Here is a 56,316-nt window from a genome sequence, read left to right as displayed (position 1 = left end):
GGTGGATTTGTTGCAGCAAGTCTCGGCGGTCGTCTTGAAGCCCAAGGCGTGGCGCTCAAGCATCTGTTCATGGTCGCGCCTGCGGTCATGCGCCTGGGCGATCAGGATCAGTTGCCGCAGCAGGGCGAACTCACGGTGATCCAGCCGGAAACCGACGAAGTGATCGATCCGCAACTGGTCTATGAATGGTCCGACAAACTCCAGCGCCCCCATGAGCTGCTGAAAGTGGCAGAATGCGGACACTTTTTTCATGGCAAGCTGACCGATCTCAAGGATCTGATCCTGCCGCGTCTCTCGAATTGATTGCAGTCTGACAAGCGATTACCCATGACGAACCGTACCCGCATCCTCACCGGCATCACCACCACCGGCACCCCGCACCTGGGCAACTACGCCGGCGCCATTCGCCCGGCGATCGTCGCCAGCCGTGACACGAACGCCGATTCGTTCTACTTCCTGGCCGACTACCACGCCCTGATCAAGTGCGATGACCCGTTGCGCATCCAGCGCTCGCGTCTGGAAATCGCCGCGACCTGGCTGGCCGGTGGTCTGGATGTGGACCGCGTGACCTTCTACCGCCAGTCCGACATTCCGGAAATCCCCGAGCTGACCTGGCTGCTGACCTGTGTCGCCGCCAAGGGCCTGCTCAACCGCGCCCACGCCTACAAGGCTTCGGTGGACAAGAACGTCGAGACCGGCGAAGACCCGGATGCCGGCATCACCATGGGCCTGTACAGCTATCCGGTGCTGATGGCGGCGGACATCCTGATGTTCAACGCGCACAAGGTGCCGGTCGGTCGCGACCAGATCCAGCACGTGGAAATGGCCCGTGACATCGGTCAGCGCTTCAACCACCTGTTCGGCCAGGGCAAAGAGTTCTTCACCATGCCCGAAGCGCTGATCGAGGAAAGCGTCGCTACGCTGCCGGGCCTGGACGGTCGCAAGATGTCCAAGAGCTACGACAACACCATCCCGCTGTTCTCCAGCGCCAAGGAAATGAAGGATGCGATCTCGCGGATCGTTACCGACTCCCGCGCGCCGGGCGAAGCGAAAGATCCGGACAACTCGCACCTGTTCACCCTGTTCCAGGCTTTCGCCACGCCGGCGCAGGCTGACGAGTTCCGCAGCGAGCTGCTGGGTGGTCTGGGTTGGGGTGAAGCGAAGAACCGTCTGTTCCAGTTGCTCGACAACGAGCTGGGCGAGTCCCGCGAGCGTTACCACCAGTTGATCGATCGTCCTGCAGATCTGGAAGACATCCTGCAACACGGCGCCAAGAAGGCCCGTGCGGTGGCGACGCCGTTCCTCAACGAACTGCGTGAAGCGGTCGGCCTGCGCTCCTTCGTCAATCAAGTCCAGGTTGCCGCGACCACCAAGAAGAAGGCCGCGAAAGCTGCGCGCTTCGTCAGCTTCCGCGAAGACGACGGCAGCTTCCGTTTCCGTCTGCTGGCGGCTGACGGCGAGCAATTGCTGCTGTCGCGCAACTTCGCCGACGGCAAGACCGCCGGCCAGGTGACCAAGCAACTGCAATCGGGTCAGGCGCTGGATGTACGCAGCGAAGACCTGAGCTTCAGCGTCTGGCTGGAAGGCGAGTGTGTCGGTGACAGCCCGGCGTTCGCCGACGCTGCTGCGCGGGACGCGGCCATTGAGGCCTTGCGGATCGCTCTGACACCGGTTCAGGAATAATCAACGGGCCGGCCCGACCAAGGGCCGATTGCCATTCCCACGGGCCATCGCTACAGTGACGGCCCGTTTTTGTTGCCTTGCTAACGAATTATGACGCCCCTAGAACGATATCAAGCTGATCTGAAACGCCCGGACTTCTTCCATGATGCGGCGCAGGAAACTGCCGTGCGTCACTTGCAACGCCTGTACGACGATCTGATCGCGGCCGAGCAGAACAAGCCGGGTTTGCTGGGCAAGCTGTTTGGCAAAAAGGATCAGACGCCGGTCAAGGGCCTGTACTTCTGGGGCGGCGTGGGTCGCGGCAAGACTTACCTGGTGGACACCTTCTTCGAAGCGCTGCCATTCAAGGAAAAGACCCGCACCCACTTCCACCGCTTCATGAAGCGCGTGCACGAAGAGATGAAAACCCTCGGCGGCGAGAAAAACCCGCTGACCATCATCGCCAAGCGTTTCGCGACTGAATCGCGGGTCATCTGCTTCGATGAATTCTTCGTATCCGACATCACCGACGCCATGATCCTTGGCACGCTGATGGAAGAACTGTTCAAGAACGGCGTGACTCTGGTCGCCACCTCGAACATCGTGCCGGACGGTCTGTACAAGGACGGCCTGCAACGCGCGCGCTTCCTGCCGGCCATCGCGCTGATCAAGCAGAACACCGAAATCGTCAACGTCGACAGCGGTGTCGACTACCGTCTGCGTCACCTCGAGCAGGCGGAACTGTTCCACTTCCCGCTCGACGAAGCCGCTCACGAAAGCCTGCGCAAGAGCTTCAGCGCGCTGACGCCTGAATGCACGGCGGCCGTGGAAAACGATGTGCTGATCATCGAGAACCGCGAAATCCGCGCCCTGCGTACTTGCGATGATGTGGCGTGGTTCGACTTCCGCGAACTGTGCGACGGCCCGCGTAGCCAGAACGACTACATCGAACTGGGCAAGATTTTCCACGCCGTGCTGCTCAGTGGCGTGGAGCAGATGAGCGTCACCACCGACGACATCGCCCGCCGCTTCATCAACATGGTCGACGAATTCTACGACCGTAACGTCAAGCTGATCATTTCTGCCGAAGTCGAGTTGAAAGACCTGTACACCGGCGGGCGCCTGACGTTCGAATTCCAGCGGACCCTCAGCCGTCTGCTGGAGATGCAATCCCACGAATTCCTGTCCCGGGCACACAAGCCTTAAACGGATTCGGCAAACAAAAAGGGCCTGCAGGTGCAGGCCCTTTTTTGTGTCTGGTCGAATCGTCAGGCAGCTTGCTGGAACTGCTGTCGGTACTGGTTCGGCGACAGTTCGGTGTGCTGGCGGAACAGGCGTGCGAAGAAGCTCGCGTCGTCGTAGCCGACTTCGTAGCTGATGGTCTTGATGCTCTTGCGACTGCCGGAGAGCAGGCCCTTGGCGGTCTCGATGCGTAGTCGTTGCAGGTAGTGCAGCGGCTTGTCACCGGTGGCGGTCTGGAAGCGGCGCATGAAGTTGCGGATGCTCATGCCGTGCTCGCGGGCCACGTCTTCGAAGCGGAACTTGTCGGCGAAATGCTCTTCGAGCCAGTGCTGGATCTGCAGGATGATCACGTCCTGGTGCAGCTTCTGGCCGCCGAAACCGATGCGGCCCGGTGAGTAGCTGCGCTGCACTTCATAAAGAATGTCGCGGGCCACGGCTTGCGCCACATTGGCACCGCAGAAACGCTCGATCAGATAGATGTAGAGGTCGCAGGCCGAGGTGGTACCGCCGGCGCAGTACAGGTTGTCGGCGTCGGTCAGGTGTTTGTCCTGATTGAGATAGACCTTGGGGAAGCGTTCGGCGAAGGCGTTGAAGAAGCGCCAGTAAGTGGTCGCTTCCTTGCCGTTGAGCAGGCCGGCCTCGGCCAGCCAGAACACCCCGGTGGCCTCGCCGCAGAGCACGGCGCCACGGGCGTGCTGTTCACGCAGCCACGGCAGCACCTGTGGATAACGTTGGCACAGCGTGTCGAAGTCATCCCAGAAGGCCGGGAGGATGATGACGTCGGCGTTTTCCAGACCGCCGTCCACCGGCATGACCACGTCACTGAAGCTGTTAACCGGTTTGCCGTCGGGGCTGACCAGGCGGGTTTCGAATGCCGGAGTCAGGCCGTGGCCCAGTTGTTTGCCGTAACGCAGGCTGGCCAGATGGAAGAAATCCTTGGCTTGCATGAGGGTGGAAGCGAAAACCCGGTCGATCGCCAGGATACTGACGCGCCGCAAGGGCGTGGAGACTTGCTTGGACATAATTCAACTTTTGTTTTTATAAGGGAAAGTGGTCACCAGACGGCTGGATCGTCTTATTTTTTGTCGGATGTGTCCAGTGTCCTGTAACGGGTGTGCGGCTTAGTCTCTGAAGGTCTGATCCCTCCAACAAGAACGAAAGGTGACGCATGATTCCCAGAACCCTGTTCAGCTCCGAGCACGAATTGTTCCGCGACAGCGTGCGGACTTTCCTTGAGAAAGAGGCGGTGCCGTTCCACGGGCAATGGGAAAAACAAGGCTACATTGACCGCAAACTCTGGAACAAGGCAGGGGAGGCGGGGATGCTCTGCTCGCATCTGCCTGAGGAATACGGTGGTTTGGGAGCGGACTTTCTGTACAGCGCGGTGGTCATCGAAGAAGTGGGGCGATTGGGCCTGACCGGCATCGGTTTCTCGCTGCATTCGGACATTGTTGCGCCGTACATCCTCCATTACGGCAGCGAGGCGCTGAAGCAGAAATACCTGCCGAAACTGGTGTCCGGGGAGATGGTCAGCGCCATCGCCATGACTGAACCTGGCGCCGGTTCCGACCTTCAAGGGGTCAAAACCACAGCGGTGCTGGACGGTGACGAGTATGTGATCAACGGCTCGAAGACCTTCATCACCAACGGTTTTCTGGCTGATCTGGTGATCGTCGTGGCCAAGACCGATCCCAAGGCGGGTGCGAAGGGCACCAGCCTGTTTCTGGTGGAAGCGAACACGCCGGGTTTCGACAAGGGCAAGCGCCTGGAGAAGGTCGGAATGAAGGCCCAGGACACGTCGGAGCTGTTCTTCCAGGACGTGCGAGTGCCGAAGGAAAATCTGTTGGGCCAGGCCGGAGCAGGTTTCAAGTACCTGATGCAGGAACTGCCGCAGGAGCGCCTGACCGTGGCGATAGGCGGGCTGGCTTCGGCCGAGGCAGCGTTGCAATGGACGCTGGACTACACCCGTGACCGCAAGGCGTTCGGCAAGGCAATCGCCGACTTTCAGAACACGCGCTTCAAGCTGGCAGAGATGGCCACCGAGATTCAGATCGGCCGGGTATTCGTCGACCGCTGTCTGGAACTGCATCTTCAGGGCAAACTGGATGTGCCGACGGCGGCAATGGCCAAATACTGGGGCACCGACCTGCAATGCAAGGTGCTCGACGAGTGCGTGCAGTTGCATGGCGGCTACGGCTTCATGTGGGAGTACCCGGTAGCCCGGGCGTGGGCGGATGCGCGGGTGCAGAGGATCTATGCCGGCACCAATGAAATCATGAAAGAGATTATTGCGCGGTCGCTTTGAGTTTTGCAGTGAATTGACAGGCCCCTTCGCGAGCAAGCTCGCTCCCACAGGTGATCACCGTGCCTGTGGGAGCGAGCTTGCTCGCGAAAGCGTTTTTTCTGCCAATCAAGGAGCCGGGTTCGGATGATCCTTGTGAATCGCTTCAATCCCTTCAAGCACTTCGTCTGAAAGATTCAGATAGAAACTGGCAATGTTGCTGTCCAGTTGCTCCAGCGTTGTCGCCCCGATGATGTTGCTGGTGACGAACGGTTGCCGATTGACGAAGGCCAACGCCATTTGCGCCGGATCCAGGCCATGCTCCCGGGCGAGTGCCACGTAACGGCTGCACGCCGCTTCCGATTGCGCGTTGAAGTAGCGGCTGAAGCGGCTGTAGAGGCTCAGGCGACCTTTTGGTGGACGGGCGCCACCTTCGTACTTGCCCGACAGGAAACCGAATGCCAGCGGCGAATAGGCGAGCAGGCCGCACTGTTCGCGAATGGCGATCTCGGCCAGACCGACTTCGAAGCTGCGATTGAGCAGGTTATACGGGTTCTGGATCGATACCGCGCGCGGCCAGCCACGGGCTTCGGCCAGGGCCAGAAAGCGCATGGTGCCCCACGGGGTTTCGTTGGACAGACCGATGTGGCGGATCTTGCCGGCCTTCACTTGCTCGTCGAGCGCTTCGAGGGTGTCTTCGAGCGGGGTGAGGTTGGCTTCGATTTTGTGCTTGTAGCCCAGTTGTCCGAAAAAGTTGGTGCTGCGCTCCGGCCAGTGCAGTTGATACAGGTCGATGTAGTCGGTCTGCAGGCGCTTGAGGCTGGCGTCCACGGCTTCGGTGATGTGCTGGCGGTTATGACGCAGGTTTTTGTCGCGGATGTAATCGATGGTGTTGCCGGGGCCGGCGATCTTGCTGGCGAGGATCCAGTCGGCGCGGTCGCCGCGACTCTTGAAATAATTGCCGATGTAGCGCTCGGTGGTGGCATAGGTTTCGGCTTTCGGCGGCACCGGATACATCTCGGCGGTGTCGATGAAATTGATCCCGGCGCCCTTGGCCCGCTCGATCTGGGCGAAGGCTTCAGCTTCAGTGTTTTGCTCGCCCCAGGTCATGGTGCCGAGGCAGATTGCACTCACGTTCAGGTCGGTACGGCCTAGCTGGCGATAGTCCATCGGGTGCTCCTTGGGCAAAACAAGCATAAAAGCAGGTTGAAATTTTTTTCGCAATCTGCATAATTGCCGACCTCTTTCTGCAGTGGAAGTGATGCGCCGCCGCCGAAGAATCTTGCCGTTGAACGGACGCGCCGACCCGAGCCCCCGAAAGCGTCTGTATCCGGCTGCCTTTGACTTGTCAAAGTACGCACTATTCAGTAAGATCCGCCGTCTTATTTACAGGCGGCCCCTGAGGCTATAAAGAATGAAAACTTTTACTGCTAAACCGGAAACAGTAAAGCGCGACTGGTTTGTCGTCGACGCTGCTGGTCAGACCCTGGGTCGTCTGGCCACCGAAATCGCGAGCCGTCTGCGTGGCAAGCACAAGCCTGAGTACACTCCTCACGTTGACACCGGCGACTACATCGTCGTAATCAACGCTGAGCAGATCCGTGTTACCGGTGCTAAAACCACTGACAAAATGTACTACTCCCACTCCGGTTTCCCGGGCGGTATCAAGTCGATCAACTTTGAAAAACTGATCGCCAAGGCCCCTGAGCGCGTGATCGAGACCGCGGTTAAAGGCATGCTGCCTAAGAACCCGCTGGGTCGCGACATGTACCGTAAGCTGAAAGTCTATGCGGGCGCTGCACACCCTCATACTGCTCAGCAGCCCCAAGAACTGAAGATTTAACGGAATAGTTCATTATGTCGGCGACTCAAAATTACGGCACTGGCCGTCGCAAGACCGCAACCGCACGCGTTTTCCTGCGTCCGGGTACTGGTAACATCTCCATCAACAACCGTTCGCTGGATTCGTTCTTCGGCCGCGAAACTGCCCGCATGGTAGTTCGTCAGCCGCTGGAACTGACCGAGACTGTCGAGAAATTCGACATCTACGTCACCGTGATCGGCGGTGGTGTAAGTGGTCAGGCTGGCGCAATCCGCCACGGTATCACTCGCGCTCTGATGGACTACGACGAAACCCTGCGTAGCGCTCTGCGCAAAGCTGGCTTCGTTACCCGCGACGCCCGTGAAGTTGAACGTAAGAAAGTTGGTCTGCGTAAAGCGCGTAAGCGTCCGCAGTACTCGAAGCGTTAATTTCGCTTCCACGTTCAAAAAAAACGCCCGATTCCTCACGGAACCGGGCGTTTTTTTATGCGTGCGATTTCTCGAATAATTGCGCTGTGACAACTTGCCACATTCGTAGACCCCCTATACTACAAGGCTTGAGGGCCAGCCCTCCGGGTAATTACCTTGTCAGAATTGGGGGTTTTCATTACCATTCGGCAAAATTTTTATAAGTACATTGTTTCATATTTAGTAGATGCCTGATTTAACAGGCCACAAAGCTGATGGGAGAGGACTGAATGAGCAATGACGGCGTGAATGCAGGCCGGCGTCGCTTCTTGGTAGCGGCCACATCCGTGGTGGGTGCTGCAGGAGCGGTGGGGGCTGCGGTCCCGTTCGTGGGGTCATGGTTTCCCAGTGCCAAGGCGAAGGCTGCCGGCGCACCGGTGAAAGTGAATGTCAGCAAGATCGAGCCCGGACAGCAGATGATTGCTGAATGGCGCGGCCAGCCGGTATTCATTGTTCGCCGTACTGCGGAAATCCTGGGGAATCTCAAGAAGATCGAGGGCCAGCTCTCCGATCCGACCTCCAAAAACTCCACGCAACCCACCTATGTCGACCCTGAAGTGCGTTCGATCAAGCCGGAAATCCTGCTGCTGATCGGGATCTGCACTCACCTGGGTTGCTCACCGACCTTCCGTCCCGAAGTGGCGCCCGCGGATCTGGGCAAAGACTGGGTAGGCGGCTATTTCTGCCCTTGCCACGGTTCCCACTACGATCTGGCTGGCCGCGTCTACAAGTCGCAACCTGCGCCTTTGAACCTGCCAGTACCCCCGCATTCCTATGAGACCGATGACCTGATTGTCATTGGCGTCGATACGGAGAAAGCGTGATGAGCAAGTTCATGGATTGGGTTGATGCGCGCTTCCCCGCCACCAAAATGTGGGAAGACCATCTCAGCAAGTATTACGCACCAAAAAACTTCAACTTTTTCTACTTCTTCGGCTCGCTGGCACTGCTCGTTCTGGTCAACCAGATCGTCACCGGTGTCTGGCTGACCATGAGCTACACCCCGTCGGCTGAAGAGGCGTTTGCCTCCGTCGAATACATCATGCGCGACGTCGAGTACGGCTCGATCCTGCGGTTGCTTCACTCCACCGGCGCTTCGGCGTTCTTCATCGTGGTCTATCTGCACATGTTCCGTGGCCTGCTCTACGGTTCGTACCAGAAGCCGCGGGAGCTGGTGTGGGTGTTCGGCATGCTGATCTACCTGGCGCTGATGGCTGAAGCCTTCATGGGTTACCTGCTGCCATGGGGTCAGATGTCTTACTGGGGCGCCCAGGTGATCATCTCGCTGTTCGGTGCGATTCCGGTCATCGGCAACGACCTGACTCAGTGGATCCGTGGTGACTACCTGATTTCCGGAATCACCTTGAACCGCTTCTTCGCCCTGCACGTTGTAGCTCTGCCGATCGTGATTCTCGGTCTGGTGGTGCTGCACATTCTGGCGCTGCACGAAGTGGGTTCGAACAACCCCGACGGCGTGGACATCAAGAAGCACAAGGACGAAAACGGCATCCCGCTGGATGGCATTGCCTTCCATCCGTACTACACCGTGAAAGACATCGTCGGTGTGGTGGTCTTCCTGTTCATCTTCTGCTTCATTGTGTTCTTCTTCCCGGAAATGGGTGGCTACTTCCTCGAAAAACCAAACTTCGAGCAAGCCAACCCGTTCAAGACGCCAGAGCACATTGCACCGGTCTGGTACTTCACGCCGTTCTACGCGATCTTGCGTGCGATCCCGGACAAACTCATGGGCGTTATCGCCATGGGTGCCTCGATTGCCTTGCTGTTCGTGCTGCCATGGCTTGATCGTAGCCCGGTCAAATCGATGCGCTACAAAGGCTGGATGAGCAAAATCTGGCTGGTGGTGTTCTGCATTTCCTTCGTGATTCTCGGCATTCTGGGTGTTCTGGCCCCGACGCCGGAGCGCACGCTGGTGTCGCAGGTCTGCACCTTCCTGTACTTCGCCTACTTCATTCTGATGCCGTTCTACACCAGGCTCGAGAAGACCAAACCGGTTCCGGAAAGGGTGACTGGCTGATGAAAAAGTTATTTTTTGCTCTGATTTTTGCTGCTCTGCCTGTGTTGTCCTTTGCTGCGGAGCACGGTGGTCCGGAACTGGAAAAAGTCGACATCGACGTTTCCGACAAGGCCGCCCTGCAGGATGGTGCGCGTACCTTCGCCAACTATTGCATGGGTTGCCACAGCGCCAAGTTCCAGCGTTACGAGCGTGTTGCCGATGACCTCGGTGTTCCGCACGAAATGATGCTGGAGAAGCTGGTGTTCACTGGTGCCAAGATCGGCGATCACATGAACATCGGCATGCAGCCGGCCGACGCCAAGACCTGGTTCGGTGCAGCGCCACCGGACCTGACCCTGGTGGCGCGTGTTCGTGGTACCGACTGGCTGTATGGTTATCTGCGTTCGTTTTATGAGGATCCGGCGCGTCCGTGGGGCGTGAACAATAAGGTCTTCCCGAACGTCGGCATGCCTAACGTGCTGGTCGGTCTGCAGGGTCGTCAGGTCGTGGGTTGCAAGCAGGTGCAGATCGTCGAGGACGGCAAGAAGCAGTACGATCCGCTGACCGGTACGCCTCTGACTCATGAGGCGTGCGATCAGCTGACCATCGTGCCGAAAACCGGAACCCTGAACGAAGAGCAGTTCGATGAGAAGGTCAAGAATCTGGTAACCTTCCTGGCTTACTCGGCTAACCCGGTTAAGCTGCAACATCAGCGCATCGGTACTTACGTCTTGCTGTACCTGGCGTTCTTCTTTGTGTTCGCCTACCTGCTCAAGCGTGAATACTGGAAAGACGTGCACTGATAACGCTTCAAGCAATTGCTGTTAATCGCGCGCGCCCAAGGGCGCCTCTGAAAACGCAAGGCCTGGTCAGCCAGGTTTTGCGGGAGGCGCCCTCTGGGCGCGCGCGTTTTTCCGGCTCCGACTATTTCAACAAGCGAGGAGGATCGCCATGGGCGTGACCAATCGGTTGGCCTGTTACTCCGACCCCGCCGACCACTATTCCCACCGAGTGCGCATCGTGCTTGCAGAGAAGGGTGTCAGCGCCGAAATCATTTTTGTGGAGGCTGGTCGTCAGCCGCCTAAACTGATTGAAGTGAACCCTTACGGCAGTCTCCCGACGCTGGTCGATCGTGACCTGGCGTTGTGGGAGTCGACCGTGGTGATGGAGTATCTGGATGAGCGTTACCCGCATCCGCCATTGATGCCTGTGTACCCGGTGGCGCGTGCCAACAGTCGTCTGTTGATGCACCGCATCCAGCGTGACTGGTGTGGTCTGGTGGATCTGATTCTGGATTCACGCACCAAGGAAGCTGCGCGTGTCGTGGCGCGCAAGGAATTGCGTGAAAGCCTGACGGGCGTTTCGCCGCTGTTCGCCGACAAGCCGTTTTTCCTCAGTGAGGAACAAAGTCTGGTGGATTGCTGCCTATTGCCAATACTCTGGCGTTTGCCGATTCTGGGTATAGAACTGCCGCGGCCGGCCAAGCCGCTGCTTGATTATATGGAGCGTCAATTTGCGCGTGAGGCTTTCCAGGCGAGTCTGTCTGGTGTCGAACGCGACATGCGCTAAGGCTTAAGGAGCCGCTATGAACTCCAGTCGACCTTATCTGGTCCGCGCGCTCTACGAGTGGATTGTGGATAACGATTGCACCCCGCACATGCTGGTCAATTCCGAGTACCCGGCAGTGCAGGTGCCACAGGGCTTTGCCAGTGACGGGCAGATTGTCCTGAATATTTCACCGAGTGCCGTGCGTCATTTGCATATGGACAACGACGTGGTGACTTTCGAAGGTCGCTTCGGTGGTGTTCCGCACAGCCTGTACGTGCCGATTGCTGCGATTCTGGGTATCTACGCCCGGGAAAACGGTCAGGGCATGGTGTTCGATCTGGAGTCGCCGATGGATGACGAAGACGAGATCGAGCAGGATGACGATATTCCGCCACCAGACAGCGAACCACCGCGCCCAAGCGGTCGGCCAAGCCTGAAAGTGGTGAAGTAATAAAAAAGGCGATCCAACCGGATCGCCTTTTTTGTGCCCGTGGGAGCGAGCCTGCTCGCGATAGCGCTTTCGTAAGCGCCACCGAGGGCAGATCGTTCTCAGTCGATGTACTCGAACAGTTTCACGATCTTCTGCACACCGGACACGCCCTGGACCAGGTTGGTGGCCTGGGCCGCTTCCTGCTTGGTCAGCAGGCCGAGCAGATAGACGATGCCGTTCTCGGTCACGACTTTGATGCGCGAGCCGGGAATGCTGGCGTCGGTGAGCATCTGGGTCTTGATCTTGGTCGTCAGCCAGGAGTCGTTCTGGCGGGCGAGGAAGCTCGAAGGCGCAATCACTTGCAGCTCATTGTGCACCTTCTTCACGCGTTGCACATTGGCGGCAGCCTGTTCGGCCTTGGCCTTGAGGTCTTCGCGCGGGGTCTGGCCGGCCAGCAGCACGATGCCGTTGAAGCTGGTGACGACGATGTGCGAGTCATTGTCCAGGCCCGGATCGGCCTTGGCCACGTTGACGCCGACTTTGGTTTCGATCAATGAATCGTCGATCTTGCTGCCGAAGGTGCGGGTGCCGCGATCGTCTTCGATCGGTGCTTCGCGGCTGGCATTCACCACGGAGGTGCAGCCAGTAATGCCGAGGCACAGGGTCAAGGCCAGAAGGCCAAGGCGATTAGGGGTCATTCTTCACTCCCGAACAGTTGGCTGTCGATCAGATCGCAAAGGCAATGGATCGCCAGCAAGTGGACTTCCTGAATACGTGCGGTGACATTGGCCGGTACGCGAATCTCGACGTCCTCGGGCAGCAGCAGCGACGCCATGCCGCCGCCATCGCGTCCGGTCAAAGCTACGACAATCATTTCGCGATCATGTGCGGCCTGGATCGCCTGAATAATGTTCGCCGAGTTACCGCTGGTCGAAATCGCCAGCAACACATCGCCTGGTTGGCCAAGTGCACGGATCTGCTTGGAAAACACTTCGTTGTAGCTGTAGTCGTTGGCGATCGAGGTGATGGTCGAGCTGTCGGTGGTCAAGGCGATGGCCGGCAGGCTCGGACGCTCGCGCTCGAAACGGTTGAGCAGTTCCGAGGAGAAGTGCTGGGCATCGCCGGCCGAGCCGCCGTTGCCGCACGAGAGCATTTTCCCTTCGTTGAGCAGGGCGTTGACCATTACCTGGCTGGCTTGCTCGATGTGCGGTGCAAGTACGTCCATCGCCTGTTGCTTGGTGTCGATACTGGCCTGAAAAAGCTGGCGAATTCGGGATTGCATGTCCATCTGTGTGACCTTAATTAGCGCGGCTGTCCGGCACGTGAATGTGCAGCCCGCAAAGCAAAGAGCAAAAGTGTTGAGTGAAAATGTCCAGGTCGGCGCAGGCGCTCAACTGTCGAACGCATTCTGCAACCAGTTCAGCTGACCCTGGTGGCTGTCGATGGCCACCACGTCGAAGCGGCAGGGGGAATTGGCCCAACGCGACTCGCGCTGAAGAAAATACTGTGCGGCGAAAATCAGTTTCTGCCGTTTGCGCCCGTCGATACTGTCGAGCGCTCCACCCCATTGAGTGTTCTTTCGGTAACGTACTTCGACGAATACTACTGTATCGCCATCAAGCATGACCAGATCAAGCTCGCCGCGTTTACATAACCAGTTCTGCGCCAGCAGGCGCAGACCCTGGTGTTGCAGATGCTCGAGCGCCTGGCGCTCGGCATCCTTGCCGCTTTGCAGGTGTGACCTGTCGGGCATCAGCGCGGGGTGTCCGGCAGGCGCTGGATCTGGCCGCTGACAAACTGGGCCCATGGCAGCTGGCGTACGACGCGTTGGCTCTGGGTCATGCCCAGGCTGCCTGACAGACCGTCGATGCGGCTGTCCGGCAGGGTCTTGAGCTGGCTCAGGCGTGGTGCCAGGCGGTAGGCGTCAACACCCATCGCGTACAGACGGCCGAGGCTGCCGGCGGCTTGTGGCCATTGTGCGGTGACCTGTTTGCGCAGTGGATCGTTGGCATCCAGCAGCCACGGGGTTTCGCAGAAGCGCACGCCGTTCATGTCGTTGTACTGGTTCACGTCGCCGCTGGCGCTGAACACGTGGGAGGTCGCGTAGACCGGCACGTCACCGGCGTACTGGAAGTTCAGGGTCGGCTTGATCTGCTGGGCCTGTTGCGGGGTCGCGGCGAGGAAAATGAACTCGATGTCCTGGCGACGCGAAGGCTGGGCGGCGACGTTGGTACCGGCAGCGTTCTGCAGACTCTTGGCGCGGGCTTCGCTCTGGCGCAACTGGAACATGTCGGCGATCTGCTGGGCCAGTTGCACGGGCTGATCGACACGCTCGGTGGCGACAATGCTGCCGCCGTTGGCTTGCCAGTCCTGGCTGAATGCGCGCAGGACGCGGTCGCCCCATTCGCCTTTCGGCACCATGATCGCAGCGCGGTGCAGGCCGTCGGCGCGGGCGCGGCGGGACACTTCGCGGGCTTCGTCTTCAGCGGCGAGACCGAACTGGAACAGTTGCGCCGGGCCCTGGTCGCCTTCGCTGTAGTTCAGCGCAAGAGTGGTGATCGGCAGTTGCGGCCGGGTGCTCAGCTGTTTGACCAGTGGTTTTTCCAGCGGTCCGACAACCAGTTGCACGCCGTCGGCCTGGGCCTTGCGGTAGAACTCGTCCATGCTGGTCAGGTGCGAGCTGTCGTAGAACACGATGGCCGGTGGTTTCTGACCGGCTTGCTGGGCCTGGTAGTGCGCGGCCATGAAGCCGTCACGCAGGGCCTTGCCGACCGAGGCCAACTGGCCGTCCTGTGGCAGCAGCAGAGCGATTTTGCTCAGGGGCTGGCTGGCCAGTTCCTTGAGTTTGGTCAGAGGCAGCGGCAGGTTGATCGCGGCCGGGTGTTTCGGGTGCTGCGAGCGCCAGTCGTCGATGGCAGCCTGTTGCTGTTCCAGGGTGCCGGCGGTTTTCACGGCCAGGGCCAGGCTCATCCAGCCTGCGAGGTCGTCGGTCCCGTTGGGTTGCAGTTGATCGGTCGGCAGTGAGGCAATCAGGGTCCAGATCGCTTCGTGGTTCTTGCCGGCGGCTTCACCTTCCAGCATCGGTGCGATGAAGATGCGTTCGCGAGCGGCAGCCAGTGTCTGGCCATCGGCTTCGAGGGCGCGGGCGTGAACGGTGCCGGCGCGAACCTGCAGCGGAATCGACATTTCGCTCAGGCGTTGCAGGCTTGGATGGTTCAAGGCTGCCAGCGCAGCTTTTGGCTGGTTGCGGGTCATCGCCAGTTCAGCAGACAACGTGCTGGCAAATGCCTGCTGGCCTGGCTGGAGTTGTTCCATCGGCACTTGTTGCAGGATTTGCGCGGACTGTCCGGCATTGCCCTGGCGGTAAGCCATGTCCGCTGCACTCAGGCGCAGCAGGGCAGCCTTGTCCGGCGATTTGGCCTGGGCGGCCTGTTCGAGCAGTTGCTCGATGCTGGCATCCGGAGTCCGTGGAAGTTCGCCAAGGCTGGAGGAAGGGGAGCTGGCGCAAGCCGCCAGCAAGGCAGCGAGGCAGAGGGCAGTGAACAGCCGCAGGCAAGCGATCATGTAAGTGTTCCTGATACTCGATCAAATTAGCGTCGAATTGTACCCAAGCGCTGGCCGGGGCGCGATGTTACTGGTGTGAAACCGTCAATTTAGCTGATGTAAATGTTGCGCGACCGCACAATGGTGCGACAAACCGTGTCTGCCGCGAGCGCATCGCCAGGCGCGTGACGCGCTACAATGCCGGCTTTTACCGATCATGAGGTGTGCGCTTTGACTGCTCCAGGTGCTTTGAATTCCGCTGCGGGCTCGCTTTATGTGGTGGCGACGCCCATCGGCAACCTGGATGACATCAGCGCCCGGGCGTTGAAGATTCTGCGCGAAGTGGCGCTGATTGCCGCCGAAGACACGCGCCATTCCCAGCGTCTGATGCAACACTTCGGCATCACTACGCCGCTGGCGGCCTGCCATGAACACAACGAGCGTGATGAGGGCAGTCGTTTCATCACTCGCCTGCTGGCTGGCGACAACGTCGCGCTGATTTCCGATGCCGGTACGCCGTTGATTTCCGATCCGGGTTATCACCTGGTGCGCCAGGCGCGTGCCGCCGGGATCAATGTGGTACCGGTGCCGGGTGCCTGTGCGTTGATCGCGGCGCTGTCGGCGGCCGGTCTGCCATCCGACCGTTTCATCTTCGAAGGTTTCCTGCCGGCCAAGGCTGTTGGTCGCAAGGCGCGTCTGGAAGCCATCAAGGAAGAGCCGCGCACGCTGATTTTCTACGAGGCGCCGCATCGTATTCTCGAGTGCCTGCAGGATATGGAAGCTGTGTTCGGCGCTGATCGCCCGGCCTTGCTCGCCCGTGAAATCACCAAGACCTTTGAAACGCTCAAGGGCCTGCCACTGGCCGAGTTGCGTGCATTCGTCGAGGTGGACAGCAATCAGCAGCGTGGCGAATGCGTTGTTGTAGTGGCTGGCTGGACTGCGCCGGAATCCGAAGATGCCGTCAGCAGCGAGGCGATGCGCATCCTCAATCTGCTGCTGGAAGAGATGCCGCTCAAGCGTGCTGCAGCTTTGGCAGCGCAAATCACCGGTGAGCGCAAAAACGTGCTTTATCAGGTGGCGCTGGATCAGCAAAAAGACGCGTAACCCGTCGCGCAGACCGGTTTGCGGGCTATTAGCGCTTGTTCTTCGGGCGCTCTGCCGTTAACCTGCGCGGCGGAGAGTCGATCGGACAGTCGCTGCCCTCTATGAAAATTAGGGGGGGGAGGAAAGTCCGGGCTCCATAGGGCGAAGTGCCAGGTAATGCCTGGGAGGCGTGAGCCTACGGAAAGTGCCACAGAAAATAACCGCCTAAGCGCTTCGGCGCCGGTAAGGGTGAAAAGGTGCGGTAAGAGCGCACCGCACGTCTGGCAACAGTTCGTGGCTAGGTAAACCCCACTTGGAGCAAGACCAAATAGGGTCCCAAGGCGTGGCCCGCGCTGGGACCGGGTAGGTTGCTAAAGATGTCCAGTGATGGCCATCGTAGACGAATGACTGTTCAAGACAGAACCCGGCTTACAGATCGACTCTCCACCTTTTTCTTTTCCCTGCTTGAATTAAAGGCGACAGGGCTGTTTATTATCAGCAGGCCTGCTCTGGAAATCCGGCAGCGGCAACCGCAGTAATAGCCATTTCCCACCTTGCTTCAATCAACAGCAGAAGCGCTTTTGTAATACCGAAAAAATCTTACTCTTAACAAATTACTTTAACTTTCGAGCGCAGCTGTCAGTGCTGTCTCAAGTTATTGGATAAAAGCATCCGCCGGATTCTCGTTGCTCCTCCTTTTATGCTCCTAAATCTCCGTTCTGTAAGGGTTTTCCTTTGATCCGCGCCTTGACGGTGTGGTGGGCGCATTCCTATAGTGTGCGCAAGTGGCGGAAAGTGGCATGAAGTGGGTTTTTTGAGCTCAAAACGATAAAAATTGGAGAAACGCAGACGTGTTTCGCGGAGCTAACGCTATCAGTCTCGACGCAAAGGGCCGTCTCGCCATGCCGAGCCGGTACCGTGACGAGCTCGTTTCGCGTAGTTCCGGCCAGTTGATCGTGACCATTGATGCCGTTGATCCGTGCCTGTGTGTCTACCCGCTCGATGAGTGGGAAATTATTGAAACCAAGTTGCGCGCGCTTCCTTCGCTCCGCGAAGAGAACCGTCGTCTGCAACGTTTATTGATTGGTAACGCCGTCGACCTCGAACTCGATGGCAGTGGTCGTTTTCTGGTGCCGCCGCGCCTGCGCGAATACGCAAAGCTGGACAAGCGCGCGATGCTGGTCGGCCAACTGAACAAGTTCCAATTGTGGGACGAAGATGCCTGGAACGCGGTTTCTGCCGCTGACCTGGCTGCCATACAACAACCGGGCGCCATGCCTGACGAACTGCGTGATTTGATCCTGTGACTATTGATAGCGGCTTTAACCACATCACCGTACTGCTTGACGAAGCCGTCGAGGCTCTCGCCGTACGTCCTGATGGCTGCTATCTGGACGGCACGTTCGGGCGCGGCGGGCACAGCCGGTTGATCCTCAGCAAGCTCGGTCCCGACGGCCGGCTCATCGGATTCGACAAGGATCCTCAAGCGATTGCTACCGGGCAAACGCTAGCGGCCGAAGACGGCCGCTTTGTCGTTGTGCAGCGCAGCTTTGCCGAGCTCGGCTCGGTGGTTGCCGAACAGGGTCTGGACGGCAAGGTCAGCGGCATTCTGCTCGACCTCGGCGTGTCCTCGCCGCAGCTCGATGATGCCGAGCGCGGTTTCAGTTTCCTCAACGATGGCCCGCTGGACATGCGCATGGATCCGTCGCGCGGCATCAGCGCAGCCGAGTTCGTCAACACCGCACCGGTTGAAGAAATCGCCCGGGTGTTCAAGGAATATGGCGAAGAACGTTTCTCCGGCCGCATGGCTCGCGCCGTGGCCGAGCGCCGTGACATCACGCCGTTCGAGCGCACCGCCGATCTGGCCGAAGTGCTGAAAGTCGCCAATCCGGCGTGGGAAAAGGGCAAGAACCCGGCCACCCGCGCATTCCAGGGCCTGCGCATTCACGTCAATAACGAACTGGGCGATCTGGAAGCAGGCCTTGAAGCCGCGCTCGAATGCCTGGAAGTGGGCGGCCGTCTGGTCGTGATCAGCTTCCACTCGCTGGAAGACCGCATCGTCAAACTGTTCATGCGCAAGCTGGTGAAAGGCGAAGCCGACAACCTGCCGCGCAACCTGCCGGTTCGCCACGTTGCGTTCGAACCGAAAATCAAAGTCCATGGCAAAGCGCAGACGGCCTCCGACGCCGAACTCAAAGCCAATCCACGTTCCCGTAGCGCCGTCATGCGCGTCGCGGAGAAGCTGCGGTGAGCAAGCTTTTCGCCAAGCCACTGCCTGGCGGCAGCTTTTTCATGCTGCTGCTGTTCATCGGCGTGCTCGTGTCGGCCATCGGCGTGTCCTATAGCGCCCACTGGAACCGGCAGTTGCTCAATACCCTTTATAACGAACTCAGCGTGCGCGACAAGGCGCAGGCCGAGTGGGGGCGCCTGATCCTGGAACAAAGCACCTGGACCGCCCACAGCCGGATCGAAGTGCTGGCCACCGAACAACTGAAGATGCACATCCCGGGCGCAGCTGACGTGAAGATGGTGGCGCCATGATGAAACTTGAAGGGGCACTCTTCCCGTGGCGCTTCCGTCTGGTCGTCGGTCTGCTCGGCGTGATGGTTGCCGCGATCTGCTGGCGGATCATCGACCTGCAGGTTATCGACCGTGACTTCCTCAAGGGTCAGGGTGATGCGCGAAGCGTTCGTCACATTCCGATCCCGGCACACCGTGGTCTGATCACCGACCGTAACGGCGAGCCGCTGGCCGTCAGTACGCCAGTGACCACCCTGTGGGCCAACGCCAAGGAAATGCAGCTGGCCAAGGAAAAGTGGCCGGCGCTCGCCGCTGCCTTGGGCCAGGATCCGAAAGCCCTCGCCGAGCGCCTCGAAGCTCAAGCGAACAAAGAATTCATTTATCTGGTGCGCGGGCTGACCCCCGAGCAGGGCCAGGCCGTGCTCGACCTGAAAGTGCCGGGCGTCTACGGCATCGAAGAATTCCGCCGGTTCTATCCGGCCGGTGAAGTCACCGCGCACATGGTCGGGTTCACCGACATCGATGACCACGGTCGTGAAGGCGTCGAACTGGCCTACGACGAATGGCTGGCCGGCGTACCCGGCAAGCGGCAGGTCATCAAGGATCGGCGCGGTCGGCTGATCAAGGATGTCCAGGTCACCAAGAACGCCAAGGCCGGCAAGCCCTTGGCGTTGTCCATTGACCTGCGTCTGCAATACCTGGCCAACCGCGAGCTGCGTAACGCGATCATCGAGAACGGCGCCAAGGCCGGCAGCCTGGTGATCATGGACGTGAAGACCGGCGAGATCCTCGCCATGGTCAACCAGCCGACCTACAACCCGAACAACCGTCGCAACCTGCAACCGGCGATGATGCGTAACCGCGCGATGATCGACGTGTTCGAGCCGGGTTCGACCATGAAAGCGATCTCGATGAGCGCCGCGATCGAGACCGGGCGCTGGAAACCGAGCGACACCGTCGAGGTGTATCCGGGCTCCCTGCAGATCGGCAAGTACACCATCAAGGACGTGTCGAAGACCGAAGGTCCGGTGCTCGATCTGACCGGCATTCTGATCAATTCCAGTAACGTCGGCATGAGTAAGGTCGCGTTCGATATCGGCGGCGAAACCATTTTCCGTCTGGCACAGAAAGTCGGCCTCGGCCAGGACACCGGCCTCGGCTTCCCGGGCGAACGTGTCGGCAACCTGCCGAACTACCGCGAGTGGCGCAAGGCTGAAACTGCAACGCTGTCCTACGGCTACGGTGTTTCGGTGACCGCGATCCAGCTGGTGCACGCGTTCTCGGCCCTGGCCAACAACGGTCGTCTCGCACCGCTGACCCTGATCAAAACCGACAAGGCGCCGCAGACCACCCAGGTGCTGCCGGAAGCCGTGGCGAAAACCATGCAAGGCATGTTGCAACAGGTAATCGAAGCCCCGCGCGGCGTATTCCGTGCGCAGGTGCCGGCCTATCACGTGGCCGGCAAGTCGGGTACGGCGCGCAAGACCTCGGTGGGCACCAAGGGCTATGCCGAAAACTCCTATCGCTCGCTGTTTGCCGGTTTCGGTCCGATGAGCGATCCGCGTTATGCCATCGTCGTGGTGATCGATGAACCGACCAAGGCCGGCTATTTCGGTGGTCTGGTTTCGGCGCCGGTGTTCAGCCGTGTGATGTCCGGCACCCTGCGCCTGATGAACATCACCCCGGACAACCTGCCGAATACCCAGCAAGCCAATGCCACCCCGGCTGTTCCGCTGAAAGCCAATGGAGGGCGCGGCTGATGTCTCTTAGTCTGAACAAGATTTTCCCCCACGCCGGCCACGATCTGTTGATCCGTGAACTGGCGCTCGACAGCCGCAATGTGCGCGCGGGCGACCTGTTCCTCGCGGTGCCGGGCGGCAAGTTCGATGGTCGTGCGCACATTGCCGATGCACTGGCTCGTGGCGCCGCGGCGGTTGCTTACGAAGTGGAAGGCGCCACCGTGCTGCCGATCACTGATGTGCCGCTGATTCCGGTCAAAGGCCTGGCGGCGCAGCTGTCGGATATCGCCGGTCGCTTTTACGGTGAGCCGAGTCATCACCTGAATCTGGTTGGCGTGACCGGTACCAACGGCAAGACCAGCGTGACTCAACTTGTTGCCCAGGCGCTGGACCTGCTCGGCCAGCATTGCGGCATCGTCGGCACCCTGGGTTCCGGTTTCTACGGTTCGCTGCAAAGCGGCCTGCACACCACGCCGAATCCGATTGCCATGCAAGCGACCCTGGGCGATCTGAAAAAGGCCGGCGCCAAAGCCGTGGCCATGGAAGTTTCGTCCCACGGTCTGGATCAGGGCCGGGTCACCGCGCTGGCGTTCGACGTGGCGGTGATGACCAACCTGTCCCGCGATCACCTCGATTACCACGGCACCATGGAAGCCTACGCCGAAGCGAAGGCCAAGCTGTTTGCCTGGAATGACTTGAAGTGCCGCGTGGTCAATCTGGATGACGATTTCGGCCGGCAACTGGCCGCTGAAAAGCGTGAGTCGCGTCTGATCACCTATAGCCTGCTCGACAGCAGCGCCTATCTGTATGTCCGCGAAGCACAGTTCGACGACCATGGCGTGCGCGCCACGCTGGTCACCCCCCAGGGCGAACATCATCTGCGCAGCACATTGCTGGGTCGTTTCAACCTGAGCAACGTGCTGGCTGCCGTCGGTGCCTTGCTCGGTCTGGACTACGCCCTCGACGAAATTCTCAAGGTGCTGCCGAAACTCGAAGGCCCGGCCGGACGCATGCAGCGTCTCGGCGGCGGCACCCAGCCGCTGGTGGTGGTCGATTACGCCCACACGCCGGATGCGCTGGAAAAAGTTCTCACTGCGTTGCGTCCGCACGTCAAAGGCCAGTTGCTGTGCCTGTTCGGTTGTGGCGGTGATCGCGATCGCGGCAAGCGCCCGCTGATGGCCGAAGTGGTCGAGCGTCTGGCCGACCGCGTGCTGGTTACCGATGACAATCCGCGTACCGAAGATCCAGCGGTGATTTTCGATGACATCCGCGCCGGCTTCACGGCTGTGGATAACGTCACATTCGTGGCCGGTCGCGGCCAGGCCATTGCACAACTGATCGCCAGCGCCTCGGCGGATGACGTGGTGGTCCTGGCCGGCAAAGGTCACGAGGACTATCAGGAAATCAACGGCGAGCGCTACGCATTCTCTGATCTGGTCGAGGCCGATCATGCCCTGACCGCGTGGGAGGTGGCCCATGCTTAAGGCCCTGAAACTCGGCGAACTGACCAACGCACTCGACGCGCGTTTGATCAGCGCGGACGCAAGCTTCGACGGCGTGAGCATCGACAGCCGCGCCATCAAGGCCGGCCAACTGTTTATCGCCCTGACCGGTCCACGTTTTGACGGTCATGACTATCTGAATGAAGTCGCCGGTAAAGGTGCCGTTGCTGCATTGGTCGAGCGCGAAGTCGCCGACAGCACGCTGCCGCAATTGCTGGTCAAGGACACCCGCCAGGCCCTCGGTCAACTGGGTGCACTGAACCGTGCCGCGTTCACCAAACCGGTCGCGGCCGTGACCGGCTCCAGCGGCAAGACCACGGTCAAGGAAATGCTCGCGAGCATCCTGCGCACGCGCGGCTCGGTGCACGCGACCCGTGGCAACCTGAACAACGACCTCGGCGTACCGCTGACCCTGCTCGAACTTGCTCCGGAACACAGCGCGGCGGTGATTGAGCTGGGCGCGTCGCGTCTGGGCGAAATCGCCTACACCGTCGGGCTGACCAAGCCGCACGTGGCGATCCTCAACAACGCCGGCACCGCTCACGTTGGCGAGTTCGGCGGGCCTGAGAAAATCGTCGAAGCCAAGGGCGAAATCATCGAAGGGCTGGCGGCCAATGGCATTGCCGTGCTGAATCTCGATGACAAGGCGTTCGGTATCTGGAAAACCCGCGCTGCCGGCCGCAAGGTGCTGACCTTCGCCCTGAGCAACGCGCAAGCGGATTTCCACGCCAGCGATCTGGCCACCGATGCCCGTGGCTGCCCGGCGTTCAACCTGCACAGTCCCGAAGGTGTGGAACGGGTTCAACTGAACCTGCTCGGCACCCATAACGTCGCCAATGCCCTGGCCGCCGCCGCTGCCGCTCACGCCCTGGGCGTGTCGCTGTTCGGCATCGCCACCGGGCTTGGCGCGGTACAACCGGTCAAGGGTCGCACCGTCGCGCAACTGGCGAAAAACGGCATGCGCGTGATCGATGACACTTACAACGCGAACCCCACCTCCATGTGCGCGGCCGTTGATATACTCGCCGGCTTTTCCGGCCGCACCGTCCTGGTGCTCGGGGATATCGGCGAGTTGGGCGACTGGGCGGAGCAGGGGCACCGCGACGTGGGCGAATACGCCCGGGGCAAGGTTTCCGCGCTTTACGCCGTCGGGCCGAACATGGTCCACGCCGTGAACGCATTCGGCCAAGAGGCGCATCACTTCGGCACGCAGGCCGAACTGATCCAGGCCCTCGGCGCCGAGCAGGACAAAAACACCACCATTTTGATCAAGGGTTCGCGCAGCGCAGCGATGGAAAACATCGTTGCGGCCCTGTGCGGGTCCAGTCTGGAGAAACATTAATGCTGCTGCTGCTAGCGGAGTATCTGCAACAGTTCTACAAAGGCTTCGCGGTCTTCCAGTACCTGACCCTGCGCGGGATCCTCGGTGTGCTGACTGCGCTGGTCCTGTCGCTGTGCTACGGCCCGTGGATGATCCGCACCCTGCAGAACCGTCAGATCGGCCAATCGGTTCGTAACGATGGTCCGCAATCGCACCTGTCCAAATCCGGTACGCCGACCATGGGTGGCGCACTGATCCTGTCTTCCATCGGTGTCAGCACCCTGTTGTGGGCTGACCTGAGCAACCGTTACGTATGGGTCGTGCTGCTGGTGACCCTGCTGTTCGGCGCCATCGGCTGGGTCGACGACTACCGCAAGGTGATCGAGAAGAACTCCCGTGGTCTGCCAAGTCGCTGGAAGTATTTCTGGCAGTCGGTGTTCGGCCTCGGCGCGGCGATCTTCCTTTATATGACTGCCGCCACACCGGTGGAAACCACCCTGATCCTGCCGATGCTCAAGGACTACAGCATTCCGCTGGGCGCCGGTTTCATCGTGCTGACCTACTTCGTGATCGTCGGCTCGAGCAACGCGGTCAACCTGACCGACGGCCTCGACGGCCTGGCGATCATGCCGACGGTGATGGTCGGCGGTGGCCTGGGCATCTTCTGCTACCTGTCGGGTAACGTGAAATTCGCTGAATATCTGCTGATCCCGTACGTACCGGGCGCGGGCGAGCTGATCGTGTTCTGCGGCGCACTGATCGGTGCCGGCCTGGGCTTCCTGTGGTTCAACACCTATCCGGCACAAGTCTTCATGGGTGACGTCGGCGCACTGGCGCTGGGCGCAGCCCTGGGCACCATCGCGGTGATCGTCCGTCAGGAAATCGTCCTGTTCATCATGGGCGGCGTGTTCGTGATGGAAACCCTGTCAGTCGTCATTCAGGTGGCTTCCTTTAAGCTGACCGGTCGCCGTGTGTTCCGCATGGCTCCGATACACCACCACTTTGAACTCAAGGGCTGGCCCGAGCCGCGCGTGATCGTCCGTTTCTGGATCATCACCGTGATTCTCGTGCTGATCGGCCTTGCCACCCTGAAGCTGAGGTAGAACGAGTGTCTCTGATCGCTTCTGACCACTTCCGCATCGTTGTCGGCCTCGGCAAGAGCGGCATGTCCCTGGTTCGTTTCCTGGCGAACCGGGGCGTGGCGTTTGCGGTGGCCGATACGCGGGAAAATCCACCGGAACTGGCCACGCTCCAGCGTGACTATCCGCACGTGGAAGTGCGTTGTGGCGAGCTGGACGTCGAGTTCCTGTGCCGTGCCGACGAGCTCTACGTGAGCCCCGGCCTGGCGCTGGCGACCCCGGCCCTGCAAGCCGCTGCGGCCCGTGGCGTGAAGCTGTCCGGCGACATCGAGCTGTTCGCGCGTAACGCGAAGGCGCCGATCGTGGCCATCAGCGGTTCCAACGCGAAAAGCACCGTCACCACCCTGGTCGGCGAGATGGCGGCTGCGGCCGGCAAGCGCGTGGCCGTGGGCGGCAACCTCGGTACGCCGGCGCTGGACCTGCTCAGCGATGACGTCGAGCTGTACGTGATGGAGCTGTCGAGCTTCCAGCTGGAAACCACCGATCAGCTCAACGCCGAAGTGGCGACCGTGCTCAACATCAGCGAAGACCATATGGATCGCTACAGCGGTCTGCCGGCCTATCACCTGGCCAAACACCGGATCTTCCGTGGCGCGAAGCAGTTCGTGGTCAACCGTCAGGATGCATTGACCCGGCCGCTGATGGGCGAGGGCCAGCCATGCTGGACCTTCGGCCTGACCAAACCCGATTTCAAGGCGTTCGGTCTGCGCGAAGAGAACGGCGAGAAATACCTGGCCTTCGAATTCCAGAACCTGATGCCGGTGCGTGAACTGAAAATTCGCGGCGCCCACAACCAGTCCAACGCCCTGGCGGCGCTGGCGCTCGGGCATGCGGTCGGTCTGCCGTTCGACGCCATGCTCGCGGCCCTGCGCAACTTTGCCGGCCTCGAACATCGCTGTCAGTGGGTGCGTGACCTGGACGGCGTCGGTTACTACAACGACTCCAAAGCCACCAACGTTGGTGCCGCACTGGCGGCCATCGAAGGCCTGGGCGCTGACATCAGCGGCAAGGTCGTGCTGATCGCCGGCGGCGACGGCAAGGGTGCCGAATTCAAGGACCTGCGTGATCCGGCGGCGGCCCATTGCCGTGCCGTGATCCTGATGGGCCGTGATTCGGACAAGATCGGCGAAGCCATCGGCGATGCCGTGCCGCTGATCCGCGCCACCACACTGATCGACGCCGTCGAAAAATGCCGCGCCGCCGCCCAACCGGGTGACGTGGTGCTGCTGTCGCCAGCCTGCGCCAGTTTCGACATGTTCAAGAATTACGAAGACCGTGGTCACCAGTTCGTCCGCGCCGTGGAGGATCTGGCATGAGCCTGCGAAACATCATCAAGCCGTATCCGTCGCCGATCATCACCGGGCGCGGGATCGACCTCGACTTCCCGATGCTCGCCGGTTGCCTGGCGCTGCTCGGCCTGGGCCTGATCATGATCGCCTCGGCATCCACCGAGGTGGGTGCAGTGCAGTCGGGCAGCGCTCTCTACTACATGACCCGTCACCTGATCTACGTGGTGCTGGGCCTGGGCGCGTGCATCGTCACCATGATGATCCCGATCGCCACCTGGCAACGCCTGGGCTGGATGATGCTGATCGGTGCGTTCGGTCTGTTGGTGATGGTGATCGTCCCGGGGATCGGCCGTGAGGTTAACGGTTCGATGCGCTGGATCGGCTTCAGCTTCTTCAACGTGCAACCGTCCGAGATCGCCAAGGTGTTCGTGGTGATTTACCTCGCCGGCTATCTGGTACGTCGTCAGAAGGAAGTGCGCGAAAGCTGGATGGGCTTCTTCAAGCCGTTCATCGTGCTGCTGCCGATGGCGGGCCTGTTGCTGATGGAGCCGGACTTCGGCGCCACCGTCGTAATGATGGGCGCTGCGGCAGCGATGCTGTTCCTGGGCGGGGTCGGACTGTTCCGGTTCTCGCTGATGGTGGTGCTGGCGGTGGCGGCGGTGGTGTTGCTGATCCAGATGCAGCCGTACCGGATGGCGCGTCTGACCAACTTTGCCGACCCGTGGGCCGACCAGTTCGGCGCCGGTTATCAATTGTCCCAGGCCTTGATCGCCTTCGGTCGCGGCGAGTGGCTGGGCGTTGGTCTGGGCAACAGCGTGCAGAAGCAGTTCTACCTGCCGGAAGCCCACACCGACTTCGTGTTCTCGGTACTGGCCGAAGAGCTGGGCGCGGTGGGGTCGCTGTGCACCGTGGCGCTGTTCGTGTTCGTGTGTATTCGCGGCATGTACATCGGTCTGTGGGCCGAAAAAGCCAAACAGTTTTTTGCCGCTTATGTTGCCTACGGTCTGTCGTTCCTGTGGATCGGTCAGTTCCTGATCAACATCGGCGTGAACGTCGGCCTGCTGCCGACCAAGGGCCTGACCTTGCCGTTCCTCAGTTATGGCGGCAGTTCCCTGGTGATCTGCTGCGCCTGCCTTGGCCTGTTGCTGAGGATCGAGTGGGAGAGCCGGACCCACCTGGGCAGTGAAGAGATGGAATTCCATGAGAGCGACTTCGCCGAGGAGCCGAACCATGGGCGCTAACGTATTGATCATGGCCGGCGGTACCGGCGGCCACGTGTTCCCGGCACTGTCCTGTGCCCGTGAATTCCAGGCGCGGGGCTACACCGTGCACTGGCTCGGCACGCCACGGGGGATCGAGAACGATCTGGTGCCGGCCGCCGGCCTTGAATTGCATCGCATCAACGCCACCGGCTTGCGCGGCAAGGGCAAGCTGTCGCTGCTCAAGGCGCCGTTCATGCTGCTGAAGTCGGTGTTGCAGGCCCGGGCGATCATTCGCCGTCTGCGTCCGGTGTGCGTGGTCGGATTTGGTGGTTATGTGACCGGTCCTGGTGGCATCGCCGCCAAACTGGCCGGTGTGCCGGTGATCGTTCACGAACAGAACGCCGTGGCCGGCACCGCCAATCGGTTGCTGGTGCCGTTCGCCGCCCGGGTGTGTGAAGCGTTCCCCGACACCTTTACCCTGTCGGACAGCCGCCGTACCACCGGTAACCCGGTGCGCAGCGAGCTGTTCCTCGAAACACCGCGTGCGGCACTGGCCGGACGCAAGGCGCGTTTGCTGATCCTGGGCGGAAGCCTGGGCGCAGAACCGTTGAACAAGTTGCTGCCTGAAGCCCTGTCGCAAGTCGCTGCCGATTTGCGTCCGGAAGTGTTTCATCAGGCCGGCAAAAATCACGATGAAGTGACTGCAGAGCGCTACCGCGCCGCCGGCGTGGACGCGCAGGTGCAGCCCTTCATCAAGGACATGGCTCAGGCCTATGGCTGGGCTGACATCGTGGTGTGCCGTGCCGGCGCACTGACCGTCAGCGAGCTGGCCGCCGCCGGTCTGCCGTCGATGCTGGTGCCCTTGCCCCATGCGATCGACGATCACCAGACCCGCAACGCCGATTATCTGGCCCGCGAAGGCGCTGCCTTCCTGATGCCGCAAAGAACGACTGGTGCCGCGGACCTCGCCGCGCGCCTGACAGAGGTCTTGATGCAACCGCAACGTCTCGAAGAAATGGCCCGAGCGGCCCGCCGTCTGGCAAAACCCGAAGCCACCCGCAGCGTGGTCGATACCTGTCTGGAGGTGGCCCATGGTTGAGAATCAGAAAGCCATGCCACAACCGGAAATGCGCCGCATCCGTCGCATCCACTTCGTCGGGATCGGCGGCGTGGGCATGTGCGGTATCGCTGAAGTGCTGCTGAACCTGGGTTACGCCGTGTCCGGCTCCGACCTCAAGGCTTCGCCGGTTACCGAGCGTCTGGAATCGTTCGGTGCACAGATCTTCATCGGCCACCGTGCCGAGAACGCCGCTGCCGCCGACGTGCTGGTGGTGTCGAGTGCCGTGAACACTTCCAACCCGGAAGTCGCGACTGCCCTTGAGCGCCGTATTCCGGTGGTGCCACGTGCCGAGATGCTTGCCGAGCTGATGCGCTACCGCCACGGCATCGCCGTCGCCGGTACCCACGGCAAAACCACCACCACCAGCCTGATCGCTTCGGTGTTCGCTGCCGGTGGCCTGGACCCGACGTTCGTCATCGGTGGCCGTCTGAATGCCGCGGGCACCAATGCCCAGCTCGGCACCAGCCGCTACCTGATCGCCGAGGCCGACGAGAGCGACGCCAGCTTCCTGCACTTGCAGCCGCTGGTAGCCGTGGTGACCAACATCGACGCCGACCACATGGCGACCTACGACGGTGACTTCAACAAACTGAAGAAAACCTTCGTCGAGTTCCTGCACAACCTGCCGTTCTACGGTCTGGCGGTGATGTGCCTGGACGATCCGGTGGTGCGTGAAATCCTGCCGCTGGTGAAGCGTCCGACCGTGACCTACGGCTTCAGCGAAGATGCCGACGTGCGCGCCATCAATGTGCGGCAGCAGGGCATGCAGACCTTCTTCACCGTGCTGCGCCCTGATCGCGAGCCGCTGGATGTGTCCGTGAACATGCCGGGCAACCACAACGTGCTCAATTCCCTGGCGACCATCTGCATCGCCACCGACGAGGGCGTCAGCGATGAAGCCATCGTCCAGGGTCTTTCCGGATTCCAGGGTGTCGGCCGACGCTTCCAGGTCTACGGCGAACTGCCGGTGGACGGCGGCAACGTGATGCTGGTCGACGATTACGGTCACCACCCGACCGAAGTCGCGGCCGTGATCAAGGCCGTACGCGGTGGCTGGCCTGAGCGCCGTCTGGTGATGGTCTACCAGCCGCACCGCTACAGCCGCACCCGTGACCTGTACGACGACTTCGTCAATGTACTGGCCGATGCCAACGTGCTGTTGCTGATGGAAGTCTATCCGGCCGGCGAAGAGCCGATCCCGGGCGCCGACAGCCGCAAGCTGTGCAACAGCATCCGTCAGCGCGGTCAGCTGGACCCGATCTACATCGAGCGTGGCGTCGATCTGGCGCCGCTGGTCAAGCCGCTGCTGCGTGCCGGCGACATTCTGCTGTGCCAGGGCGCCGGTGATATCGGCGGTCTCGCACCGAAACTGTTGAAAAGCGAGCTGTTCGCCGGTGCCGTGGCCGCACCGGTCGAGGGGAAGTTGAAATGACTGCTGCCTACGCCAACCTGTTCTCCACCATTGCCCCGAAAGACTTCGGCCGTGTCGCCGTGCTGTTCGGTGGCCTGAGTGCCGAACGTGAAGTCTCGCTGAAGTCCGGCAACGCCGTGCTCTCTGCGCTGCAAAGCGCCGGTGTGGATGCGTTCGGGATCGATGTCGGTGCGGACATTCTGCAGCGTCTGCTGAGCGAGAAAATCGACCGCGCGTTCATCATCCTCCACGGTCGTGGCGGTGAAGACGGCAGCATGCAGGGTCTGCTCGAAGTGGCCGGCATTCCTTACACCGGCAGCGGCATCCTCGCGTCGGCGCTGGCCATGGACAAGCTGCGCACCAAGCAGGTCTGGCACACGCTCGGTATTCCGACGCCGCGTCACGCCGTGCTGCGCAGCGAGGCCGATTGTATTTCGGCAGCGACGGAACTGGGCTTCCCTTTGATCGTCAAACCGGCGCATGAAGGTTCAAGTATCGGGATGGCCAAAGTGAGTTCTGCGTCCGAGTTGATCGACGCATGGAAAGCGGCCAGTACCTACGATTCGCAAGTGTTGGTCGAGCAATGGATCCACGGTCCGGAGTTCACCATCGCCACCCTGCGTGACCAGGTGTTGCCTCCTATCGCCCTGGGTACGCCACACACGTTCTACGACTACGACGCCAAGTACATCGCCAACGATACCCAGTATCGGATTCCGTGCGGGCTCGATGCCGCCAAGGAAAAAGAACTCATGGACCTCACGGCGCGAGCCTGCGAGGCGCTGGGTATCGCCGGTTGGGGCCGGGCGGACGTCATGCAGGACGCCGACGGCAAATTCTGGTTCCTGGAAGTCAACACGGCTCCCGGCATGACCGACCACAGCCTGGTACCGATGGCGGCGAAAGCGGCCGGTCTGGATTTCCAGCAACTGGTCCTGGCCATCCTGGCCGCCAGTGTCGATGCCGATGGCCATAAAGAGGCGCGAGGTTAAGACCATGCAAGGCGCACAGCTCAGACATCAGCCTCCTGCTCCCGGCCGCAAGCCGGTGCCGCGGGGTGCCAGCCGAATGGTGGCCAAAGAGCCGATGTCCGCGCGCCTGCCGAAAGCCAATTTCGGCTTTCTGAAAAGTCTGTTCTGGCCGGTGCTGCTGGTGGTGCTCGGGTTCGGTACCTACGAAGGTGCGCAGCGTTTGCTGCCGTATGCCGACCGACCGATCACCAAGATCGCCGTGCAGGGCGACCTGAGCTACATCAGCCAGCAGGCGGTGCAGCAGCGAATCGCCCCGTACGTGGCGTCGAGCTTCTTCACCATCGACCTGGCCAGCATGCGCTCGGAACTGGAGCAGATGCCGTGGATCGCCCACGCCGAAGTCCGTCGCGTGTGGCCGGACCAGGTGGTGATCCGCCTCGAAGAGCAATTGCCCGTGGCCCGTTGGGGCGACGAGTCGCTGCTCAACAACCAGGGCCAGGCGTTCACGCCCAAGGAACTGGCGAACTACGAACACCTGCCACAGCTGTTCGGTCCGCAGCGGGCCCAGCAGCAAGTGATGCAGCAATACCAGGTACTGAGCCAGATGCTCCGGCCGTTGGGCTTCTCGATCGCGCGCCTGGAACTGCGTGAACGTGGCAGCTGGTTCCTGACCACCGGTGCCGGCAGTTCCGGCCCCGGCATCGAGTTGCTGCTGGGACGCGGCAACCTGGTGGAAAAGATGCGCCGCTTCATTGCCATCTACGACAAGACGCTTAAAGACCAGATTACGAACATTGCGCGTATCGATCTGCGCTACGCCAACGGCCTCGCTGTTGGCTGGCGGGAACCAGTAGCGCCGACGACAGCCCAACCCGCTGTCGCAAAGAATTAAGAAGAGGCAGGACCCATGGCAAACGTGCAAAGCGGCAAAATGATCGTCGGTCTCGATATCGGCACCTCCAAGGTGGTGGCGCTGGTCGGCGAGGTTGCGGACGACGGCACGCTCGATATCGTCGGGATCGGTACCCATCCGTCCCGCGGCCTGAAGAAAGGCGTGGTGGTGAACATCGAGTCCACCGTGCAATCGATCCAGCGCGCGATCGAAGAAGCCCAGTTGATGGCGGGCTGCCGCATTCACTCGGCGTTCGTCGGCGTGGCGGGCAATCACATCCGCAGCCTGAACTCCCACGGCATCGTGGCGATCCGCGACCGCGAAGTCAGCTCGGCTGACCTGGAGCGCGTACTCGACGCCGCCCAGGCCGTGGCGATCCCGGCTGACCAGCGCGTGCTGCACACTCTGCCGCAGGACTACGTGATCGATAACCAGGAAGGCGTGCGCGAGCCGCTGGGCATGTCCGGCGTGCGTCTGGAAGCCAAGGTCCACGTGGTCACCTGCGCCGTCAACGCGGCACAGAACATTGAAAAATGCGTGCGTCGCTGCGGTCTGGAAATCGACGACATCATTCTCGAGCAACTGGCTTCGGCCTACTCGGTGCTGACCGACGACGAAAAAGAACTGGGCGTGTGCCTGGTCGACATCGGCGGCGGCACCACCGACATCGCGATCTTCACCGAAGGCGCGATCCGTCACACGGCTGTGATCCCGATTGCCGGCGATCAGGTGACCAACGACATCGCCATGGCGTTGCGCACTCCGACCCAGTACGCCGAAGAGATCAAGATCCGCTACGCCTGCGCCCTGGCCAAACTGGCCGGTGCCGGCGAGACCATCAAGGTGCCGAGCGTCGGCGACCGTCCGCCGCGCGAACTGTCCCGTCAGGCCCTGGCCGAAGTGGTCGAGCCGCGTTACGACGAACTGTTCACCCTGATCCAGGCCGAACTGCGTCGCAGCGGCTACGAAGACCTGATCCCGGCCGGCATCGTGCTGACCGGTGGTACGTCGAAGATGGAAGGCGCCACCGAACTGGCCGAGGAAATCTTCCACATGCCGGTACGCCTCGGTGTGCCGCACGGCGTGAAGGGCCTGGATGACGTGGTGCGCAACCCGATCTATTCCACTGGCGTGGGCTTGTTGATGTACGGCCTGCAGAAGCAGTCCGACGGGATTTCGTTCTCGGGCATCGGCAGCCGCGACAGCTACAGCAACGATGAGCCGCAGGCGCCGTTGCTGGACCGTTTGAAGAAGTGGGTTCAAGGCAACTTCTAAAGCTTTACCGCAACACCGCAACAAAATGCAGTAGGCGAAAAAACTAGAGAATGTAAGGAGAGGGAAAATGTTCGAACTCGTAGACAACATCCCCGCAAGCCCGGTAATCAAAGTTATCGGTGTTGGCGGTGGCGGCGGCAACGCTGTCAACCACATGGTCAAGAGCAACATCGAAGGCGTCGAGTTCATCTGCGCCAACACCGATGCTCAGGCGCTGAAAAACATCGGCGCGCGGACCATCCTGCAACTGGGCACCGGCGTGACCAAAGGCCTGGGCGCCGGCGCCAACCCGGAAGTCGGCCGTCAGGCTGCGCTGGAAGATCGCGAGCGCATCGCTGAAGTGCTGGCCGGCACCAACATGGTGTTCATCACCACCGGCATGGGCGGCGGTACCGGTACCGGTGCAGCGCCGATCATCGCCGAAGTGGCCAAGGAAATGGGCATCCTGACCGTTGCGGTCGTGACCCGTCCGTTCCCGTTCGAAGGCCGCAAGCGTATGCAGATCGCCGACGAAGGCATCCGCATGCTCTCCGAAAGCGTCGACTCGCTGATCACCATTCCCAACGAGAAGCTGCTGACCATCCTCGGTAAAGACGCAAGCCTCTTGTCGGCTTTCGCCAAGGCTGACGATGTACTGGCCGGTGCCGTTCGCGGTATCTCCGACATCATCAAGCGTCCGGGCATGATCAACGTCGACTTCGCCGACGTACGCACCGTGATGAGCGAAATGGGCATGGCGATGATGGGCACTGGCTGCGCCAGCGGTCCGAACCGTGCACGTGAAGCCACCGAAGCGGCCATCCGCAACCCGCTGCTGGAAGACGTGAACCTGCAAGGCGCACGCGGCATCCTGGTGAACATCACCGCCGGTCCTGACCTGTCCCTGGGTGAGTACTCCGACGTGGGTTCGATCATCGAAGCCTTCGCTTCCGAGCACGCAATGGTCAAGGTCGGTACCGTTATCGATCCGGACATGCGCGACGAGCTGCACGTGACCGTGGTTGCCACCGGTCTGGGCGCGAAAATCGAGAAGCCTGTGAAGGTCATCGACAACACCGTTCACACCACCATGGCTTCCGCTCCGGTGCAGCAACAGGCTCCTGCGCGTCAGGAACAACCTGCCGTGAACTACCGTGACCTGGACCGTCCGACCGTCATGCGCAACCAGGCTCAGGCCGGTGCTGCGACTGCCGCGAAGATGAATCCGCAAGATGACCTGGACTACCTGGACATCCCGGCTTTCCTGCGTCGTCAGGCTGATTGATGGAATGTATCAGGGCTATGAAGGTGATTGGTGTTCAGCAAAGGCTCGGTCTGCTATTATCGCCAGCCTTTGTTGATACCAGTTCGCAATTTGCGCTGAAGCGGCCCAAGCCATGATTAAACAACGCACACTGAAAAATATTATCCGTGCCACAGGTGTAGGCCTGCACTCCGGGGAGAAGGTCTACCTGACCCTCAAGCCTGCGCCTGTCGACACTGGCATTGTGTTTTGTCGCGCTGACCTCGACCCTGTGGTGCAGATTCCTGCCCGCGCGGAAAACGTCGGTGAAACCACTATGTCGACGACGCTGATTAACGGCGACGTCAAAGTGGACACGGTAGAGCACTTGCTCTCGGCCATGGCTGGCCTGGGCATCGATAACGCCTACGTCGAGCTCTCCGCGTCCGAAGTCCCGATCATGGACGGTAGCGCAGGACCTTTCGTATTCCTGATTCAATCGGCAGGCCTGGAAGAACAGGACGCCGCCAAGAAATTCATCCGCATCCTGCGTGAAGTGACAGTGGAAGACGGCGACAAGCGCGCCACCTTCGTCCCTTTCGACGGATTCAAGGTGAGCTTCGAGATCGATTTCGATCACCCGGTTTTCCGGGACCGCACCCAAAGTGCAAGCGTGGATTTTTCCAGCACTTCGTTCGTAAAAGAAGTCAGCCGCGCCCGTACTTTCGGTTTCATGAGTGACATCGAGTACCTGCGCAAGCACAACCTCGCACTCGGCGGCAGCGTTGAAAACGCAATCGTGGTCGATGCCGATGGCGTACTGAACGAAGACGGCCTTCGCTATGAAGACGAATTCGTGAAGCACAAGATCCTCGATGCAATTGGCGACCTGTACCTGCTGGGCAACAGCCTGATTGGTGAGTTCAAGGGCTTCAAGTCCGGCCACGCACTGAACAACCAGCTTCTGCGCAAACTGATTGAGCAGAAAGATGCCTGGGAAGTCGTGACGTTCGAAGACGCCAGCACTGCACCGATCTCTTACATGCGCCCGGTTGCGGCAGTGTAAGTAAAAAACCTCTCTAGTTTTTTGAAGGCCACCTTTGGGTGGCCTTTTTTTATGCCTGTTTTCAGGACGCCAGAACCACCCGGTTCCGGCCACCTTCCTTGGCCTGATAAAGCGCCCGGTCCGCCGCGAACAACAGTTGCTCCAGACTGATTTCACTCACCACTGTCCAGGTGCTGATACCGATGCTCACCGTCATCGGCATTTCATCGCCCTCCATACGCGGCAATTGCTCGACCGCAGCCCGCACATGCTCGGCTATCTGCTGCGCGCCGACGCTGTCGGTCTCGGCCAGGATCACCGAGAACTCTTCACCGCCATAACGCGCCACCAGATCTGCCGGGCGTCGCACATTGGCGGTAATGACCCTGGCCAGTTCACGCAGGGCCTGATCCCCGGCCTGATGACCATGCCGGTCGTTGAAGGCCTTGAAGTGATCGGCGTCGATCATCAACAACGACAGCGATTTGCCCGAGCGTTGGGCGCGAAACCACTCGTGCCGCAACGACTGATCAAGCATGCGCCGGTTGGCGACACCGGTCAGGGCATCGGTGGCGGCCAGTTGCGCCAGTTCTCGTTCGGCGCGCTGGCGCAGACGCAGCTCCCGGGCCAGCAGCCAGGTCAGCCACAGCAGGCCGAGGCAGAGTACGCCGGTGGCGCCGCTGATCAGTATCGCCGTGCGCTTCCACGCGCCGAACACTTCCTCACTTGATAGTGCAACGATCACGGTCAGTGGCAGGTTGCCGACCTGGGAATAGGTGTACAGCCGCTGCTGGTGATCCATGCTCGAAATGCTGTTGAAACTGCCATTGCCGCTGCGGTCGCGCAGAATCCGCACCACATTGGGACGGGCGGCGAAGCTCTTGCCGATCGAATCACTTTGCAGATAAGGCTTCTGGGCCAGCAGGATGCCGTCGTTGTTGATGATGTTCAGGGTGCTGTCGACACCGATGTCGAGGCTGTTGAACAACTGGTCGAAGTAATCGAGCTTCATTGACGCCACCGCTACGCCGAGGAATTCCCCGGTGTCCGAGGAAATGCGCCGGCTGAAACTGATGCGCCACTGGTTGGCGTCGTCGCAATCGCAACGGGGTTTGAACGGGCGGCTGATGAACATGCCGGTGTCGCGGTTGAAGGCGTGGGCGAGGAAGTAATCGCGGTCGGCGAAATTGCCCGGCAGCGGTTCGACCCGGGAGGAGTCGGCGATGACCTCGCCGTGTTTGTCGAGCAGCAGGATATCGCCCTTGAAGCGCGCAGTCGTGGAGCGATCAAACAGCGCCAGGTGGCGGATCTGCGGCGACACGTTTTTCAGGTCGTCGCGCTGGGCGGCGGCGATCAGCCCTTGCAGGGTCAGGTCGTACAGTTCGACGGTGCGCAGCACGTCGGCGTCGATCAGTTGGGCGATGGTGGTGGCGCTGCGAGTCGCCGACTCCTGAGCATTGGCGTGCTCGCGAATCAGCAGAAAAGTGACGATGCACACAATCGCGAACACGCTCAGCAGACTACCGAGAATCAGCAGCAGCTCGGGACGTCCGGTCTTGCCCGTGGCGGGTGGGGTACGGCTCGCGATCATGGTTGGCTATCGGTGATGGATTCTTCTAAGAGTAGGCCTGTGGATAACAATGTGGGAGCGAGCCTGCTCGCGATAGCGGTGAATCAGTCAGCATTCCTGTTACTGACACTCCGTTATCGCGAGCAGGCTCGCTCCCACAGTGTAAGTGGCCTGCCTGTTCAGGCAGGCCATCCTCAGCTTAGCGCCGATCTTAGAAGACGTTGATCGGGTAGTCGATGATCACTCGGTATTCATCTGTGTCAGTGTCCAGCGCGCCGTAACCGTTGCCGCCACGGTTGGTCGCCCACTGCAGACGTACCGCCAGGTCTTTGGCCTGGCCGCTCTGCACCACGTACTTGAGGTCGATGTCGCGTTCCCAGTGCTTGGCGTTGCGGCCTTCGGCGCTGTACCACGAGGCGTAGCCCTTGCTGTCCGGGTCGACCTTGGTCAGGTCCAGCGTACCTCGGGAGTAGGACACCGCCGAAGTCAGGCCCGGCAGGCCGAGGCCCGCGAAGTCATAGGCGTACTTGAGTTTCCACGAGCGCTCGTTCGGGCCGTTGAAGTCCGAGTATTGCTGGGAGTTGTCGAGGTAGATGCTGTCGCCCTGGCTGATGTAGTCGAACGGCGTGTTGCCGTTGACCCGCTGGTACGCGGCGGTGACGCTGTGGCTGCCGATGCCGACGGTGAAATGCAGGCTGTAGGTGTTGTTGTCGATGTTGCCCAGCAGCGCGTCGCCGGTGTCCTGGGTGTGATAGAAGTGCAGGCCCGGGTTGAGGGTCACCAGATCGTTCAGCGCCCAGGTGTAGTCGAGGTCGTAGTAGTACTGGTTCCAGATGTCCTTCAGCTCGGCGGCGTACAGGTTGCTGGTCAGGCCTTCGATGCCGCTCCAGGACACACCGGCCCAATTCAGGTGCTGGCTTTTATCGCCCTCGGCCAATGTGCCGTACGAGGTGCCGATGCGTTTGTGGCCGCTCTGGTTGTACGGCTTGGTGAAGCTGGCCTGGCCGCCTTCGATCATCCAGCCGTCGAAGCTGTGGTTGGTCAGGCTGACACCTCGGAAGGTCTGCGGCAGCATGCGGCTTTCACCGCCGGCGATCACCGGGTTGGTGAGGAACAGGTCACCGGCCTTCAGCTCGGTATCGAACGCGCGCATTTTCAGCGTACCGCCCGCCGTGGAGAACGAGCCCGGCGCTTTGCCGTTGCCATCGCTGACCGGCAGGATGCTGGAGTTGTCCGTACCGCCACCGCCGTCGAGTTTCAGCCCGAGCATGGCGTGGGCATCGATGCCGAAACCGACCGTGCCTTCGGTGTAGCCCGACTGGAATTTGCCGAGGAAACCCTGGCCCCACTCGATGTTGTCGTCCGTCTGCTGCAGGCGGTTGCGATTCATGTAGTAGTTGCGGGCGTTGAGATTGAGGCTCGAACCTTCGACGAAACCTTCCTTTTCGGCTTCGGCGGAGTGGGCGGTGGGGGCAATCGTTGCGGCGATTGCAATGAACAGCGGGGTAAAGCGGACTGGGTAACGCACTTGCGGTAAAGCTCCTTGGGTCAACTGACACTTCAATGTCTTGAGGTGCGGGATGTTTCTAATTGTAAGAGACGAACCGGACCGCTTTCACACCACAACGAAAAAAGGCCACTGAAAATCAGTGGCCTGGAAGGACGACGGTTGAACGGGAAGAGCCAAACAACCGCGTCGAGGGAAACGTTGCGTGGTGCGTGACTCAGCTGTCTTTCTCGGCTGCCTGAGCCTGGGAAGTTGCGGCCTGAGGGGCTTGCGTGGCGTCTTGGGCCTTGGCCATCACTTCTGCCTGATGCTGTTCGAATGCGTGAGCGCGAGCGGCATTCTGCGCTACGAACGACTGCGATTCTTCAGCCATCGCCATCGGCGACAGGATCAATGAGGACAAAACGAAAGCGCTGGCAATACCCATACTGTTGGACATCTTGAAAACCTTCTTGCTTGGCAAGTGCTGTTTGGTGCGGGCAAAGATAAGATCGCCGGGCATCGGGAAACAGCGTGATTTTCATAAATGACTGTTGCGGGAATGGCAACGATCCCCGTCTTCAGACCGGAAGGTGAATACCAAAAGTGTTCATCCCCCGATCACTGCGCACAAACACATCCCCCCCATGCATCAGCGCAATTGCCTTGACGATCGCCAGCCCTAACCCATGGTTATTGCCACTGTTGCTGCGCGACGCATCGACCCGGTAGAAGCGCTCGAACAGCCGTGGCAAATGCTCGCTGGCAATCGGCGCACCGGGGTTGGCCACGCCGATACTGACCTGATGTTCCTCGACCGTGATCTGCACTTCGATCACCTGTCCCGGCGCGGTGTGCTGCACCGCGTTGCTCAGCAGATTGATCAGCGCCCGGCGCAGATGAGCGATCTCGATCTGCACCTGTGCGTCGCCACTCACATGGACCTGAACCTGTGCATCTTCGAGGATGAAATCGAGGTATTCGAGGGTGGTCGCCACTTCGTCGGCCAGCGACGTCGAGGTCAGTTTGGTGGCCTTGCTGCCCTGATCGGCGCTGGCCAGAAACAGCATGTCATTGATGATCGAGCGCAGGCGTTCCAGCTCTTCGAGGTTGGATTGCAGCACTTCGAAATAATGCTCGGCGGAGCGCCCGCGCGTCAGGGCGACCTGGGTCTGGCCGATCAGATTGGTCAGCGGCGAACGCAGTTCATGGGCGACGTCGGCATTGAAGGATTCCAGCCGTGAATAAGCTTGTTCAACCCGCTCCAGCGTCGAGTTGAACGAGTCGACAAACTGTTCCAGTTCCGGCGGCAACGGCGACAGACGCAAGCGTCCGGCCCGCAGCGGCGGCGCCAGGCGCTGGGCCTCGTGGGAGAGTTTGATCAGCGGCTTGAGGCCGATTCGCGCCACCCAGTAACCCAGCGCCGAGGCCAGAAGCACGCCGACAATTGCCAGGCCGATCAAGGCGATCAGCAGGTTGTGCTGGGTCTGGTGAAAGGTCTCGGTGTCGATGCCGATCATGAAGCGCAGGGGGGGGCGTTGATCCTTGGCCGGGAACTGGCTGACCAGCACTTTCAACGGGTAGGGCTGACCGGGCAATTGCAGGTCGCGCATGCCCAGCGGACCATTGGCGAATTCGCGAATCTGCGGGGTGAAATCGCCGTACTCGTACTGCGGATCGCCGCTGCTGATCCAGAAACTGATGCGCTTGTCTTCTTCGCCGAGCAGCTTGAGTTTGCTGTTGATCTTGACCCAATGCTCGGGCGTGCCGTAACGGCCGACGGTGGATTCGAGCACGCTGTAGCGCGCATCCAGCTCGGCTTCCGGTAGCAGCCCCAAACCTTTGTCCACTTGTTGATAAAGCGCACCGCCGATCAACAGAAACACCAGCAGCGCCACCAGCGTGAACATGCCGCTCAGGCGCAGGGCGATGGAGTTACTGGACACCGCGGCTCTCCAGCACATAACCCATGCCACGAATGGTGTGCAGCAGTTTCTCGTCAAACGGTCCGTCGAGCTTGGCCCGCAGGCGCTTGATCGCGACTTCGACGACATTGGCGTCGCTGTCGAAATTGATGTCCCAGACCATCTCCGCAATCGCGGTCTTCGAGAGGATTTCACCCTGACGCCGGGCCAGTACGCTGAGCAGCGAAAACTCTTTCGCCGTCAGATCCAGACGGGTGCCGGCGCGGGTGGCCTTGCGGCTGATCAGATCGATCCACAGGTCGGCGATGCTCACTTGCACCGGTTCATGGCCACCGCTGCGCCGGGTCAGCGCTTGCAGGCGCGCCACCAGTTCGAGGAAGGAAAACGGCTTGCCGAGGTAATCGTCGGCGCCGTCACGCAAACCCCGGATCCGGTCTTCGACCCGTTCGCGGGCGGTAAGCATGATCACCGGCGTCTGTTTGCGCGCACGCAAGGCGCGCAGCACGCCAAAGCCATCGAGGCCCGGCAGCATGACGTCGAGGACGATCACCGCGTAGTCGCTTTCCAGCGCCAGGTGCAGGCCCTCGACGCCGTCGCGGGCCAGATCCACGGTGTAACCCTGTTCCGTCAGGCCGCGGTGCAAATAGTCCGCGGTTTTCTCTTCGTCTTCGATAATCAGGACGCGCATGACCCGCCTCAGTCTGTCGTTGCCAGCGCCGCGACGGGCGCTGGTTTGGGCTTGTGGAACAGCCGCTCAAGCCACAAGTATATGACCGGCGTGGTGAACAGCGTCAGCATCTGGCTCACCAGCAGGCCGCCCACGACCGCTATCCCCAGCGGCTGGCGCAGTTCGGCGCCGGTGCCGTAGCCGAGCATAAGCGGCAGGGCGCCGAGCAGGGCGGCGAGGGTGGTCATGATGATCGGCCGGAACCGCGTCAGGCAGGCTTCGAAAATCGCATCCTGGGGTGCCAGTCCACGATGACGCTGGGCTTCGAGGGCGAAGTCGATCATCAGGATGCCGTTCTTCTTGACGATACCGATCAGCAACACCAGCCCGATCAGCGCCATGATCGAAAAGTCCTGGCCGCAGATCCACAGCATGATCACCGCACCCAGACCCGCCGCCGGCAAGGTCGAGATGATCGTCAGCGGATGGACGAAGCTCTCGTAGAGCACACCCAGAATGATGTACACCGCAACCAACGCCGCGAGAATCAGCCATGGCTGGCTGGCCAGCGAGCTCTGGAACGCCTGGGCCGCACCCTGGAAATTGCCGCTGATCGCGGTCGGCATACCGATCTCGGCCTTGGCCTGGTTGAGCAGGATCACCGCATCGCCCAACGCCACACCGGGCGCCAGGTTGAACGACAGGTTGGCGGCCGGGAACATGCCGTCGTGGGCAATCGACAGCGGGCCGATGGTTGGTGCATCGAATCGGGCCAGCGCCGACAGCGGCACCATTTCCCCGCTCAGCGGCGAGCGCAGGTAGAAATAGTTGAGGCTTTCGGCCTTGCCGCGCTGCGCGGTGTCCAGTTCCAGGATCACGTTGTACTGGTTGACCTGGGTCTGGAACTCGTTGATCTGCCGCTGACCGAAGGCGTCGTATAGCGCCTCGTCGACATCACTGGCAGTCAGGCCGAAACGCGCGGCGGCGCTGCGGTCGATGCTGATGTGGGTGATGCTGCCGCCCAGTTGCAGGTCGTTGGAAATGTCACGGAACGCCGGGATGCTGCGCAGTTTTTCCGTGAGCTTCTGGGTCCAGGTGGCGAGCGTCGGCCCGTCGTTGCTCTTGAGCACATATTGATACTGCGCACGGCTCGGACCGGAGCTGAGGTTGATGTCCTGGCCGGCGCGCAGGTACAGCACTATGCCGGGGACTTTCATCAACTGCGGACGGATGCGGTCGATGAACTGGCTGGCCGATACATCGCGATCTCCGCGTTTTTTCAGGGCGATCCAGAAGCGGCCGTTGGCGATGGTCTGGTTGCTGCCGGACACGCCCACCGAATGGGAAAACGCCTGCACGGCGGGATCGGCGGCGACGATTTCCGCCATCGCCAGGTGCTTTTTCACCATATCGCTGTAGGAGATGTCCGCAGCGGCTTCCGTCGTACCGAGGACGAAACCGGTGTCCTGCACCGGGAAGAAACCTTTGGGGATAAAGATGTAGCCGCCGATGGCCAGCGCAACCGAGACACCGAACACGCCGATCATCAGTTTCTGGTGAGCGAGGGCGCGACGCAGGCCTTTTTCGTACCAGCCGAGCAGGCGTTCGCTGAAGCCCGGTTTGTCATGGGCGTGATGCACCGGTTTGCGCATGAACAGCGCGGCCAGCGTCGGCGCGAGGGTCAGCGACACCACCACGGAAATCATGATGGTCGAGGTCGCCGTCAGAGCGAACTCCTTGAACAGCCGTCCGACCACACCGCCCATGAACAGCAACGGAATGAACGCTGCCACCAGCGAGAAACTGATGGAGACCACAGTGAAACCGATTTCCCCGGCACCCTTGACCGCCGCTTCGCGCATGCTGTCGCCGGCCTCCAGATGGCGGTGAATGTTTTCCACCACCACGATCGCATCGTCGACCACGAAACCTACCGCCACGACGATGGCCACCAGTGTCAGGTTGTTCAGGCTGAAACCGAGCAGGTACATCAAGGCGAAACTGGCGGTCAGCGACACACCGAGCACCGCCGACACAATCATCGTCGCCGACAACTGACGCAGGAACAGCGCCATCACCGCCACCACCAGCAGGATCGCGATCAGCAGGGTGATTTCCACTTCATGCAGGGAGGCGCGAATGGTCTGGGTGCGGTCGATCAGCACCTTGACCTGCACCGAGGCCGGCAGCATGGCTTCGAGGCCGGGCAGGGCGGCCTGGATGCGGTCCACGGTCTCGACGATGTTGGCCCCCGGCTGGCGGGAGATCACCAGGTTCACACCGGGTTGATCGCCGGCCCAGGCTTGCACGTAGGCATCTTCCGAACCGTTGACGACTTTGGCGACATCTTTCAGGTGAACCGGGGCGCCATCCTTGTAGGAAACGATGAGCTGGCTGTATTCCTCGGGGTGGAACAGCTGGTCGTTGGTCGACAGCGTGGAAATGCTCGATTCGCCGTACAACGCACCTTTGGCGAGGTTGAGGCTGGTCTGCTGGATCGCCAGACGAATGTCCGCAAGGGTCAGGCCGATGGCCGCCAGTTTGTCCGCCGAGGCCTGTACGCGAATCGCCGGACGTTGCTGACCGGTGATGTTGATCTGGCCTACACCGTCGATCTGACTGATCTGACGGGCCAGCAGAGTTTCCACCAGGTCACTGAGTTCGGTGCCGGGCATCTGCGTGGAACTGACGCTGAGGATCAGCACCGGGCTGTCGGCCGGGTTCACCTTCTTCCAGGTCGGCAGGGTCGGCATGTCTTTCGGCAGTTTGCCGGCAGCGGTGTTGATCGCGGCCTGCACTTCCTGGGCGGCGGTATCGATGCTCTTGTCGAGGGTGAATTGCAGGGTCAGCAGGCTGGAGCCCAGCGCACTGCTGGAGGTCATCTGGGTCATGCCGGGGATGGCGCTGAATTGCACCTCCAGCGGCGTGGCCACGGACGACGCCATGGTGTCCGGGCTGGCGCCGGGCAGTTGGGCGGAGACCTGAATGGTCGGAAATTCCGCTTCCGGCAACGGGGCAATCGGCAGGCGCGGGAAGGCAATCACCCCGACCAGCACCAGCGCGATGGTCAGCAGAATTGTCGCCACCGGGTGATCGATGCACCAGGTCGAAACGCCTTTGTGCTGCTTCATGGCTTTGGCTCCGCTTGCACCACCTGCGGCGGTTCGCTCATGACCTGCACGGTCGAACCGGGCTTGAGCCGTGACTGGCCATCACTGACCAATACGTCGCCGGGGTTCACGCCTTTGATGATGTCCTGACCGCTGCCCTGATAGACCATTTGTACTTGCACCGCTTCAACCTTGTCGCCGTTGACCCGGTACACGAAGTGTTGATCGAGGCCCCGCTGTACGACGGTGGGCGGAACCACCAGCGCATCTTTATCCAGTGCCGTCTGAATCTTTACCGTCACCAGCAGGCCGGGCCAGAGTTTCTGGTTGGGGTTGTCGAATTCGGCCTTGGCGCGGATGGTGCCGGTGTTGGCGTTGATCTGGTTGTCGATCAGGGTCAGGTGACCTTCGCCCAGCAGGTTGCCGGTTTCACCGTCGGTGTCGGCGCCGATGTAGGCCTTGACCTGGGCGCGCTGCGGATCGCTGATCAGGCCCTGAAGGGTCGGCAGCATTTGCTGGGGCAGGGAAAACTCGACGGCGATCGGGTCGATCTGGGTCACGGTGAACAGGCCTTGGGTGTCGGTCATGCGCAGGAAGTTGCCTTCGTCGACCGTGCGAATGCCGACGCGACCGGTGACCGGGGAGCGAATCTGGGTGTAGGAAAGTTGTACCTGCGCCGCGTCAATCGAGGCCTGATTGCCCTGGGCGGTGGCCTTGAGCTGGTTGACCAGTGCCTGTTGCTGGTCGTAGGTTTGCTTGGAGACACCGTCGTCGACGCTGAGCAGTTTGTAGCGCTTGAGGTTGACCAGCGCCACTTGCAGCTGTGCCTGGCTTTCGCCCAGTTGCGCGCGGGCCTGATCGAGACTGGCGCGGATCGAGCGGTCATCGATGGTGGCGAGCAGGTCGCCCTGTTTGACCAGTTGACCTTCTTTGACCAGCAGTTTGGTGAGGATGCCGTCGATCTGTGGACGTACCACCACGCTGTGCAACGAAAGCACCGAGCCGATGCCGCTGGTGTAGCGGGGGACGTCTTTTTCGCTGACGGCGACGACCCTGACCGGGATCGCAGTCGGGGCGGCCAGTTTGGCCGGTGCGGGTTTTATCGCATACCACAGGCCGGCGGCTGCGAGGGCGATCAGCAGGGTGGCGAGCAGGGCCTTTTTCTTCTGGATTTGCATGCTTGTGGGGCGCCAGGGGGACGGGGTTTGGGCAGGTTGGTTCTTTATAAACTTGTTTGGGGGTCAGGAGGGTGACGGCTAACTGACGGCGCTGTCAGTTTCGGCTTTTGACTTGGCGGCCTTTGGGCCGACCATGCTTTGGGTGTTCTTTGTGAATATCCGTTTCTTCGGGCGTTGCGGCTGGCGGTTTCGCCCTTACGGCGAGTCCCTTTGGCAAACGCCCCAAAGGAACCAAAGGTCTGGGCCCCGGCGTTCGGCGCCTCGCTGTGGCTCGGCGTTCCTTCGTTCCGGGATTCATCCGGGGGCATCGCCTCCGGTTTGCTTCGCTGCACCTCCTCTCGATGTGTTTGGCTTCGCCAAACGGCGCTGCGCGCCCACCCCCGGATAAATCCCTCCACTCAGCCTTCCGATGGGGCCGGCACGTCAAAAGCTTTACTCGAGCTAACGCTCATCGTTTTGAGTGGTGAAGAGCGTGCGGTCGGCTTTTTTTCTTTGTTGGATTTGCTGACCTCAGCTCTCTGCCGAGGGTGATGGGGACGGCTTATGTGCTTTTTAAAACTGAGTTCACCTCGGTCTTTCACGTCGGCGTACCTCTACCAAACACCTCGGTCAGTCCCCTCTCCCTCCGGGAGAGGGCTAGGGTGAGGGCTGCTCTTGAAGTTGTTTAAATTTCAACAACAACTCCGGACCCTTCCCACAACGTTTTCAGGTTGTCCGTCGGAAGCACGCTCTCTAGTCTTTGGCTGTCGCTGCCAATTCAGCGAACAGGTGTGGAAACCTGATTTCAAGTAGTTGCAAAGCATCTCTCCGTAATCGTTGCCGACGTCTTCTTTCGTCTGCAAACTGCGTCGCGGCGGCTGTGCGCAGGCAGACTTCGGTCTGGCCGGTTGCCTACTTATCGGTTTTCCACCCTGCGTACAGCTGCCACCTTTTGTCGTGTGGAAACGACAAGGGATGGCTCCATAGCCAAGTAGGAGTTCTTCATGGACAAACTGATACCCGACCCACCCCTCGAATCATCCACCCCACTCGAAGAAGCCATGCGCGCCGAAGACCTCGCCCGTAACCGCGAAGCCATCAAACGCGCCCTCGACTACTACCTCTGCCCCAATCCTTCCAAGCCGCGCCCGAGCACGATGTATATGGTCACTCCCAACGTCGACACCGAAAGCCTGCTGGCCAATGCCTGCGAATCCCTGGCCTCGGCCAGTACCATCGCCAGTAATTTCGCCAATGAACTCACGGGCCCGCAACGCAGTACGGCGCTCGGCATCCAGCAGATCATCATGCTGGCCGAGCTGGCGGTGAACCGGGCGCTGGATCGGGTAGATCCGCAGACGTGATCCGCTAGTCGAAGAGTCCCGAAAAGGCACCGGTCATGCCCTTTCGGGGGCTCTTTAAAGTCCGCGCGCACAGGTATACTGCGCGCCTTCGCGGCTCATCCACCGGGCCGGACTTTTTGCTTCCCGGAGCTTTCATGACTTCCCCAATCGACAACGCTGTGAGCGATGTCCCGGCAGAGCTGGCCGAGGCCGGCGAATCCAAGCCGACCATTCCTGCGTTCAAGTTTCCGTTCAAGCCAGGTGAACTGGCCGCCGCCAAAGCCGCCAAGCAGCCGCAGTTCAAGGGCAAGGACGGTGATCGTCACGCCAGGACCCCGGGTGTGGCGCCGTCGGGCACTCGTCGTTCGATGGGCAAGCGCTGATTCACTTCCCTCCTGCAGCCATCGTCTGTGATTTTCGGTCACAGTGATGGCTAATTGCTCAGTTCCTGAGCCAGATCAACGTTTAACCGATTAGTGCGCTTAGAGTCAGCAGCCCTGCCGACTCTTTCCAATAAAACGAGCGCGCTTTCCATGAAGATCAATCTCCCGGTGACCGGGCGCAATGTCGATGTTGCGCCGGATGCGAACATTCTCTCGACCACCGATCTGACCAGCGCGATCACCTACGCCAACGACGACTTCATCAAGATCAGCGGTTACAGCCGTGACGAGCTGCTGGGCACGCCGCATAACCTGTTGCGTCATCCGGACATGCCGGCGCAGGCGTTTGCCCATATGTGGCAGACGCTCAAGCGCGGGCGGTCGTGGATGGGGCTGGTGAAGAATCGTTGCAAGAACGGTGATCACTACTGGGTCAGTGCCTATGTCACGCCGGTCACGCAGAACGGTGCGGCGGTGGAGTTTCAGTCGGTACGCACGCGGCCGGATGCGCGGCAGATCGCTGCAGCAGAACGGGCTTACGCGCAGTTGCGTGGTGAGCCGGTGTCGCGTTGGCGGCTGCCGGTGTCGGGCTTGCGGGCGCGGATTGTGGTGTTGACCAGTTCGGTGCTGGCGGTGGTGCTGGGGATTGAAGCCTGGTTGCGGCCGGAGTCCATGGGCATTGAAGCCGCTGCGCTGGTGGCCGGCAGTGGCGCCTGTGCTCTGGGCGTGAGCTGGTTGTTGCGACCGCTCGAGCGGCTGACCGAACGCGCGAAACAGATTGCCGACAACCCGTTGAGTCAGGGCATTTATACCGGGCGGCGGGATCAGTTCGGGCAGATCGAGTTTGCCTTGCAGATGCTCGAGGCCCAGGTCGGCGCGGTGGTCGGGCGGATCGGTGATGCGTCGCAACGGCTGGCCGGGCATGCGGCGCAATTGGTGGATCATTTGCACAGCAGCCATACCAGCACGTTGGCGCAGCAGGCGGAAACCGATCAGGTGGCAGCGGCGATTCATCAGATGGCGGCCAGTGTGGCCGAGGTGGCCAGCCATGCGCAGCAGGCGTCGGTGGCGGCGGATATGGCGGGGACGGAAACCCGTGAGGGGCATCTGCTGGTGGGCGAGAGTCGCAGTGCGGTGTTGCGGCTGGCCGAGGAGTTGGGGCGGGCGACCGAGGTGATTCATCAGCTCGAAGGCCACAGCAGCGAGATTTCCGGGGTGCTGGAGGTGATTCGCAGCATCGCCGAGCAGACGAATTTGCTGGCGCTCAACGCCGCGATCGAAGCGGCCCGGGCCGGGGATGCCGGGCGCGGGTTTGCGGTGGTGGCCGATGAGGTGCGGGGGCTGGCCCAGCGCACTCAGCAGTCGACCAACGAGATTCAGCGGATGATCAGCACCCTGCAGAACGGCGCGCGGGATGCGGTGTTGGTGATGCAGCAAAGCAGCGAGCATGTGGATAACAGCGTCGAACAGGCTAAACGTGCGGCCCAGGCACTGGACGGAATCAGTGGGCGAGTCGAGCAGATCACCGAGATGAGCCTGCAGATTGCCGCGGCGGTCGAGGAGCAGAGCGCGGTGAGCGAGGACATCAACCGCAACATCGTCAGTATTCGCACGGCGTGTGAACTGACGGTGGATGAAGGGCGCCAGAGCCAGCTCAACTCACAGGATGTGGCAGGGCTGGCGGGGGACTTGCGTTCGCTGGCGCGGGAGTTCTGGGGGCGGCGCCAGGGATCCTAGGCTGCGCGCAGGGAAATGAACGCGTAGGTCTGCGGCGGTTCGGTGACCACTTGTGCTCCCGCCGCCCGTACCTGCCCGGCGACATCATCACCGGACAGATGAAACAGCCACTCGCTGGTGACTTCGCTCGATGGCTGCGCGGTGACCTGATCGATCACTGAGGCAAATACGCCCATGTCCGGCAGGTAAGCCGTGAACCCGTCGCCCTTGAGTGCGGTGGTACGGATCCCCAGTTGCCCGCAAATCGTATCCTTGATCCGGATGTCATCGCGATCAGCCTGGCGCGAGCGCTGGATCAGTGTGATGAGTTCCTGATCCACCAGTTCGCCACCGACAATCAGCTCCGGCCCCTGTTGCCACGATTCCGGCGGGCAGTCCTTGGCGGCAGGGTTCAGCGGGATGTGCGGATTGATTTCGGCGGGATAGATACGACACACCAGCGGCCGGCGTTCGTAGATGCGGCACAGCTTGTCCTCGTCAAGATTCCGGCAGGGACCGACGTTGTAGGCGGCGAAGGTGATCGCCACATGGGCGTCGGACGTGCCGCTGCGCACCACCGCCGAACGACGCTGGGCGTGCTCACGCTGTTGCGCCGGCAAACCCAGGCCGTTGGCGAGAAACGCCTCCACCAGCACGATCACCTGACCGCCGTCGGCCGCCCACATCCGGGCTTCGGCGAGGGTCAGGGGCACATGGTGATCGGTGCAGCATTTGCCGCAACCTACGCAGGAAAAGGTCGTATTCATTGAGCGGGCGATCTTCAATCAGGGTGCGAATCGGCGACATAAAGCCGCCGTACAGGCCCTGAGTGAAGCAAGTTGTGCGCCATTCGCTCAGGGTTTGGCGGTCGGGCGGATCGAGTCCCATTCGGTGACGAACGCGGTTTTCGACTTCTTGTTGTACAGGCACAGCTCGGTGCCTTGCTGGCCCTTCATGTGTTTTTGCGGGTACTGGCCCTGCAGCAACAGGGCGGTGTAGCCCACGCGGTCATCGAATTGCGCGGCGTTGCCGACGGGTTTGGCGTCTTTCAGGCCGCTGGCCTTGGTGCAACTGGCGAGCACGGCTTTGTCGTAGGCGGCCCAAGCGTCGGGGCTGGAGGCGTGGGCGAGCGGGGCGATGAGACACAGTACGGAGAGGGCGAGGCGTTTCATTGTTCGGGCATCCTTGGAGGTTGATCGCCAGGGTTTGAGTATGCCGCAGGATTTTAGTTTGTCAGTCCGTCACCAATTCCCGGCGGACCACATACATTCCAGACTTTTCATACAGCTGCCGCGCCCGCAGGTTGTCCTCCAGCACCTTCAGATCGACAAAGCCTTCGCGCCGATCCTGGAAAATCTTGAACGCATGCAGCAGTAACGCCCGACCCAATCCACGACCCTGAGCCCGGGGATGCACCACCAGATTTTTGATGTATGAACTGGTCCAGCATTGCGCCACACCGATGACGCCGTCGGCATCGCTGGCGATGAGGCACAGTGCCGGATCGTATTCGGCGTCCGTTTCATACTGCTGCTGCCAGACGTCCAGCGCGGGCACCCGACCACCGCCTTCGCGGTAACCGATTTGCATCAGTTCATGCACGGCGGACGCGCTTTCGGCGCTGTAGGTCGTGAGTTCGATGCCGTTCGGCCACTCGATGGCCGGCACGTCCTGGCCCAGATCGCGCCGCATCAGAAAACAGAACCTCTCGCTCATGGCTCAGTAACCCTGGGCGGCGACATGTTTGGCCGCTTCGATCAGGCAGTGGGTCAGCTCCGGCGAGGAGAACTTGGTCAGCACGCCGTTGGCCCCGGCGAGGCGGGCCTTCTCGCTGTTCATCGCGCTGTCCAGCGAGGTGTGCAGCAGCACGTAAAGATGGGCGAAGTCCGGGGTCTCGCGCAGGGTGCGGGTGAAGGCGTAGCCGTCCATCTCGGACATTTCGATGTCGGAGACGATCAGGTTGATCTGCTGCGCCGTGCCTTGCAGGTCCAGCAGGCAGTCGATGGCTTCCTTGGCGCTGCGGGCGGTGTGGCATTGCAGGCCGAGGTTGCGCAGGGTGTGAACCGATTGCTGCAATGCGACCTGGCTGTCGTCGACTACGAGGATTCGCGCGTTGCCCAGTACTTCGGCGTCTTCCATGCTCAGCTCGGTCGGGGCCATGTCGATCTGCGCCGGGGCGATGCCATGAATGACTTTTTCGATGTCCAGCACCTGAACCAGCGTGCCGTCCACCGAGGTCACGCCAGTGATGTAGGCGCGGGAGCCGCCGGAGCCGAACGGCGGCGGTTTGATGTCGGTGGTCAGGCAATGCACGATTTTGCTCACCGCCTGCACATGCAGACCTTGTTTCGAACGGCTGACGTCGGTAACGATCAGGCAGCCGCCGTTCGGGTCTTCCAGCGGACGCTCGCCGATGGCGCGGCTCAGGTCGATCACCGACAGCGAAGCGCCGCGCAGGGTGGCGATGCCTTTGACGTGGGGGTGCGACTCCGGCAGCTTGGTCAGCGGCGGGCAGGGGATGATTTCACTGACTTTCAGCAGGTTGATCGCCATCAGCTTGCCGCTGCGCAAGGTAAACAGCAGAAGCGAAAGTGAATCTGCGCGGGCTTTGTTGGAAGACATAAAAACCTTCTGTGGAAAAAGGTGATGGGCGAGGGTGGAAATCGCCAGAAACTATTGATGCCGGGTTATCGGCGTCAAAAGGTTGGGCTTTAGGTTAGTTGTCGGGTGGTGTTCCGATGCTGGATCTTTCAGCTTTTCAGGCCCAGCCGCTTGGCCAGTCGCCCCAGATTCGCACGATCCAGCCCCAGTTCGCGGGCGGCGCTGGCCCAGTTGTCCTGATTGCGCTCGAGTGCTGCACTGATCAACTGCCGCTGATAGTGCTCGGTAGCGGTGCGCAGGTCCCCGGAAATCAAAGGCAATGAGGCGACGGCACTGGCCGGCACTGGCGAGTTATCCACAACCTCGCGCGGCAGGTCGAGGTCCATCGCGCTCAGGCTGAGAATCTTCGGCCGCACCTTGCAGTTACCCAGCGCCTTCAGCGCGCTGCGTCCGATCAGGTGTTCCAGTTCACGCACGTTGCCCGGCCAGGTGTAGGCCAGCAGCGCTTCCTGGGCATCGCTGTTCAGGCGCAGGCTGTTGAGGCCCATGCGCGAGCGGTTCTGTTCGAGGAAAAAACCGCTGAGCAGCAACACATCGCGACCCCGTTCACGCAGCGCCGGCACCCGCAACGGGTACACACTCAGGCGATGGTAGAAGTCGGCCCGGTAGCGGCCGCTGCGTACTTCTTCGGCCAGGTCGCGGTTGGTCGCAGCGATCAGGCGCACATCGACCTGATGCTCCTTGTCCGACCCCAGACGCTGCAACTGGCCGCTCTGCAACACACGTAAAAGCTTGGCCTGAACCGTCAGCGACAACTCGCCGACTTCATCGAGAAACAGCGTGCCGCCATTGGCCAGTTCGAACTTGCCGCGCCGGTCGCTGGTGGCGCCGGTGAAAGCGCCGCGCACGTGGCCGAACAGTTCGCTTTCCACCAGCGTGTCCGGCAGGGCTGCGCAGTTGAGGCTGATGATCGGTTTGTCGGCGCGCTGGGAGGCGGCGTGGATCGCCTGGGCCACCAGTTCCTTACCGACCCCGGTTTCCCCGGTGATCAGCACGGTCAGGTCGCTGCCGCCCACCAGATTGATCTCTTCCACCAGCCGTTTGTGGGCCTTGCTCTGGCCGATCATTTCGCGATTCTGCTGGCCGCTGGCCTGGCGATAGACCTCGGCGCGCTGATGTTCGTCCTCGGCGCGGATTGCCAGACGTTCGATGCGTTCGGCGGCGTTGACCGTGGCCGAGGCGAGGCTGGCGAAGGCTTGCAGGGCGTCGAGTTCGATGGGTTCGAAACGCTCGGGATCGAGGGCGTCGAGGGTAATCAGGCCCCAGAGTTTTTCATCGACGAACAGCGGGCAACCGAGGCAGTCGTGGACTTCCAGATGATCGTCGAGGCCGTCGACCAATCCGTCATAAGGATCGGGCAATTCGCTGTCGGCGGCGAAACGGGTTGGCCCCGCGCCTGCCAGCAGCACTTCGAAACGCGGGTGTTCGCTGACCTTGAAGCGCCGACCGAGGGTGTCGGTGCTCAAACCGTCCACGGCCAATGGCACCAGCCACTCGCCATCGAGGCGCAACAAAGCTGCGGCATCGCACGGCAGCAGGGCGCGCATGGCTTCGAGCAGCCGTCGGTAGCGCTCGCCTTCGGGCAATTCACGGGACAGGTCGGAGACCAGCGGGAGCAGGGCGGTGAGCAGTGATTTGGCGGACATAGGCTTGTAGTCAAAGAGACGCGTTGTAGTCGAAGCGACTATAGAGGTGCTTGTGTCGATCTGACTACATAAATTTCAAGTTATTGATTTATATAGGAAAAATAGTTGGCACGATTACTGGAATACATAAGGCACTTTTAGAGAAAGCTCAGGAGTCACCCTTATGCTTAGCGTCCAGGATCGTGCCATCGTCAAATCCACTGTGCCTCTGCTGGAAAGCGGCGGTGAAGCGCTGATCACCCACTTCTACCGCATGATGCTCTCCGAGTACCCGGAAGTCCGCCCGCTGTTCAACCAGGCTCACCAGGCCAGCGGTGACCAGCCTCGCGCCCTGGCCAACGGCGTGTTGATGTACGCGCGCCACATTGATCAACTCGACCAGTTGGGCGACCTCGTGGCGAAGATCATCAACAAGCACGTGGCCCTGCAAATCCTGCCGGAACACTACCCGATCGTCGGCACCTGCCTGCTGCGCGCCATCTCCGAAGTGCTGGGCGATGAAATTGCCACGCCGGAAGTGATGAGTGCGTGGGGCGCGGCCTACGGTCAGTTGGCCGAGATCCTGATCGGTGCCGAAACCGCCATCTATGACCAGAAGGAACAGGCCGTCGGCGGCTGGCGCGGGGCGCGGGAGTTCATCGTTGTGGCCAAGGTCGAGGAGAGCGCGGAAATCATTTCGTTCTACTTCGAACCGGCGGACAAGGGCTCGATCCTCGCAGCCGAGCCAGGCCAGTACATCGGCATGAAGTTGATCCTCGACGGCGAAGAAATCCGCCGCAACTATTCACTGTCGGCCCTGGCCAACAAAGGCCAGTACCGCATCAGCGTCAAGCGCGAACCGGGTGGCCGCGCCTCCAATCACCTGCACGATCAACTGCACGTCGGCGCCAGCATCCAGCTGTTCCCGCCATCGGGCGAGTTCACCCTGACTGCCAGCGACAAGCCGCTGGTACTGATCAGTGGCGGCGTTGGCATCACGCCAACCCTGGCGATGCTGGAAGCGGCGCTGGAAACCGAGCGTCCGGTGCATTTCATTCACTGCGCGCGCAATGGCAGCGTGCATGCGTTCCGTGACTGGATCGACGGTCTGGCCGAACGCCATCCGCAACTCAAGCGCTTCTATTGCTACGCCGAAGATGACGGCGTGAGCCCAGCGGCGGACAAGGTCGGGCTGCTGAGCCAGGAACAACTGGGCGAGTGGCTGCCGGCGCAGCGTGATGTGGACGCCTACTTCCTCGGGCCGAAAGGCTTCATGGGGGCGATCAAGCGGCATCTGAAGGCGCTGGGTGTGCCGGAGAAGCAGAGCCGGTATGAGTTCTTCGGGCCGGCGGCCGCGCTGGAATAATCCAGAACCGAGTCGCCTTCATCGCTAGCAGGCTAGCTCCCACAATTGGAATGCAATCCGTTGTGGGAGCTAGCCTGCTAGCGATTAGCCGTTATACGGTCTTGATTCTTAAAAAGTGTTTAAAGGTTAATCGTTTCTTAACCGGTTTATCGTTTATTCCCCGATGCTGATGATAGGCGCTCGTTCGTTTACATGATCAGGATCGCCCCCATGTCGCACATCGCCTCTTCCCGTCGTTTCAGCCTGGCCGCGTTGGGCCTGTCGGTTGCCTTGCTGTCCAGTCCGTTTGCCTTTGCCGAATCCGCGTTGATCCAGCCGCAGACCCTGATCGTCGATCAGAGCCTGCCCAAGGCCCAGCGTGATGCAATGGAACTGGCGGCGCGGCGTTACGGCAGTTTCTGGAACACGGGCGAAGAAGCGTTGGCCACTGCGGCTCTGTCGCCGCAGTTTGTCGACAAGACCCCGCCGGAAGGCCGGGTGCAAGGGCCGACAGGGCCGCTGCTGGCGTCGAAGTTCTTTCGCACGGCGGTGCCGGACCTGAGCTGCGAGATTGAGCAAATGATCGTCGCCGGTGATCGTGTGGTGGTGCATCTGCACTTTCGCGGGCATTTCACCGGTACGTTCAAGGCTCTCAAAGGGCAGGGCCAGCGTGTAGACTTCCGGGCAACCGATATCTATCAGATCGACAACGGTCGCATCGCGGCCAATTGGCATATCGAAGACAACATCAGCCTGATGGCGCAACTGCAAGCGCAGCCGCCGGCCAGCTGAACCATGGACATGAAAGGGAAACGCGATGAGCGAGGAAACGATTCGATTGGGACGTGAACGGCGCTATCTGGTGTTGCTGGGCGTCATCTGCCTGGCACTGATCGGTGGCGCGCTGTACATGCAGATCGTGCTGGGCGAGGCGCCATGTCCGCTGTGCATCCTGCAGCGTTATGCCTTGCTGCTGATCGCGTTGTTCGCGTTCATCGGCGCGGCCATGCGCACCCGCCGCAGCATCACCGTGTTCGAGGTGCTGGTGGTGATTTGCGCGATTGCCGGAGCTGGCGTCGCCGGGCATCACGTGTACACCCAGTTCTACCCAGCGGTGAGTTGCGGCATTGATGTGCTGCAACCGATCGTCGATGACCTGCCGCTGGCGAAGATCTTCCCGCTGGGCTTCCAGGTCGACGGTTTCTGCTCGACGCCGTACCCGCCGATCCTCGGTCTGTCGCTGGCGCAATGGGCACTGGTGGCCTTCGTGCTGGTGGTGATCCTGGTGCCGCTGCTGACCTCGCGCAACCGAAAAGCATTGCGCTGAATCAACTTTTCGGCCCCTGCGCCGATAACACAAACGCCTCGATTTGCAGTGACGCAAATCGAGGCGTTATGCATTTCAGGGTCTTTGTGAAAACGTCGTGACGAACGGCAAGGGACGGTGCGACAGGTGTGCGACATGTTGTCACACACGCCATGTCGCAGTGCCTTTCGCAGGCCCGGATTGGACTGTTGTTACAAAAAAGGATTGGTCTGTTTCAGGGTTTTTCGGCTTTGGAACGCTGGTGCCGGAACAGGCAGTTTTAACAACCTGTGGCAATTGGCCAAAGCCCTTGGGTTATCGGGGTTTAAGCGCTTCACGGTGTCGGAAAAAGTCTTCGGAACTGTCTGATCCGAGCCAGGTACACCTACATTTTTTGGTGTTTTTGTTGAGAATCGATTTCGATAACATGCGGAACTTTTGCAAAAACGGTGATGGATTGTTGCTCTGAGCGATAAAAATTATTTCGGGATAAGACATGGTGTATAGGGCGCTACCTATCTACAATCGCCCGCACTGAATTCCCGGCACTGTTCAACCTTTATAAGGAACTGAGCAGGAAGTCGGGTGTCGAGGGGCCGAAAGGCTTGCGAGACACCCAGGTGTCGGTGCCTTCCAACTTTCCGCACCAAATGGAATTGGTCTGTAACAAGGCCTTTGACCACGAATTCGAATAAGAACTGACCGCTGTCCCAGGATTTGTCGAGCGTCTGACGCGCGACGGGCGGCCCTTATTCAATCCAAAGAAAATGCCAACCCTTGGCAGGGTGAAGTGTTGGCGATCAAAACCCAACTGCATTGCGCAAGCTGCTTTAGAGGTCGTGAGATGAGTAAAAACAGGTACCCCAGATTACTAGGCCTAGTGCCGCTGCTCGGCACGTTGTTGCTGGGAGGCTGCAACATGACCTTGCTCAATCCAACGGGCCAGGTCGGCCTGGAACAGCGCAACCTGATCATCACCGCTACGCTGCTGATGCTGTTGGTTGTTGTGCCGGTCATCGTCATGACCTTCCTGTTCGCCTGGAAGTACCGCGCCTCCAACAAGAACGCCGTCTACACCCCGAAATGGTCGCACTCGACCAAGATCGAAGTGGCAGTCTGGACCATTCCGGTCCTGATCATCATTGCCCTGGGTTACATCACCTACAAGTCGACCCACTCGCTGGATCCGTATCGTCCGATCGAATCCGACGTCAAGCCTGTGACCATCGAAGTGGTCGCGCTGGACTGGAAGTGGCTGTTCATTTACCCGGAACAAGGCATC

Annotated in this window: 53 protein-coding genes, 1 other RNA gene and 1 pseudogene (2 of these 55 running past the window's edge); 37 read left to right on the top strand and 18 right to left on the bottom strand. The window is 60.8% G+C overall.

All coding sequences use genetic code 11. The features are described from left to right. The 3 genes from M5B98_RS11050 to zapE form a co-directional block, all read left to right on the top strand. Positions 1-303 carry the end of an alpha/beta hydrolase gene (locus M5B98_RS11050; RefSeq protein ID WP_248742763.1) on the top strand. Its footprint begins 327 nt before the window's first position, so 303 of the gene's 630 nt are visible here — the last part of the coding sequence; its start codon lies off the left edge, out of view; its stop codon occupies positions 301-303. Between the two features lie 24 nt (positions 304-327). Continuing rightward, a complete protein-coding gene (locus M5B98_RS11045; RefSeq protein WP_248742706.1) occupies positions 328-1,683 on the top strand; it encodes a tryptophan--tRNA ligase in 1,356 nt (451 codons plus the stop codon). A 90-nt stretch (positions 1,684-1,773) separates the two neighbouring features. After that, positions 1,774-2,868, top strand: a complete 1,095-nt coding sequence (zapE, locus tag M5B98_RS11040; protein WP_248742705.1) for a cell division protein ZapE — start codon at positions 1,774-1,776, stop codon at positions 2,866-2,868. A gap of 62 nt (positions 2,869-2,930) precedes the next feature. Here zapE and M5B98_RS11035 read toward each other — a convergent pair whose 3' ends face one another. Further along, positions 2,931-3,827, bottom strand: a complete 897-nt coding sequence (locus M5B98_RS11035; protein ID WP_170931599.1) for a GlxA family transcriptional regulator — start codon at positions 3,825-3,827, stop codon at positions 2,931-2,933. A gap of 245 nt (positions 3,828-4,072) precedes the next feature. Here M5B98_RS11035 and M5B98_RS11030 point away from each other — a divergent pair, with 245 nt between their 5' ends. Then, positions 4,073-5,209, top strand: a complete 1,137-nt coding sequence (locus M5B98_RS11030) for an acyl-CoA dehydrogenase family protein (protein WP_248742704.1) — start codon at positions 4,073-4,075, stop codon at positions 5,207-5,209. Positions 5,210-5,314: 105 nt separating this feature from the next. Here the strand turns inward: M5B98_RS11030 and M5B98_RS11025 are convergent, their stop codons facing one another. Continuing rightward, on the bottom strand, positions 5,315-6,355 hold the full coding sequence (locus M5B98_RS11025) for an NADP(H)-dependent aldo-keto reductase (RefSeq protein WP_248742703.1): 1,041 nt from the start codon (positions 6,353-6,355) through the stop codon (positions 5,315-5,317). Between the two features lie 244 nt (positions 6,356-6,599). On the opposite strand from M5B98_RS11025, the gene rplM reads away from it, so the two are divergent. The 7 genes from rplM to M5B98_RS10990 all read left to right on the top strand — a co-directional run bounded on the left by rplM (position 6,600) and on the right by M5B98_RS10990 (position 11,487). Next, positions 6,600-7,028, top strand: a complete 429-nt coding sequence (rplM, locus tag M5B98_RS11020) for a 50S ribosomal protein L13 (protein ID WP_003228062.1) — start codon at positions 6,600-6,602, stop codon at positions 7,026-7,028. A gap of 14 nt (positions 7,029-7,042) precedes the next feature. Beyond that, positions 7,043-7,435, top strand: a complete 393-nt coding sequence (gene rpsI, locus M5B98_RS11015; RefSeq protein ID WP_007961615.1) for a 30S ribosomal protein S9 — start codon at positions 7,043-7,045, stop codon at positions 7,433-7,435. A gap of 269 nt (positions 7,436-7,704) precedes the next feature. Continuing rightward, positions 7,705-8,298 carry a ubiquinol-cytochrome c reductase iron-sulfur subunit gene (petA, locus tag M5B98_RS11010; RefSeq protein ID WP_003228055.1) on the top strand — a complete coding sequence of 198 codons (594 nt, stop codon included), beginning with the start codon at positions 7,705-7,707 and terminating at the stop codon, positions 8,296-8,298. After that, the gene (locus tag M5B98_RS11005; protein WP_064589124.1) at positions 8,298-9,509 is read left to right on the top strand and encodes a cytochrome b; all 1,212 of its coding nucleotides are present in this window, start codon (positions 8,298-8,300) and stop codon (positions 9,507-9,509) included. Before petA ends, M5B98_RS11005 begins: the two co-directional genes overlap by 1 nt. After that, positions 9,509-10,291: a cytochrome c1 gene (locus M5B98_RS11000; protein ID WP_064383969.1), complete on the top strand. Its 783-nt coding sequence runs from the start codon at positions 9,509-9,511 to the stop codon at positions 10,289-10,291. The genes M5B98_RS11005 and M5B98_RS11000 overlap by 1 nt, the downstream gene beginning before the upstream one ends. A 148-nt stretch (positions 10,292-10,439) precedes the next feature. Then, a complete protein-coding gene (locus tag M5B98_RS10995) occupies positions 10,440-11,057 on the top strand; it encodes a glutathione S-transferase N-terminal domain-containing protein (protein WP_085709342.1) in 618 nt (205 codons plus the stop codon). 16 nt (positions 11,058-11,073) lie between these two features. Beyond that, positions 11,074-11,487, top strand: a complete 414-nt coding sequence (locus tag M5B98_RS10990) for a ClpXP protease specificity-enhancing factor (RefSeq protein WP_065261496.1) — start codon at positions 11,074-11,076, stop codon at positions 11,485-11,487. Between the two features lie 98 nt (positions 11,488-11,585). Here the strand turns inward: M5B98_RS10990 and M5B98_RS10985 are convergent, their stop codons facing one another. The 4 genes from M5B98_RS10985 to M5B98_RS10970 all read right to left on the bottom strand — a co-directional run bounded on the left by M5B98_RS10985 (position 11,586) and on the right by M5B98_RS10970 (position 15,030). Further along, positions 11,586-12,164, bottom strand: a complete 579-nt coding sequence (locus M5B98_RS10985) for a BON domain-containing protein (protein WP_085709343.1) — start codon at positions 12,162-12,164, stop codon at positions 11,586-11,588. Next, complete coding sequence (locus M5B98_RS10980) at positions 12,161-12,754, bottom strand: phosphoheptose isomerase (RefSeq protein WP_007928463.1); 594 nt, start codon at positions 12,752-12,754, stop codon at positions 12,161-12,163. The genes M5B98_RS10985 and M5B98_RS10980 overlap by 4 nt, the downstream gene beginning before the upstream one ends. A 102-nt stretch (positions 12,755-12,856) precedes the next feature. After that, on the bottom strand, positions 12,857-13,219 hold the full coding sequence (locus M5B98_RS10975) for a YraN family protein (RefSeq protein ID WP_007956783.1): 363 nt from the start codon (positions 13,217-13,219) through the stop codon (positions 12,857-12,859). Beyond that, positions 13,219-15,030, bottom strand: a complete 1,812-nt coding sequence (locus M5B98_RS10970) for a penicillin-binding protein activator (RefSeq protein WP_248742702.1) — start codon at positions 15,028-15,030, stop codon at positions 13,219-13,221. The genes M5B98_RS10975 and M5B98_RS10970 overlap by 1 nt, the downstream gene beginning before the upstream one ends. 177 nt (positions 15,031-15,207) lie before the next feature. Between M5B98_RS10970 and rsmI the strand changes: the two genes are divergently transcribed. The 18 genes from rsmI (at position 15,208) to lpxC (ending at position 34,761) form a co-directional block, all read left to right on the top strand. Further along, the gene (rsmI, locus tag M5B98_RS10965) at positions 15,208-16,113 is read left to right on the top strand and encodes a 16S rRNA (cytidine(1402)-2'-O)-methyltransferase (protein ID WP_248742701.1); all 906 of its coding nucleotides are present in this window, start codon (positions 15,208-15,210) and stop codon (positions 16,111-16,113) included. Between the two features lie 73 nt (positions 16,114-16,186). Further along, positions 16,187-16,540: RNase P RNA component class A (rnpB, locus tag M5B98_RS10960), an RNA gene on the top strand. Between the two features lie 403 nt (positions 16,541-16,943). Beyond that, positions 16,944-17,399: a division/cell wall cluster transcriptional repressor MraZ gene (gene mraZ, locus M5B98_RS10955; protein WP_003205355.1), complete on the top strand. Its 456-nt coding sequence runs from the start codon at positions 16,944-16,946 to the stop codon at positions 17,397-17,399. Further along, positions 17,396-18,343: a 16S rRNA (cytosine(1402)-N(4))-methyltransferase RsmH gene (rsmH, locus tag M5B98_RS10950; RefSeq protein WP_412548536.1), complete on the top strand. Its 948-nt coding sequence runs from the start codon at positions 17,396-17,398 to the stop codon at positions 18,341-18,343. The genes mraZ and rsmH overlap by 4 nt, the downstream gene beginning before the upstream one ends. Continuing rightward, entirely contained in the window at positions 18,340-18,633 is a 294-nt protein-coding gene (ftsL, locus tag M5B98_RS10945) for a cell division protein FtsL (protein WP_007956777.1), read from the top strand. Before rsmH ends, ftsL begins: the two co-directional genes overlap by 4 nt. After that, entirely contained in the window at positions 18,633-20,372 is a 1,740-nt protein-coding gene (locus M5B98_RS10940; protein WP_170929662.1) for a peptidoglycan D,D-transpeptidase FtsI family protein, read from the top strand. The genes ftsL and M5B98_RS10940 overlap by 1 nt, the downstream gene beginning before the upstream one ends. Then, entirely contained in the window at positions 20,372-21,835 is a 1,464-nt protein-coding gene (locus tag M5B98_RS10935) for a UDP-N-acetylmuramoyl-L-alanyl-D-glutamate--2,6-diaminopimelate ligase (protein WP_248742700.1), read from the top strand. Before M5B98_RS10940 ends, M5B98_RS10935 begins: the two co-directional genes overlap by 1 nt. Further along, positions 21,828-23,195 (top strand): UDP-N-acetylmuramoyl-tripeptide--D-alanyl-D-alanine ligase, encoded by a 1,368-nt coding sequence (locus tag M5B98_RS10930; RefSeq protein ID WP_248742699.1) that lies wholly within the window; start codon positions 21,828-21,830, stop codon positions 23,193-23,195. Before M5B98_RS10935 ends, M5B98_RS10930 begins: the two co-directional genes overlap by 8 nt. Beyond that, positions 23,195-24,277, top strand: a complete 1,083-nt coding sequence (gene mraY, locus M5B98_RS10925; RefSeq protein WP_015096766.1) for a phospho-N-acetylmuramoyl-pentapeptide-transferase — start codon at positions 23,195-23,197, stop codon at positions 24,275-24,277. The genes M5B98_RS10930 and mraY overlap by 1 nt, the downstream gene beginning before the upstream one ends. Before the next feature lie 5 nt (positions 24,278-24,282). Continuing rightward, positions 24,283-25,629, top strand: a complete 1,347-nt coding sequence (gene murD, locus M5B98_RS10920; RefSeq protein WP_114885424.1) for a UDP-N-acetylmuramoyl-L-alanine--D-glutamate ligase — start codon at positions 24,283-24,285, stop codon at positions 25,627-25,629. After that, complete coding sequence (gene ftsW / locus M5B98_RS10915) at positions 25,626-26,843, top strand: putative lipid II flippase FtsW (RefSeq protein WP_085709351.1); 1,218 nt, start codon at positions 25,626-25,628, stop codon at positions 26,841-26,843. Before murD ends, ftsW begins: the two co-directional genes overlap by 4 nt. Continuing rightward, entirely contained in the window at positions 26,833-27,903 is a 1,071-nt protein-coding gene (gene murG, locus M5B98_RS10910) for an undecaprenyldiphospho-muramoylpentapeptide beta-N-acetylglucosaminyltransferase (RefSeq protein WP_248742698.1), read from the top strand. Before ftsW ends, murG begins: the two co-directional genes overlap by 11 nt. Further along, positions 27,896-29,356, top strand: coding sequence for a UDP-N-acetylmuramate--L-alanine ligase (gene murC / locus M5B98_RS10905; protein ID WP_085709353.1), 1,461 nt, complete (start codon positions 27,896-27,898; stop codon positions 29,354-29,356). Before murG ends, murC begins: the two co-directional genes overlap by 8 nt. After that, positions 29,353-30,327 (top strand): D-alanine--D-alanine ligase, encoded by a 975-nt coding sequence (locus tag M5B98_RS10900; RefSeq protein ID WP_192552343.1) that lies wholly within the window; start codon positions 29,353-29,355, stop codon positions 30,325-30,327. The genes murC and M5B98_RS10900 overlap by 4 nt, the downstream gene beginning before the upstream one ends. Before the next feature lie 4 nt (positions 30,328-30,331). Further along, positions 30,332-31,198, top strand: a complete 867-nt coding sequence (locus M5B98_RS10895) for a cell division protein FtsQ/DivIB (RefSeq protein ID WP_248742697.1) — start codon at positions 30,332-30,334, stop codon at positions 31,196-31,198. 15 nt (positions 31,199-31,213) lie between these two features. Further along, entirely contained in the window at positions 31,214-32,473 is a 1,260-nt protein-coding gene (gene ftsA / locus M5B98_RS10890) for a cell division protein FtsA (RefSeq protein WP_065261511.1), read from the top strand. Positions 32,474-32,540: 67 nt separating this feature from the next. Continuing rightward, complete coding sequence (ftsZ, locus tag M5B98_RS10885) at positions 32,541-33,737, top strand: cell division protein FtsZ (protein WP_085709356.1); 1,197 nt, start codon at positions 32,541-32,543, stop codon at positions 33,735-33,737. 112 nt (positions 33,738-33,849) lie between these two features. Next, positions 33,850-34,761 carry a UDP-3-O-acyl-N-acetylglucosamine deacetylase gene (lpxC, locus tag M5B98_RS10880; protein WP_065261513.1) on the top strand — a complete coding sequence of 304 codons (912 nt, stop codon included), beginning with the start codon at positions 33,850-33,852 and terminating at the stop codon, positions 34,759-34,761. Positions 34,762-34,822: 61 nt separating this feature from the next. Here lpxC and M5B98_RS10875 read toward each other — a convergent pair whose 3' ends face one another. The 7 genes from M5B98_RS10875 to M5B98_RS10845 form a co-directional block, all read right to left on the bottom strand. Then, positions 34,823-36,331 (bottom strand): sensor domain-containing diguanylate cyclase, encoded by a 1,509-nt coding sequence (locus M5B98_RS10875; RefSeq protein WP_248742696.1) that lies wholly within the window; start codon positions 36,329-36,331, stop codon positions 34,823-34,825. 190 nt (positions 36,332-36,521) lie between these two features. Continuing rightward, positions 36,522-37,838, bottom strand: a complete 1,317-nt coding sequence (locus tag M5B98_RS10870) for an OprD family porin (RefSeq protein ID WP_248742695.1) — start codon at positions 37,836-37,838, stop codon at positions 36,522-36,524. Between the two features lie 196 nt (positions 37,839-38,034). Then, on the bottom strand, positions 38,035-38,256 hold the full coding sequence (locus M5B98_RS10865) for a hypothetical protein (protein ID WP_085709734.1): 222 nt from the start codon (positions 38,254-38,256) through the stop codon (positions 38,035-38,037). 121 nt (positions 38,257-38,377) lie between these two features. Continuing rightward, positions 38,378-39,742, bottom strand: a complete 1,365-nt coding sequence (locus M5B98_RS10860) for a heavy metal sensor histidine kinase (RefSeq protein WP_114885418.1) — start codon at positions 39,740-39,742, stop codon at positions 38,378-38,380. After that, entirely contained in the window at positions 39,732-40,409 is a 678-nt protein-coding gene (locus M5B98_RS10855) for a heavy metal response regulator transcription factor (RefSeq protein ID WP_003228008.1), read from the bottom strand. The genes M5B98_RS10860 and M5B98_RS10855 overlap by 11 nt, the downstream gene beginning before the upstream one ends. Positions 40,410-40,417: 8 nt before the next feature. Continuing rightward, complete coding sequence (locus tag M5B98_RS10850) at positions 40,418-43,519, bottom strand: multidrug efflux RND transporter permease subunit (RefSeq protein WP_248742694.1); 3,102 nt, start codon at positions 43,517-43,519, stop codon at positions 40,418-40,420. Beyond that, positions 43,516-44,676 carry an efflux RND transporter periplasmic adaptor subunit gene (locus tag M5B98_RS10845; RefSeq protein WP_114885414.1) on the bottom strand — a complete coding sequence of 387 codons (1,161 nt, stop codon included), beginning with the start codon at positions 44,674-44,676 and terminating at the stop codon, positions 43,516-43,518. The genes M5B98_RS10850 and M5B98_RS10845 overlap by 4 nt, the downstream gene beginning before the upstream one ends. Positions 44,677-45,659: 983 nt before the next feature. Here M5B98_RS10845 and M5B98_RS10840 point away from each other — a divergent pair. From M5B98_RS10840 to M5B98_RS10830, 4 genes and pseudogenes are all read left to right on the top strand, one after another. Next, positions 45,660-46,019, top strand: coding sequence for a DUF6124 family protein (locus M5B98_RS10840; protein WP_248742693.1), 360 nt, complete (start codon positions 45,660-45,662; stop codon positions 46,017-46,019). A gap of 134 nt (positions 46,020-46,153) precedes the next feature. Then, positions 46,154-46,381, top strand: coding sequence for a hypothetical protein (locus tag M5B98_RS10835; protein ID WP_114885412.1), 228 nt, complete (start codon positions 46,154-46,156; stop codon positions 46,379-46,381). A gap of 150 nt (positions 46,382-46,531) precedes the next feature. Continuing rightward, a pseudogene (locus M5B98_RS28815) lies at positions 46,532-46,813 on the top strand (PAS domain-containing protein); the annotation flags it as partial. Positions 46,814-47,053: 240 nt separating this feature from the next. Further along, complete coding sequence (locus tag M5B98_RS10830) at positions 47,054-48,118, top strand: methyl-accepting chemotaxis protein (protein ID WP_412548537.1); 1,065 nt, start codon at positions 47,054-47,056, stop codon at positions 48,116-48,118. Here the strand turns inward: M5B98_RS10830 and M5B98_RS10825 are convergent. From M5B98_RS10825 to norR, 5 genes are all read right to left on the bottom strand, one after another. Beyond that, complete coding sequence (locus M5B98_RS10825) at positions 48,115-48,864, bottom strand: YkgJ family cysteine cluster protein (protein WP_248742691.1); 750 nt, start codon at positions 48,862-48,864, stop codon at positions 48,115-48,117. The two genes, M5B98_RS10830 and M5B98_RS10825, sit on opposite strands and share 4 nt — an antisense overlap. Positions 48,865-48,951: 87 nt before the next feature. After that, a complete protein-coding gene (locus M5B98_RS10820) occupies positions 48,952-49,269 on the bottom strand; it encodes a hypothetical protein (protein ID WP_248742690.1) in 318 nt (105 codons plus the stop codon). Positions 49,270-49,330: 61 nt separating this feature from the next. Beyond that, a complete protein-coding gene (locus M5B98_RS10815) occupies positions 49,331-49,813 on the bottom strand; it encodes a GNAT family N-acetyltransferase (protein ID WP_248742689.1) in 483 nt (160 codons plus the stop codon). A gap of 3 nt (positions 49,814-49,816) precedes the next feature. Continuing rightward, positions 49,817-50,719 carry a chemotaxis protein CheV gene (locus tag M5B98_RS10810; protein WP_085709366.1) on the bottom strand — a complete coding sequence of 301 codons (903 nt, stop codon included), beginning with the start codon at positions 50,717-50,719 and terminating at the stop codon, positions 49,817-49,819. Positions 50,720-50,847: 128 nt separating this feature from the next. Beyond that, the gene (gene norR / locus M5B98_RS10805; protein ID WP_248742688.1) at positions 50,848-52,404 is read right to left on the bottom strand and encodes a nitric oxide reductase transcriptional regulator NorR; all 1,557 of its coding nucleotides are present in this window, start codon (positions 52,402-52,404) and stop codon (positions 50,848-50,850) included. Positions 52,405-52,567: 163 nt separating this feature from the next. On the opposite strand from norR, the gene hmpA reads away from it, so the two are divergent. The 4 genes from hmpA to cyoA all read left to right on the top strand — a co-directional run. Then, complete coding sequence (hmpA, locus tag M5B98_RS10800) at positions 52,568-53,749, top strand: NO-inducible flavohemoprotein (protein WP_248742687.1); 1,182 nt, start codon at positions 52,568-52,570, stop codon at positions 53,747-53,749. A 210-nt stretch (positions 53,750-53,959) separates the two neighbouring features. Further along, complete coding sequence (locus tag M5B98_RS10795; protein ID WP_248742686.1) at positions 53,960-54,520, top strand: ester cyclase; 561 nt, start codon at positions 53,960-53,962, stop codon at positions 54,518-54,520. Positions 54,521-54,545: 25 nt separating this feature from the next. Then, positions 54,546-55,055, top strand: coding sequence for a disulfide bond formation protein B (locus M5B98_RS10790; RefSeq protein WP_085709370.1), 510 nt, complete (start codon positions 54,546-54,548; stop codon positions 55,053-55,055). Positions 55,056-55,878: 823 nt separating this feature from the next. After that, positions 55,879-56,316, top strand: the start of a protein-coding gene (gene cyoA / locus M5B98_RS10785) for a ubiquinol oxidase subunit II (protein ID WP_065261342.1). Its footprint extends 504 nt past the window's final position; 438 of the gene's 942 nt are visible here — the first part of the coding sequence; it begins with the start codon at positions 55,879-55,881; the stop codon falls past the right edge of the window.

Source organism: Pseudomonas sp. MWU12-3088 (genome assembly GCF_023242405.1).
Lineage (GTDB): Bacteria > Pseudomonadota > Gammaproteobacteria > Pseudomonadales > Pseudomonadaceae > Aquipseudomonas > Aquipseudomonas kribbensis.
Note: the sequence above shows the minus strand (reverse complement) of the source record. Positions and strands in the feature narration are given on the sequence as shown.

What these genes read in the sequence shown, in the direction of transcription:
- M5B98_RS11045 (WP_248742706.1), top strand. Translation starts at nt 328, where the DNA reads ATGACGAACCGTACCCGCATCCTCACCGGCATCACCACCACCGGCACC.
- zapE (WP_248742705.1), top strand. Translation starts at nt 1,774, where the DNA reads ATGACGCCCCTAGAACGATATCAAGCTGATCTGAAACGCCCGGACTTC.
- M5B98_RS11030 (WP_248742704.1), top strand. Translation starts at nt 4,073, where the DNA reads ATGATTCCCAGAACCCTGTTCAGCTCCGAGCACGAATTGTTCCGCGAC.
- M5B98_RS11025 (WP_248742703.1), bottom strand. Translation starts at nt 6,355, where the DNA reads ATGGACTATCGCCAGCTAGGCCGTACCGACCTGAACGTGAGTGCAATC.
- rplM (WP_003228062.1), top strand. Translation starts at nt 6,600, where the DNA reads ATGAAAACTTTTACTGCTAAACCGGAAACAGTAAAGCGCGACTGGTTT.
- rpsI (WP_007961615.1), top strand. Translation starts at nt 7,043, where the DNA reads ATGTCGGCGACTCAAAATTACGGCACTGGCCGTCGCAAGACCGCAACC.
- petA (WP_003228055.1), top strand. Translation starts at nt 7,705, where the DNA reads ATGAGCAATGACGGCGTGAATGCAGGCCGGCGTCGCTTCTTGGTAGCG.
- M5B98_RS11005 (WP_064589124.1), top strand. Translation starts at nt 8,298, where the DNA reads ATGAGCAAGTTCATGGATTGGGTTGATGCGCGCTTCCCCGCCACCAAA.
- M5B98_RS11000 (WP_064383969.1), top strand. Translation starts at nt 9,509, where the DNA reads ATGAAAAAGTTATTTTTTGCTCTGATTTTTGCTGCTCTGCCTGTGTTG.
- M5B98_RS10995 (WP_085709342.1), top strand. Translation starts at nt 10,440, where the DNA reads ATGGGCGTGACCAATCGGTTGGCCTGTTACTCCGACCCCGCCGACCAC.
- M5B98_RS10990 (WP_065261496.1), top strand. Translation starts at nt 11,074, where the DNA reads ATGAACTCCAGTCGACCTTATCTGGTCCGCGCGCTCTACGAGTGGATT.
- M5B98_RS10985 (WP_085709343.1), bottom strand. Translation starts at nt 12,164, where the DNA reads ATGACCCCTAATCGCCTTGGCCTTCTGGCCTTGACCCTGTGCCTCGGC.
- M5B98_RS10980 (WP_007928463.1), bottom strand. Translation starts at nt 12,754, where the DNA reads ATGGACATGCAATCCCGAATTCGCCAGCTTTTTCAGGCCAGTATCGAC.
- M5B98_RS10975 (WP_007956783.1), bottom strand. Translation starts at nt 13,219, where the DNA reads ATGCCCGACAGGTCACACCTGCAAAGCGGCAAGGATGCCGAGCGCCAG.
- M5B98_RS10970 (WP_248742702.1), bottom strand. Translation starts at nt 15,030, where the DNA reads ATGATCGCTTGCCTGCGGCTGTTCACTGCCCTCTGCCTCGCTGCCTTG.
- rsmI (WP_248742701.1), top strand. Translation starts at nt 15,208, where the DNA reads ATGCCGGCTTTTACCGATCATGAGGTGTGCGCTTTGACTGCTCCAGGT.
- M5B98_RS10940 (WP_170929662.1), top strand. Translation starts at nt 18,633, where the DNA reads ATGAAACTTGAAGGGGCACTCTTCCCGTGGCGCTTCCGTCTGGTCGTC.
- M5B98_RS10935 (WP_248742700.1), top strand. Translation starts at nt 20,372, where the DNA reads ATGTCTCTTAGTCTGAACAAGATTTTCCCCCACGCCGGCCACGATCTG.
- M5B98_RS10930 (WP_248742699.1), top strand. Translation starts at nt 21,828, where the DNA reads ATGCTTAAGGCCCTGAAACTCGGCGAACTGACCAACGCACTCGACGCG.
- mraY (WP_015096766.1), top strand. Translation starts at nt 23,195, where the DNA reads ATGCTGCTGCTGCTAGCGGAGTATCTGCAACAGTTCTACAAAGGCTTC.
- ftsW (WP_085709351.1), top strand. Translation starts at nt 25,626, where the DNA reads ATGAGCCTGCGAAACATCATCAAGCCGTATCCGTCGCCGATCATCACC.
- murG (WP_248742698.1), top strand. Translation starts at nt 26,833, where the DNA reads ATGGGCGCTAACGTATTGATCATGGCCGGCGGTACCGGCGGCCACGTG.
- murC (WP_085709353.1), top strand. Translation starts at nt 27,896, where the DNA reads ATGGTTGAGAATCAGAAAGCCATGCCACAACCGGAAATGCGCCGCATC.
- M5B98_RS10900 (WP_192552343.1), top strand. Translation starts at nt 29,353, where the DNA reads ATGACTGCTGCCTACGCCAACCTGTTCTCCACCATTGCCCCGAAAGAC.
- M5B98_RS10895 (WP_248742697.1), top strand. Translation starts at nt 30,332, where the DNA reads ATGCAAGGCGCACAGCTCAGACATCAGCCTCCTGCTCCCGGCCGCAAG.
- ftsA (WP_065261511.1), top strand. Translation starts at nt 31,214, where the DNA reads ATGGCAAACGTGCAAAGCGGCAAAATGATCGTCGGTCTCGATATCGGC.
- ftsZ (WP_085709356.1), top strand. Translation starts at nt 32,541, where the DNA reads ATGTTCGAACTCGTAGACAACATCCCCGCAAGCCCGGTAATCAAAGTT.
- lpxC (WP_065261513.1), top strand. Translation starts at nt 33,850, where the DNA reads ATGATTAAACAACGCACACTGAAAAATATTATCCGTGCCACAGGTGTA.
- M5B98_RS10875 (WP_248742696.1), bottom strand. Translation starts at nt 36,331, where the DNA reads ATGATCGCGAGCCGTACCCCACCCGCCACGGGCAAGACCGGACGTCCC.
- M5B98_RS10865 (WP_085709734.1), bottom strand. Translation starts at nt 38,256, where the DNA reads ATGTCCAACAGTATGGGTATTGCCAGCGCTTTCGTTTTGTCCTCATTG.
- M5B98_RS10855 (WP_003228008.1), bottom strand. Translation starts at nt 40,409, where the DNA reads ATGCGCGTCCTGATTATCGAAGACGAAGAGAAAACCGCGGACTATTTG.
- M5B98_RS10850 (WP_248742694.1), bottom strand. Translation starts at nt 43,519, where the DNA reads ATGAAGCAGCACAAAGGCGTTTCGACCTGGTGCATCGATCACCCGGTG.
- M5B98_RS10845 (WP_114885414.1), bottom strand. Translation starts at nt 44,676, where the DNA reads ATGCAAATCCAGAAGAAAAAGGCCCTGCTCGCCACCCTGCTGATCGCC.
- M5B98_RS10840 (WP_248742693.1), top strand. Translation starts at nt 45,660, where the DNA reads ATGGACAAACTGATACCCGACCCACCCCTCGAATCATCCACCCCACTC.
- M5B98_RS10835 (WP_114885412.1), top strand. Translation starts at nt 46,154, where the DNA reads ATGACTTCCCCAATCGACAACGCTGTGAGCGATGTCCCGGCAGAGCTG.
- M5B98_RS10830 (WP_412548537.1), top strand. Translation starts at nt 47,054, where the DNA reads ATGGGCATTGAAGCCGCTGCGCTGGTGGCCGGCAGTGGCGCCTGTGCT.
- M5B98_RS10825 (WP_248742691.1), bottom strand. Translation starts at nt 48,864, where the DNA reads ATGAATACGACCTTTTCCTGCGTAGGTTGCGGCAAATGCTGCACCGAT.
- M5B98_RS10820 (WP_248742690.1), bottom strand. Translation starts at nt 49,269, where the DNA reads ATGAAACGCCTCGCCCTCTCCGTACTGTGTCTCATCGCCCCGCTCGCC.
- M5B98_RS10815 (WP_248742689.1), bottom strand. Translation starts at nt 49,813, where the DNA reads ATGAGCGAGAGGTTCTGTTTTCTGATGCGGCGCGATCTGGGCCAGGAC.
- M5B98_RS10810 (WP_085709366.1), bottom strand. Translation starts at nt 50,719, where the DNA reads ATGTCTTCCAACAAAGCCCGCGCAGATTCACTTTCGCTTCTGCTGTTT.
- norR (WP_248742688.1), bottom strand. Translation starts at nt 52,404, where the DNA reads ATGTCCGCCAAATCACTGCTCACCGCCCTGCTCCCGCTGGTCTCCGAC.
- hmpA (WP_248742687.1), top strand. Translation starts at nt 52,568, where the DNA reads ATGCTTAGCGTCCAGGATCGTGCCATCGTCAAATCCACTGTGCCTCTG.
- M5B98_RS10795 (WP_248742686.1), top strand. Translation starts at nt 53,960, where the DNA reads ATGTCGCACATCGCCTCTTCCCGTCGTTTCAGCCTGGCCGCGTTGGGC.
- M5B98_RS10790 (WP_085709370.1), top strand. Translation starts at nt 54,546, where the DNA reads ATGAGCGAGGAAACGATTCGATTGGGACGTGAACGGCGCTATCTGGTG.